Source organism: Streptomyces sp. NPDC001536 (assembly GCF_042894505.1).
Taxonomy (GTDB): domain Bacteria; phylum Actinomycetota; class Actinomycetes; order Streptomycetales; family Streptomycetaceae; genus Streptomyces.
In genome coordinates this window covers 1-56970 of sequence record NZ_JBIAVQ010000027.1, presented here as the reverse complement: position 1 = coordinate 56970, position 56970 = coordinate 1, and the positions used below count along the sequence as shown (strand labels likewise).

Here is a 56970-nt window from a genome sequence, read left to right as displayed (position 1 = left end):
GGCGGCGACGAGCAGCGGGCCCGCGGCCGCGGCGAAGGCGATCAGTGCGGCGACCGGCTGGCGCCAGCCGAAGCTCTGCTCGGCCACGCGCGAGCGTGCCCCGTCGGCGCCGAGCATGGCGGCGGCCAGCAGGGCGATGCCGTAGACGAGGGTCGCCGGGCCGGCCCAGGTCGAGCCGTTGGACAGGACCGCGAAGACGAGGCCCACCAGGGCGACCGCCCAGGCCGTCCAGATTCCGAACTGACGCTCCGAGCGCAGCAGGGCGGCCAGCGCGGCCAGGACGACGCCGATGAGCATCAGCCCACTGACCGTGCCGGGGCCGCCGGGGCTGGCGCCGAGCAGATCGAGGGCGGAGGCGGACGAGGAGCCGTACGCGAGGCCGGCCTCGTCGAAGAAGCCGAACGGGAGCAGCGTCAGCGACCAGGGCGCGAGGATCAGCAGGGGCGTGCCGAGCTGGGCCAGGAAGCGCAGGCCGTAGGCCGTGACGTCGGTGCGGCGCACGGCCAGGACAGCGATGCCGAGGAGCAGCGCGATCGGCCAGATGATCGGCGTGAACGCGGTGGTGATCGTCAGCAGCAGGGCGTACGCCCAGGTGGCGCGCCAGCTGCCGCGCGCGTCCGAGGTGTGCGCGAGGCCGCTGGCCGCGACGCCCGCGCGGGCGATCAGCGGCAGCAGGATCGCGAGAACGGCGGTGCCGAGGCGGCCGCCGGCGAGCGCGCCGGTGGCGGCGGGCAGGAAGGCGTAGACGACGGCCGCCCACGCGCGCAGGAGCCGCGACTCGACCAGCGGGCGGGAGGCGAAGTAGGCGGTGAAGCCGGCCAGCGGCACCGAGCAGACGAGGAGGACGGTGATCGCGAGCCCGGTCGACCCGAACAGCAGGGAGGCGAACATCGCGACGATCGCCAGGTACGGGGGCGCCGACGTGGTGCCTCCGGCGCCGACCGCGTGCCAGGCGTCGAGGTAGCGCGACCACAGCTCACCGGAGTCGGCCGGGGCGGGCAGCAGGGCGCCGCCCGTGAGCGCGCCGGCACCGAGGAGTTCGCGGCAGGCGGCCAGCGAGACGAGCAGCAGCACCAGGAAGAGCACCGGTCCCGGCTTGCGGGCGATGCGCTTGACGCGGGCGAACTGCTCGATCTCCAGGAAGTCGGCGTCGTCGCCGCCGGGCCCGGACTCGACCGCGCCGCCGTGCCGTCCCGCGCCCGAGGTGGCTTCGGGATCCGAGCTGCCGAACAGGTCGCCGGCGACCTGTTCGACGGTGGCCCGCACGGTCGCGCCGGGCGGCGGGAACAGCGGCCGCATCTCGCCCTTGTCGACCACCGGGGTGCCGCGCCTGCGGCGGCCGGCGATGATCCGCTCGGGCCGCAGCAGGGTGCCGAGCAGGCCGCGGATCTCGTCGAGGGCCTGTCCGGGGACCTTGCCGACGAGGTTGGCGACCGTCCGCAGCACGGTGCCGACGACGAGTCGCAGCAGGACCCAGGGCAGCACAGCCGTACGGCTGTTGACGAGCAGGGTGTAGGCGGCGCCCGCCTTGTCGACCTTGTGCGGGGAGGCCGCGGTGCGGCCCACGCAGTCGACGGCGCGGCGCTCGCGGGAGGCCGCCTCGGCGTGGCGTACGACCGCCTCGGGGGCGACGAGGACGCGGTGGCCGGCCGCTGTGGCGCGCCAGCACAGGTCGACGTCGTCGCGCATCAGGGGCAGGCGTCGGTCGAAGCCGCCGAGCTGCTCGAAGACGTCGCGGCGGATGAGCATGCCGGCGGTGGAGACGGAGAGCACGGGCCGGACGTGGTCGTGCTGGCCCTGGTCCTGCTCGCGGCGGTCGAGGCCCGTCCAGCGGCGCCCGGAGTGGGCGATGGTGACGCCGACCTCGAGGAGCTGCCGCTTGTCGTACCAGCCGCGGAGCTTGGGGCCTACGACGGCGACGTCGTCCCGGCCGAGCTCCAGTTCGTTCTCCACGACCCTCAGCAGCTGGGCCAGGGCGTCGGGTTCGGGGGCGCAGTCGTCGTGCAGCAGCCACAGCCACTGGACCGGCTCTCCGTGCGGGAGGTCCGGCAGGTCGTACGCGTCGTCGCGCCACGTGCGCGTGACGGGGTCCCAGCCGCTGGGCCGCTTCAGGTACGGCAGCTCCTCGGGAGTGAGGAGGGGCGCGCTGCGGTTGGCCTCCTCGACGGCCTGGCCGAAGCCGGTGCGGCGGGCGAGGTGCAGCACGTGGTCCGGTCCGAGGGCCTCGGTGACCAACTGCGCGGAGTCGTCGGCGCTGCCGGTGTCGGCGGCCATGGCGAACTGGACGGGGCGCTCCTGGCCGAGCAGCCCGGCGAGCGCGTCGGGGAGCCAGCGGGCGCCGTCGTGGGAGACGAGGACCGCGGTCACCACATGACGCGGGAACTCAGGAGTGGCAGCGTCGTGAGCTGCCGTGTGGCTGTGCACGGACATCGAGGTACGGGCCCCGGTTCGGTGGACTGCGGTGGACGCCTGTGCCCCGAGGGGGCAGCGGGGCGTCTCGGACGAGCGCCCACACTATCGGCTGGGCATGACGGCGGCCCGCCGCCTGTGGATAACCCACCTGCGACGGGCCGTAAGTCCCGTATGTGCGTGCGATGTGGTGCCGGTCGGTCAGACGGCTGCCTTCTTCAGGCGGCGGCGCTCCCGCTCCGACAGGCCGCCCCAGATGCCGAACCGCTCGTCGTTGGCGAGGGCGTACTCGAGGCACTCGGAGCGGACTTCACAAGCCAGGCAGACCTTCTTGGCCTCGCGGGTGGAGCCACCCTTCTCGGGGAAGAAGGACTCGGGGTCGGTCTGGGCGCACAGCGCGCGCTCCTGCCAGCCGAGTTCCTCGTCCGCGTCGTCGACCAGCAGTTCCTGCACCAGCTCGGTCATGTGCGCCCCTCGTCTGTCTTCCACGTCCCCGTGATGTAGCCGTAACCGATTTCGGCTGAACGACACGAGTGAAATTACAAGTGTGCTGCTCCGGGCGAGTCAAGCCGAGATCTGCTATTGGGCCCCTTATTCACTCTGCGGAACCAAGGCCTAGCGGAAAGTGTTCAAATCGCCATAAACCTTGACAAGCAGATGGGGCCCGGGGGAGCTTCCGACCCGCGCAGGACCTGTACGGAGAAGGACGCGCAGAACTTCGATCCCGTTCCGTGCGCCCGGTTGTGCGCCATGTGTCCCGGTAGACGCTTGAACAAACCTTTCACCTCTCAGATGAACCGGATGAGGTGAAACATGTCCCACATGTCGGTGTCGAGTTGACAGTGCCGGGTGTGAGCCGCTGTCCTTGTGGGCATGCTCGCGAACTTGGCACTCACCTCGACCCGCACCGCCGGGTCCCACGGTGCTGCCCGCGCGCGCTGTAGCTGTTGCTGTCCCAGCTGTTGAGCGACACCCGCTCCAGCTGAAGGCCGAGTCGCCCCGCGACTCGGCTCTTCTGTTCCCCTCTGACCTTCTTTCACTGAGGAACCAGCGCATCCCATGAACAGCGACAACGACCTCCAGATCGCCGGCGACCTGCTCGAGGTCCCGCACCTGCTCCAGGCTCCGCGCGAGCACCCGGCGACCGTCGCCGAGTTCGTCGGCCTGGCCCGCTCCATCGCCGCCGACCGCTCGCAGTGGGAGCACCTCGTCGAGTACGACGCGACGAGCCGCTGGTACCACCGGCTGCGCACCGGTCCCGGCTACGAGGTGTGGCTGCTGTCCTGGGTGCCCGGTCAGGGCAGCGGGCTGCACGACCACGGCCTCTCCTCCGGAGTGCTGACCGTCCTGGACGGCGAGCTGACCGAGCGGACGGAGCGGGGCACGCGCGCGTTGCGGGCGGGTTCGCAGCGGGTCTTCGCGCCGGGCTATGTGCACGAGGTCGTCAACGACGCGCTGGAGCCGGCGGTCAGCCTGCACGTCTACTACCCCGGCCTGACCGAGATGCCGATGCACACGGCGTGCACCGCGGCCCCCGCGACCTACGACGAGGTGGACGTCGTAACCGCCTGACGCGTTGTCGTACCCGCCTGCAAGACTTGGGCCCATGCGCATTGTGGTTCTGGCAGGCGGCATCGGTGGTGCCCGGTTCCTGCGCGGTCTGAAGCAGGCCGTGCCGGACGCGGACATCACGGTCATCGGCAACACCGGGGACGACATCCACCTCTTCGGACTGAAGGTCTGCCCGGACCTCGACACGGTGATGTACACGCTCGGCGGCGGCATCAACGAGGAACAGGGCTGGGGCCGGGCCGACGAGACCTTCCATCTCAAGGAGGAACTCGCGGCGTACGGCGTGGGCCCGGAGTGGTTCGGACTGGGCGACCGGGACTTCGCCACGCACATCGTGCGGACGCAGATGATCGGCGCCGGGTTTCCGCTCAGCGCGGTCACCGAGGCGCTCTGCGACCGCTGGCGGCCGGGCGTCCGGCTGATCCCGATGTCCGACGACCGCGTGGAGACGCATGTGGCCGTCGAGGTGGACGGCGAGCGCAAGGCGATCCACTTCCAGGAGTACTGGGTGCGGCTGCGGGCCTCGGTCCCGGCGGAGGCGATCGTGCCGGTCGGTGCTGAGCAGGCCAAGCCCGCGCCGGGCGTCCTGGAGGCCATCGCCGAGGCCGACGTGATCCTCTTCCCGCCGTCCAACCCGGTCGTCTCGGTCGGCACGATCCTCGCGGTGCCCGGCATCCGTGAGGCGATCGCCGAGGCCGGGGTGCCGGTGGTCGGGCTCTCCCCCATCGTCGGGGACGCGCCCGTGCGCGGGATGGCCGACAAGGTGCTCGCTGCGGTGGGAGTGGAGTCGACGGCCGCGGCGGTCGCCGAGCACTACGGCTCGGGACTGCTGGACGGCTGGCTCGTCGACACCGTGGACGCGGGCTCCGTGGAGCGGATCGAGACGGCGGGGATCCGCTGCCGGGCCGTACCGCTGATGATGACGGACCTCGACGCGACCGCCGAGATGGCCCGCGAGGCGCTGGCGCTGGCCGAGGAGGTACGCGCGTCGTGACCACGGACGGTTTCCGCGCCTGGGCCGTGCCCGGCCTCCCCGAGATAGCGCCCGGCGACGACCTCGCCAAGCTGATCGCCGCCGCCGAGCCCGGTCTCGCCGACGGTGACGTCCTCCTCGTCACCTCGAAGATCGTCTCCAAGGCGGAGGGCCGGATCGTCGAGGCGGCCGACCGGGAGGCGGCGATCGACGCCGAGACGGTCCGGGTGGTGGCCCGGCGCGGAGCGCTGCGGATCGTCGAGAACCGGCAGGGTCTGATCATGGCGGCGGCCGGCGTCGACGCCTCGAACACGCCCGCCGGTACGGTCCTGCTGCTGCCCGAGGACCCGGACGCATCCGCCCGCGCGATCCGCGAGGGCCTGCGCGACCTGCTCGGCGTCAGCGTCGGGGTCCTCGTCACCGACACCTTCGGGCGGCCCTGGCGCGCGGGGCTCACGGACGTGGCGATCGGCGCCGCGGGCGTGCGGGTGCTCGACGATCTGCGCGGGGGCACGGACGCGTACGGCAATCCGCTCAGCGCCACCGTCGTCGCCACGGCCGATGAACTCGCCGCGGCCGGTGACCTGGTGAAGGGCAAGGCCGCCGGGCTGCCCGTCGCGGTCGTGCGGGGGCTGGCGCATGTGGTGGCCGAGGAGCACGGAGAGGGGGCGGGCGCCATGGTGCGCGGCGCGCGTGACGACATGTTCCGGCTGGGCACCTCCGAGGCGGTACGGCAGGCGGTGACCCAGCGCCGTACGGTCCGCGCCTTCACCGACGAGGCGGTCGACCCCGGCGCGGTGCGCCGCGCGGTCGCCGCGGCCGTGACGGCTCCGGCACCGCACCACACGACGCCGTGGCGTTTCGTGCTGCTGGAGTCCGCCGAGTCGCGGACCCGGCTGCTGGACGCGATGCGGGACGCCTGGATCGGGGATCTGCGGCGGGACGGCAAGAGCGAGGAGTCGATCGCCAAGCGGGTGAAGCGCGGGGACGTGCTGCGCAACGCGCCGTACCTGGTGGTGCCGTGTCTGGTCATGGACGGTTCGCACGACTACGGCGATCCGCGGCGGGACGGCGCCGAGCGGGAGATGTTCGTCGTCGCGACCGGGGCCGGGGTGCAGAACTTCCTCGTCGCGCTGGCCGGGGAGCGGCTGGGGTCGGCATGGGTGTCCTCGACGATGTTCTGCCGGGACGTGGTGCGCGAGGTCCTCGGGCTGCCTCAGGACTGGGACCCGATGGGGGCGGTGGCGGTCGGGCATCCGGCTGAGGAGCCGAGGCCGCGCCCGGACCGGGACGCGGGGATGTTCATCGAGGTGCGGTGAGGGCGCCCCACGTACCTCTACGCTCGATGGGACCCTCGCAGGACTCTCGTAGGCCCTCTTCACCTCTCCCGGGACTTCATTCGTGGCTGGACGGTTCACCCCGCGGCCCACGCGTACGACCGTGCGCGGCGGGCATGTCGCCGTGCCCGGGGGTGTGCCGCGGCCGGCGGCGGCGCCGGGGCGGGTACGGACGTGGACGCCCGAGGGGCCGCTGGATCTGGGGCTGGTGCTCGGGCCGTTGCGGCGGGGGCCCGCCGATCCGACGTTCCGGGCGATGCCGGACGGTTCGGTGTGGCGGGCCAGTCTCACGCCCGCCGGACCGGGGACGCTGCGGGTCACCGCGGGCGGTGGTCAGGTGCGCGGGGAGGCGTGGGGGCCGGGGGCCGAGTGGCTGCTCGACGGGCTGCCGTCGCTCCTCGGGGCGGCCGACGATCCGTCCGCGTTCGCGCCCCGGCACCGGTTGGTGGCCTCGGCGCAGCATCGGCGGCCGGGGCTGCGGCTGACGCGGACGGGGCTGGTGCTGGAGTCGCTGATCCCATCGATCCTCGAACAGAAGGTGACGACCGACGAGGCGTACCGGGCCTGGCGGTCGCTGGTACGGAAGTACGGCGAGCCGGCGCCGGGGCCCGCGGCCGGTGGGCGGCTGTACGTGATGCCCGCTCCCCGGACGTGGGCGTTGATCCCGTCCTGGGAGTGGCATCGGGCCGGGGTCGACAACAAGCGGGCGTCGACGATCCTGCGGGCGGTGCGGGTCGCTGCCCGGATGGAGCAGGCGATGGCGATGGAGCCGGCCGAGGCGCAGGCCCGGTTGGAGGTCGTGCCGGGGATCGGGCCGTGGACGTCCGCGGAGGTCGTGCAGCGCAGCCATGGGGCGGCGGACGCGGTGACCGTGGGGGATCTGCATCTGCCGGGGATCGTCGGGTGGGCGCTGGCCGGGGACCGGGACGCGGACGATTCTGTGATGTTGGAGCTGCTGGAGCCGTACGCGGGGCAGCGGCATCGGGCGGCGCGGTTGATCCTGCTGAGCGGGCGGACGCCGGCGCGGCGGGCGCCGCGGATGCCGCGGGGGGACATCGGGCGGCTGTGAGGGGTGGGGGCGGGCCTCGGGCGTTTTTCGCCCCCGCCGCCCCTACCCGTCCCATCCCCCAGGGGCGCTGCCCCTTCGACCCCGGTACCTGGGGGCTCCGCCCCCCAGACCCCCATCGGCCCGAAAGGCCTCGTCCTCAAACGCCGGACGGGCTGAAAGACACGGGCGGGTGGGGGATCGGGGCGGTGCGGCCTCGTCCTCGGACTCCCCCAGACGGGCTGAGACTGCCTGGCCGGGCTACTGGTCCGAGGAGAAGCGCACCGCTCCCGCTGGGATGCGTGCGTCGCACCACACCCGGGCGCCCTCGCGCAGTTCGTTGTCGGCGCCGATCACCGCGCCGTCGCCGATGACCGTGCCGGTGAGGACCGAGCGCTCGCCGACGCGCGCCCGGGTGCCGATCAGGGAGTCCGTGATGACGGCGCCGGGTTCGATGACCGCGCCCGGCAGGATCGTGCTGCCGAAGACGCGGGCGCCCTCGGCCACGAAGGCGCCCTCGCCGACCACGGTGCCGCCCGTCAGCTTGGCGTCGGCGGCCACCCGTGCCGTGGGGAGGACGAGGCGGTCGCCGCAGCGGCCGGGGACCGCCGGGGAGGGGGCGCGGCCGAGGACGAGGTCCGCCGAGCCCCGTACGAAGGCGGCGGGGGTGCCGAGGTCCAGCCAGTACGTCGAGTCGACCATGCCCTGGAGGTGGGCGCCGGCCGCGAGGAGGTCCGGGAACGTCTCGCGTTCGACCGAGACCGGGCGGCCCGCCGGGATGGTGTCGATCAGGGAGCGGCGGAAGACGTACGCGCCCGCGTTGATCTGGTCGGTGACGATCTCCTCGGGTGTCTGCGGCTTCTCCAGGAAGGCCAGCACCCGGCCCGAGGGGTCGGTCGGGACCAGGCCGTACGCCCGGGGGTCCGTCACCTTCGTCAGATGGAGGGAGACGTCCGCGTTCGTCGACTCGTGGGTGGCCACCAGCGCCCTGATGTCGAGGCCCGTCAGGATGTCGCCGTTGAAGATCAGGACCGGGTCGTCCGGCGCGGAGTGCAGCCGGGACGCCACGTTGCGGATGGCGCCGCCCGTGCCCAGCGGCTCGTCCTCGGTCACGTACTCGATGTGGAGGCCGAGGGCCGAGCCGTCCCCGAAGTACGGCTCGAAGACCTCCGCCAGATAGGACGTGGCGAGGACGATGTGGTCCACGCCCGCCGCTCTCGCTCTCGCCAGCTGATGTGTGAGGAAGGGGACCCCGGCCGCGCGGACCATGGGCTTCGGCGTGTGCACCGTGAGCGGGCGCAGCCTCGTGCCCTTGCCGCCGACCAGGAGGATCGCTTCTGTCACCTGTCGTCTCCGCTTCCTGCCGGTGACCGGCCGAACTGTCTTTCGGCCGGTCAGTGTATGCAGACCGTTGTGCGGCGCTTTCGGCGGCAGTGCGGTACTCCGCCCCAGGCCCCCGATGGCGGTGGAGATGTCTGAACGCGGTCCCCCGGTTCCCCTACCGCCCCTGGAGGCCGGCCGCGGTCGAACGGGCCGAGCCGAGCTTGCCGTAGAGCTTCGCGCCGGGGCACTCGGTGGAGAAGCCGTCCCGGTGGCCGGAGATCACGTTCAGACGTACGTTCTTCCCTTTTTGATAGAGATTGCCACCGCCCGACTTCAGGTATGTCTTTCCGCGCGGATTGGCGCCGAAGAGACCGAGCTTCCACGCCGTGAGCCGGGCGATCGCCGTCACGGCGGCGGCCTTGGGACGGGTGGAGCCGAAGCTGCCGAGAACGGCGATCCCCATGCTGTTGGTGTTGAAACCGAGCGTGTGGGCGCCCAGGACCGGCTTCGTCACTCCCCCGGCGCGGCCCTCGTAGATCTTGCCGCACTTGTCGACGACGAAGTTGTAGCCGATGTCGCGCCAGCCCATGCTCCGGACGTGGTAGCGGTAGATACCGCGAATGACGGAGGGCGCCTGCGAACACTTGTAGCCGTTCCCGGTGGCGGTGTGGTGGACGAAGGCGGCCTTGACCTTCTTCGTGTAGACGAACTTCTTCTCGCGCAGGCTCTCGTCCGCGCCCCAGCCGCGCCGGGTGACGATGCCCGGGCGCGGACCGATGTACGGCTTGACCCGCTGCTGCTGCGTCAGTTCGCCGTCCCGCAGGGCGAACAGTTCCCGCTCGGTCCCCGCGCGGTCGAGGGCGGGGATCTCCAGGGCGCCGAGCGGGACGAGGTCGGCGTTGGCGGCGGAGGCGGTGACGGACCCGGTGGCGAGCGAGGCGGCGCGCGCGGCGCCCATCGGCGGGCTCTGGGGAGCCGCGGCCTCCCCGGGGTCCACGAGTTCCAGACGCAGCCCCGACGGCAGGGCGCCGGCCGACGCGGCGCGCTGCTCGGCTTCGGCACGCACGCGTACCTCGACGCCGTCCGAGTCCCCCACCCACAGCGGCGCCGTCGCCCCGCGCACCCGCCCCGAGGTGCGCTCGGCCGTGTCCGGGTCGGCGCCGTCGTCGCCGTAGTGCGTCTCGACGTCCTGCCAGTCGGACCAGACGCCGGACGTGGCGGCACGCGTGCGTACCTGGACGCTGCCGTGCAGTGCGGTGTCCGGGTCGTCCCAGACGACGCCGACCATCGAGAAGTGGTTCACCTCGCGGGCCGGCAGGCCCTGTTCGGCGGCGCCGAGGACGCGGTCGCGGCCCAGGGAGGCGAGGGGAAGGGACTGGGTGCTGCCGGGGACGAACACTTCCGCGTTCGGCGCCGGGCGTGCGACGGTCGCGGCGGCGGGTGGGCCCGGCGGAAAAGCCAGAGCGGCCGCGCACGTGACACCGATCGAGGAAGCCAGGAATCCACGCATGCCAACGATCGTGAACACACTCGGATATTTCCGCCATTCGGGAATTGACGGACCGTCGGGGCGCGTTCCCCCGAACCGGCGACCCCGCCCCTCGTTGCGCGGCGTCGCCCCCGCGTAGGCTTGCCCGGGTGACCACCACCGACCGCACCCCTGCCGACCTGCTGCGTTCCGCGCTCGCCGCGGACGCCGGACGCCCCTTGGTGACCTTCTACGACGACGCCACCGGCGAGCGCGTCGAACTGTCCGTGGCCACCTTCGCCAATTGGGTGGCCAAGACCGCCAATCTGCTCCAGGGCGAGCTGTCCGCGGAGCCCGGTGACCGGGTCGCGCTGCTGCTGCCCGCGCACTGGCAGACGGCGGTGTGGCTGCTGGCCTGCTCGTCGGTGGGCGTGGTCGCGGACGTGGCCGGCGATCCCAAGGCCGCCGACATCGTGGTGAGCGGACCGGACACGCTGGACGCGGCCCGCGCCTGCTCCGGCTCGCGCATCGCCCTCGCGCTGCGCCCGCTGGGCGGCCGGTTCCCCCAGACCCCGGACGGCTTCGCCGACTACGCCGTCGAGGTGCCGGGGCAGGGCGACCGCTTCGCGCCGTTCGCACCGGTCGACCCCGAGGAGCCGGCGCTGATCGTGGCCGGGCGGGAGTTCAGCGGCGCCGAGGTCGTCGAGCGGGCCGCCGCGGAAGCCTCCGGCCTGGGGCTGACGGGGCCGGGCTCACGGCTCCTGTCGGGGATGTCGTACGACACCTGGGAGGGGCTCAGCGCCGGGCTCTACTCCCCGCTGGCCACGGGTGGGTCCGTGGTGCTGTGCCGGAACCTGGATCAGTTGGGCGAGGAAGGACTGGCGAAGCGGATCGAGAGCGAGCGGGTCACCGTCACCGCACGCTAGGCCCCCGGGGGTCCCCCGTTCGGCCCCCCAACTCTGACCCCCCGCCGCCCATCCACGCCATGGTCGTAGGAGCAGCCGCAGTGCACGCTCGTACGCCATGAGGGGTGGAGTCAGACGTGACGGACACCGCAGGTACGCCCTCGGCAGGCACCCTCGGTCCGGGAGCGGGGGCGTCCGCCACGGGGAACGGGCTGATACGTCGGCGCCGGAGGCGGTGGCTGCGGTACGGGGCGGTCGGGGTGGCCGTCGTCGTGGTGGCCGCCGCGGGGGCCGGGTGGGCGGTGTACGCGAAGCTGGACGGCAACATCACGCCGGACAACGCGGCGGCCGCGGAGCTCGCCCGGTACGAGAAGGAACGGCCCACCGCGCTCGTCAAGGACGCGCAGAACATCCTGCTGATCGGGTCGGACTCACGGTCCGGGGACGGGAACGCGCGCTACGGGCGGGACTCGGGGACCGAGCGGTCGGACACCACCATCCTGCTGCACCTCTCCGCCGGGCGCCGCAGCGCCACCGCCGTCTCGCTCCCCCGCGACCTGATGGTGGACGTGCCGGCCTGCCGGCGGCCGGACGGCAGCCGCACCGAGCCGATGTTCGCGATGTTCAACTACGCCTTCCAGAAGGGTGGTTCGGCCTGCACGATCCGAACCGTCGAGAAACTCACGGGAGTTCGCATCGACCATCATGTGGTCGTCGACTTCCACGGCTTCAAGGACATGGTCGACGCGATCGACGGCGTACGGATCTGTCTGGCCGAGCCCATCCACGACAAGGCCGCCAAGCTGAACCTGCCGGCGGGCAGGGTGACGCTCAGCGGCGAGCAGGCCCTCGGGTACGTGCGCGCCCGCAAGTCGCTCGGCAACGGCAGCGACACCGACCGGATGGACCGCCAGCAGCGGTTCCTCGCGGCGCTCGTCAACAAGGTGCAGAGCAATGACGTCCTGCTGAATCCGGTGAAGCTCTATCCCTTGCTGGACGCGGCGACCTCGTCGCTGACGACCGACCCGGATCTGGCGAATTTGCGGGGTTTGTACGATCTTGTTCGCGGGCTGCGCGACATCCCCGCCGAACGTGTGCAATTCCTGACCGTTCCCAGAGAGTCGTACACCTACAACACCAATCGCGACCAACTCGTCGAAGCCGAGGCGGAGAAGCTGTTCGAACGGCTGCGCACGGACGCGCCGGTGGCGGTCGCCGAGGAAGTTCCGCAGGATTCCGCGACAAAAAGCCCCAATTCGAGCGACCGTTCGCAGGAAGAAGCGGACGCCCACGAGAAGTCGCCCGCGCCCACGTTCCGCGGGAACACCGCCGCCGAGGACACCTGCGAGTAAAGCGATTACCAAGGCGACGCACAGCTGTCCAAGGAAATGGGGCGGATTGACCAGTTGTAGGGACGTGGAATTTGTCACCGTCGTCGCTTGACGATGAACTGGCCGGATAGTGTGAGCGATCCTGTGCATCCGGCCATCAGGTCTTCCTGGGGTCGGGCACTGTGTGACCGAGACCCGAGCGCCTTTGAGGGGGAAGGCGCCGCGTGGCCCCGACGGAGGATTCAGACAACCGTGGACGCGCAAGGCCGTGGGCGGGCGGACGACATCGACCCCGCAGACCAGTGGGTACTCAATCCGACCACTGGCGAATACGAACTGCGACTGACTCCTTCCGCACCGCAATCAGCGGTGCCAGGACCTCGTAGATCCGCTCCCCGCTCCGGCGGTGCGGGTGGGGCAACACGCAGCCGGTCGGCGGCACCGGGCCGGACGGCGCCAGCCGAGGCGCCCGGCCGTGACGTGCCGCCGCCGCGCAGACGCCGAGGCGCGCCCGAGGAGCCACTGCCGGGGCGGCGCAGCCGGCGGCCGGTCAAGAAGAAGGCCAGGGCGAAGAAGGCCGTGCTGTGGACCGGCGGCGTCATGGCCTTCGTGCTCGTCGGCACCGCCGGGGCGGCCTATCTGTACCTCAAGCACCTCGAGGGCAACGTCACGACCGAGGACGTCGGCAATGTGGCGGACGACGGCTTCAGCAAGGACGAGGCCTTCAACATCCTGATCATCGGCACCGACAGGCGGACCGGCGCGGGCAACGAGGGCTACGGCGACAAGGGGAGCGTCGGACACGCCGACACCAACATCCTGCTGCACGTCTCCAAGGACCGGACGAACGCGACGGCGATGAGCATCCCTCGCGACCTGATCGTCGACGTGCCCGACTGTGACGGCGCGGACGGCGCGGTCATCCCGGGCACCCAGAACGTCCGCTTCAACACCAGCCTCGGCCAGGACGGCCGCAACCCCGGCTGCACCATGAAGACGGTCGAGGAGCTCACCGGCATCGACGTGAACCACTTCGCGATGGCCGACTTCAACGCGGTGAAGACGCTGACGAGCGCGGTGGGCGGTGTGGAGGTCTGTCTCGCCAAGGACGTCAACGACCCCGACTCGCATCTGAACCTGTCGGCCGGCAAGCACACCATCGAGGGCGAGGAAGCACTCGCCTTCGTCCGCACCCGGCACAGCTTCGGCAACCAGGGCGACCTGGACCGCATCAAGGTCCAGCAGCAGTTCATGAGTTCGCTGATGCGCAAGATGACCTCCGGCGACACCCTCACCAGCCCCACGAAGCTGATAAAGCTGGCCAATGCCGCCACCAAGGCGCTCACCGTCGACACGGGCATCGGCAAGGCCAGCACGCTCAAGGACGTGGCGCTGGAGCTGAAGAAGGTGCCGATGAAGAACATCAGCTTCACCACGGTCCCGGTCAAGGACAACCCGGCCGAGGTGGTCAAGGCGACCGTCGTGCCCCTTGAGCCGAACGCCTCGCAGGTCTTCAACATGATCAAGAGTGACACCTCCTTCACCGCGGTCAAGGCCAAGGAGAAAAAGGAGAAGGCCGCCGTCGCCGCCCGGCTGAAGGGCACCAAGTCGGACGCCTCCGAGGTGCGAGTGCGGATCCTCAACGGCGGGGCTCCGGGCGGCAGCGCCCAGGAGGAGCTCACCTACCTCCAGACCGAGGCGGGTGTGTCCAAGTCGGAGAACGCGGGCAACGCGGAGAAGACGCTGGCGAAGACGACCCTCGAGTACGCCCCGGACCAGGCGGACCAGGCGCGCAGGCTGGCCGCGATCATGGGGCTGTCCGGATCGGCGATGAAGCCGGGCGAGAGCGTGACCAACTCGCAGGGGCTGCCGACCATGACGCTGACGCTGGGCGAGGACTTCAAGGGGGCCGGGGTGAAGTTGAACTCCTCCTCGGCGGCGGTTCCGAACGTGGACAAGACCACGGCGAACGAGGTCAAGTGCGCGAGTTGACCGTGTGAAGTGTGTGACCTGACAGGCCTGTCGTACGTCTAACAGGACGTGACGGCGGGCCTGTTCAGTGCTGTCAGGGTGGGGAGGGGACAGGGAGATGACCCAGAACAGTGTGCAGGGGGAACAGACGCGAGGGGGCGTCCCGCAGGCCCGGGAGGGGGCCGCGGAGGGGAGCGGGGGCAGACATGGCAGACGCCGGGCCCGGCCGCGTCGTAAGCATCGCGTGCTGAGATGGTCCGCGACGACGCTGTCGGTGCTGATACTCGGCACGGCCGGCGCCGGATACCTGTACTACCAGCACCTCAACGGCAATCTCGGCACGGGTGAGCGCAGCAGCGGCGACTCCAAGGCGAAAAAGACCGCGCCGAACGCGGCCGGGCAGACCCCGCTGAACATCCTGCTGATCGGCTCCGACAGCCGTGCCTCCGACGAGAACGTGGCGCTCGGCGGCAGCAGGGACACCCGCGCCAATCCGCCGCTGGGCGATGTCCAGATGCTGATCCACCTGTCCGCGGACCGCAAGAGTGCGGCGGTGGTGACCATCCCGCGCGACACCCGGGTGCCCATCCCCGAGTGCACCGATCCGGAGACGGACGAGGTCTATCCGGCGACGACCAACAGCATCATCAACACCACGCTGGCCCGCGGCGGGGCCGGCTGCACGCTGGCGACCTGGCAGAACCTCACCGGGGTCTACATCGACCACTGGATGACGATCGACTTCGCCGGCGTGGTGCGCATGGCGGACGCCGTCGGCGGCGTCGAGGTCTGTGTGAACCAGAACGTCCACGACCGCCCGCTGCCCAGGGTGCCCGGCGGCTCCGGCCTCAAGATGGAGGCCGGCCGCAAGGAGATCAAGGGCAAGCAGGCGCTCCAGTGGCTGCGCACCCGGCACGCCTGGGGCAGTGACCCGCTGCGGGCGAAGGCCCAGCACATGTACATGAACTCGATGATCCGCACGCTGAAGAAGCAGAACGTCTTCACCGACGGCGGGCGTCTGATGGACCTGGCCGAGGCGGCCACGAAGTCGCTGGACGTCTCCGAGGAGATCGGCAGCGTGAAGAAGCTGTACGACCTGAGCAAGCAGCTCAAGTCGGTGCCGACGGACCGGATCACCATGACGACGATGCCGAACGTCCAGGATCCGCAGGACAAGAACCACCTGGTGCCGCTGGAGGCCGACGCCGAGAAGATGTGGCAGATGCTCCGCGACGACGTGCCCTTCGACGACAACGGAACGGACTCGGGGAAGAAGAAGACGCCGGAGAAGGTCTCCAAGGACCCGGCCGCGGAGGACGACCAGATCGGCGTCCTGGTGCAGAACGCCACGCGGTCCTCCTCGCTCGGCCCGGTCGACGGGCGGGCCCGGACCGTCAGCGGGCAGCTGGTGCAGAAGGGCTTCGCCCGCGCGTCGGCGGACACCACTGCGGGGCTGTCCGAGGAGCGGACCGTGGTGCGCTATCCGAGCGCGGAACTGGAGGGCGACGCCCAGCGGATCGCCAAGTCGCTGGGGATTCCGCTGAGTTCGGTGAAGAAGTCGAGCGAGGTCTCGGGGGTCACGCTCGTCGTGGGCGCCGACTGGCGCGAGGGCACGACGTACCCGAAGAAGTCCGACCCGAAGGCCGGGGACCTTCCCTCGACCTCGGACGAGCTCAACGGGGCGGACAGCAGCAAGTGCATGGACGTGTACGAGCCGTACCAGTGGTAGCGGCCGCCGGCCGTCGCTGAGCCGGTGTTCCGAGGCACGGGTTCGACCGGTGGGGTGCGGGCCGCGGCTGGGTCCGCGCCCCACAGCGAACTCATAACTGCCTGCAGAATGATGAAGCGTGCTCAGGTTCCGGAGCCCGAACAACGCTTCGACAGCGTATTCGACAACGGTTCTCGCGTACGCTTCCGACGAGGCGGACCAGGCACACAGCCGACCGTCGGGCTTGGGGAGGCTCGGCAGTCCGTCAGGCGCAGGGTGGGGAGGACAGGGAGTTGGCGCAAAGTGTGCGCGGCGAGGTTCCCGCGGTCGAGGACACGATGTCCCTCACGCCGCAGGACCCCGGGCCGGCGGCGGGGCACGGCAGGGGACGGCGCGGAAGAGACGGCCGGCGACGGGCGCGGCGCGCCCTGCGCTGGTCGGCGATCGTGCTGTCGGTGGTGATACTCGGCACCGCGGGCGCCGGGTACCTCTACTACCGGCATCTGAACGGCAACATCAAGAAGGACGACCTGAACCTCGGCAACGCCAAGGACAGAGCGGCCAAGACGGAGGCGAACGCCGCCGGGCAGACCCCGCTGAACATCCTGCTGATCGGCTCGGACGCCCGGAACAGCGCCGAGAACCAGAAGCTCGGCGGCGCCAAGGACACGTACAACACCGCGCCGCGCGCGGACGTCCAGATGCTGCTGCACCTCTCGGCGGACCGCACCAACATGTCGGTGGTCAGCATGCCGCGCGACACCCTGGTCGACATCCCCGAGTGCACGGACCCCGACACGGACAAGACCTACTCGGCGCTCACCTCGGCGATGACCAACGACTCCCTCGGCCGTGGCGGCCCCGGCTGCACGGTGGCGACCTGGGAGAAGCTGACCGACATCCACATCGACCACTTCATCATGGTCGACTTCGCGGGCGTGGTGTCGATGGCCGACGCGATCGGCGGCGTACCGGTCTGTGTGGACGCCAACATCCGCTCCCACACCTCCTCGGGCAAGGGCTCGGGCCTGGAGCTGGAGAAGGGCACCACGTACATCAAGGGCGAGCAGGCCCTCCAGTGGCTGCGCACCCGGTACGGCTTCGAGGACAACACCGACATCGCGCGGGCCAAGGCCCAGCACCAGTACATGAACTCGATGGTCCGCGAGCTGCGCGAGAACGCGACCCTGAGCAGCCCGAACAAGCTGCGCAAGCTCGCCGAGACGGCCACCGAGGCGTTGACGGTGGACGACGGACTGGGCAGCGTGACGAAGCTGTACGACCTGAGCAACGAGCTGCGCAAGGTCCCCTCCAAGCGCATCACCATGACGACGATGCCGTGGCAGTACGCCTCCGACGGCAACCGGGTGGTGCCCAAGCCGGAGGAAGCCGAGAAGGTGTTCCGGCTGGTCCGTGAGGACATCGCGCTCGACGGCAAGGACAAGAAGAAGACGGAGGACGAGACCTCCGACGACCCTGCCGCCGCGGACGCCGAGATCGCCGTCCAGGTGCAGAACGGCACCCGCACCAGCACGCAGTCGGCGGTGTCGGGGCGGGCCGGCGATGTGACCGATCTCCTCGTCGACAAGGGGTTCACCGCGGCCAAGTCGGACTCCTCGGTGCTCCTCAGCCAGGACAAGACGGTCGTCCGCTACCCGAGCGCCGACCTGGAGGGCGATGCCCAGCGGGTCGCCAAGGCCCTTGGCGTTCCGATGAGTTCGGTGAAGAAGTCGACGGATGTCTCCGGGGTCACCCTGGTCGTCGGTGCGGACTGGCGCTCGGGGACGACCTACAAGGCCGCGGCGGAGGACGACTCGCTGCCCGAGTCGGAGGACACCTTCAACGGCGCGGACACCAAGGCCTGCATGCACGTCAATCCCGACTTCACCTGGTAGCAGAACTCCGGCTGTTCTCACCGCGGTTGAGCAACATCCCGCCGAACTCGCAAACGGCCGTGGCCCCTTCCCCCGTGGGAGGGGCCGCGGCCGTTTATGAAATGATCATGTCGGTTCTGCAGCAACACCTGATAGGGACTCAACCATGCTCACACTCAAGCGGATCGGCTCCGCGGTGGCCGTCCTCGGTCTCACCGCGGCCGGAACGATCGCGGCCACCGGCTCCGCCTCGGCGGCCTCCTACGCCGGCACCTGCGGCTCCGGCTACAGCGTGATCGACTCCATGGACGTCGGCGACGGAACCGCCTACCTCACCTACAGCGGCGCCACCGGCAAGAACTGCGTCGTCACCGTCACCGACACCCAGGGCACGCCCACGGTCCTGGGCGCCAACCTGCGGCTGCACCGCACCGACACCGTGTGGAAGCAGGGCACCGAGGAGGACTCCGGCACCTTCAAGTACTACGCGGGTCCGCTCTACGTCTCCGCCGCGGGCAAGTGCATCGACTGGGGCGGCCGCGCCGCCTCCAACTACACGCGCATCGACTACGGCGTCCACTGCGGCTGAGCAGCGGAACTCGAAGGCCCCCGCCGCACCGGACGGGGGCCTGGAACGCGTCCTAGGCCTCGGTCAGCACGGCGGGCCGCCGCGAGGCGATGACCTTCCTCGCCAGTGACTTCGGGCTGGTCAGGAAGCCGAAGCCCCAGCACATGTGCATGGTGGCCAGCGCGACGGGGATCTGGAGCCGTGCCTTCAGCGGCAGCCCCTTGCCAGCGGGCAGCGAGCCGAGGGCGATCGCCGCGAGGTAGCCGCCGGGGATCACGAAGCCGAGCGGGGTCAGGGCCGCGCCCACCACGATCCCCGCCGCGATCGCGCACACCGCGGTCGGCGGGGCGAGGTAGCGCAGATTGATGGAGCCGGAGTGGTAGCGGGCCACGACGTGCCGCCAGCGGCCGTAGTCCTTGTACTGCTTGGCCAGCGCCTTCACGCTCGGTCGCGGCCGGTACGACACCCGCAGCTCCGGCGAGAACCAGATCAGCCCGCCCGCCTCACGGATGCGGAAGTTCAGCTCCCAGTCCTGGGCGCGGATGAACTCCTCGTTGTAGCCGCCCTGTTGCTCCAGCGCCGCACGCCGGAACACCCCGAGATAGACGGTCTCCGCCGGTCCCGCCTCGCCGCCGGTGTGGAACGCGGCGTTGCCGACCCCGATCTTCGAGGTCATCGCGGCGGCGACCGCGCGCTCCCAGTCGTTCTCGCCCTCGGCGTGCATGATGCCGCCGACGTTCTGCGCGCCGGTCTCCTCCAGGAGCCGTACGGCGGTCTCGATGTAGTTCGGCGAGAGCATGCCGTGGCCGTCGACCCGGACCACGATCGGGTGGCGGGAGGCCTTGATCGCGGCGTTGAGGGCGGCGGGCGTGCGGCCGGTCGGGTTCGGGACCGTGTGGACGCGCTTGTTCTTGTTGGACGCGGTTTCTGCCACGAGCTGGGCCGCGATCTCGTCCGTGCGGTCCGTGGAAGGACCGAGGGCGATCACGACCTCCAGCTCGCCGGCGTACTCCTGCGCGAGGATCGCTTGGACGGCTCCGCGCAGATGCCGTTCCTCGTCGAGGACGGGCATGATCACAGACACGGCGGGGAGCTGCACGTCGGACTTGGCGTTCATAGGGGGCTCACGTTACCGCGAACGGGGGACACCGATGCGCCCCGCCCGGGCGGGTTCCGGTGGCCGCAGATCGTATGGGCCTACGGTGCTGAAGATCCCACGTACGGCCCTCGCGGAGGTGTCCCCCATGCCCACGCCGCCCCGCCGCTCCCCCACCGCCCGGCCCCGACCACGGCCGCGCCCGCCCGTACGACGGCGCAAACCGCGTTGGGCCGCCCGGGTGGTGACGACGCTCTCCGTGGTGATCCTCGCCTCGGCCGGGATCGGACACGCGGTGCTCTCCAGCCTGGACGCGGACATCGCGCGCGTGGACCCCTTCAAGGACATGAAGAACCGGCCCAGAGCCGGCCACGGCATGAACGTGCTGCTGGTCGGCACCGACGGCCGGGACCAGATCAGCGAGGCCGAGCGGCAGAAGTACCGGCTCGGCGGCGCCCCCTGCCACTGCACCGACACGATCATGATCGTGCACATCTCGGAGGACCGGGAGCGGGCCAGCGTGGTGAGCCTGCCGCGCGACTCGTACGCCATGACACCGGCGCACACCGACCGGACCACCGGCGAACCGCACCAGGGCCACCCCGTCAAGCTCAACGCGGCGTACGCGGAGGGCGGCCCGAACCTCACCGTGCGCACGGTCGAGAAGATGACCCATGTGAAGATCGACCACTACCTGGAGGTCGACTTCACCAGCTTCATGAAGACGGTCGACGTGCTCGGCGGCGTGCAGATCTGCACGGCGGACCCCCTCAAGGACTCCTACACGGGCCTCGACCTCCCCGCCGGCACCCACACCCTGATGGGCGGCGAGGCCCTTCAGTACGTCCGCTCCCGGCACATCGACGGCGCCGCCGACCTCGGCCGGATGAAGCGCCAGCAGCGGTTCATGGCGGCGCTGATCGACCGGGCCACGTCCTCCGGGATCCTGCTGAACCCGATGAAGTTCCGCGACATCACCCGGGCCGTGCTCGGTTCGGTCCGCGCCGACAAGGGCTTCGGCACGGACGAACTGCTGGACCTCGGACGGGCGATGCGCAACTTCTCCCCCTCCTCCTCGGAGTTCACCACGGTCCCGATCGGGCAGATGGGATACGCCGTGAAGGGCGTCGGCTCCACCCTGAAGTGGGACCCGAAGAAGGCCGGCCGCCTCTTCCAGGCCCTGCGCGACGACAAGCCGCTGGCCGTGCACAAGCCGAAGAGCAAGGCCGTACGCGTGGGGGTGGCCCCGCAGCAGATCCGCGTCCAGGTCGAGAACGGCACCGCCACCGCCGGACTCGGCAAGCGCGTCGACTCCCAGCTCGCCGCGACCGGCTTCCGCACCACCCGCCAGCCCGTGACCTCCACCGACCGCACCGTCCAGCGCACCGTCGTCGCCTACGACCCCCGCTGGGACCGCTCCGCGAAGTCCCTCGCGGCGGCCCTGCCGGGCAGCGAACTACGGGCCGTGAAGGGGCAGGGACCGGTGTTGAAGGTGATCGCCGGGGCGGACTTCGAGAAGGTGCGCAAGGTACGGGCGGAGGATCCGTATCAGGGGGAGGCCGGGGTGGTGACGGGGGACGACGTGGGGTGCCTGTGAACCGCGCTCCCCTTCAGCCCCCTACCACCCTCCTCAGTCCTCGAACCCCTCCGCCGCCCGCTTCTCCCGCAGCTCCATGATCGCGCGGCGCCGGGCCAGCCGGTGGGTGCGGCGGATCTGGGCCTCCTGGTAGCGCCGCTTGTCCTTCTCCGTCTCCGGGATCACCGGCGGCACCTGCCGGGGCCTGCCGTCGGAGTCCACCGCGGCGAAGACGAGGTAGGCGGAGCCGACCTGGGTGGCCGGGTCGGACTCGTTCCAGCGCTCGGCGAGCACCCGCACCCCGACCTCCATCGAGGTCCGGCCGGTCCAGTTGACCTGGGCCTTCACATGGACGAGGTCACCGACCCGGACCGGCTCCAGGAAGGCCATCTCGTCCATGGAGGCGGTGACGGCGGGCCCGCCGGAGTGCCGTCCGGCCACCGCGCCCGCCGCGTCGTCGACCAGCTTCATGATCACGCCGCCGTGCACCGTCCCCAGAAGGTTGGTGTCGTTGTGGGTCATGATGTGGCTGAGCGTGGTGCGGGACGCGGATGTGGGCTTGCCCGGAATGTCGGACTCCACTGAGGGGGCCTGGTCTGTCATGGCCTCCACCTTATGCCGAGGCGGCAATCGCGGACTTTGTGTTGGGTTCGCAACAGCAGTGCCCTGATTTTCCTACGACCCTTGTAAAGGACACAGCCGATCCCTGCACACTGGGCCCCATGAACGATTGGCCCGAGGCATGGTCCGACGAGAACCGCGGCAACCGGTACGGACGCGGCAGCGCGAGCGCACAGCCCGAAGGCGCGCGCGCCATGCGGCAGGTCCGCCGGCCCGCCTCGGGCGCGTACGGGGGCGGCCCCGGCCAGTCCGCGCCGCCGCACGCGGGCGGGGTGCCGCCGCAGCCGTCGTACGGCAACGACGGCTACGACACCGCCGTCGACGGCTACGACAGCGGCTACAACACCGGCCAGGTCTACGGCGGGGGCGGACCCGGCGGTCCCGGCGGCCGTACGCGTGAGCCGCGGCCCGCGCCGAACTGGCGCCGCCGTATCAAGTGGACGGCGATCACCGTCGTGACCGTCCTGGTCGTGACGACGATCGGCACGTACTTCTGGGCCGACTCCAAGCTCAACCGCGAGGTCGACCTCTCCAAGGTCATCGACCGGCCCGAAGCGGGCGAGGGCACGAACTACCTGATCGTCGGTTCCGACAGCCGTGCCGGCATGTCCGCCGAGGAGAAGAAGAAGCTGCACACCGGGTCCGCCGAGGGCAAGCGCACGGACTCGATGATGATCCTGCACACCGGCTCCAACGGCGACACGCTGATCTCCCTGCCGCGTGACTCGGACGTGGAGATCCCGACGTTCAAGGGCTCCGAGTCCGGCAAGACGTACCAGGGCACCGGCCGGCACGTGAAGCTGAACGCGGCGTACGCCGAGGACGGGCCCGAGCTGCTGGTCCGCACGGTCGAGTTCAACACCGGGCTGCGCATCGACCACTACGTCGAGATCGGCTTCGCAGGCTTCGCGAACATCGTGGACGCGGTGGGCGGCGTCGAGATCACGATCCCCAAGGGCGGCATGAAGGACACCAAGTCCGGTGCCGACTTCGAAGCGGGCAAGCAGACCCTGAACGGCGAGGAGGCCCTGGCCTTCGTCCGCACCCGGTACGCCCTCAAGGCCTCCGACCTGGACCGCACGAAGAACCAGCAGAAGTTCCTCGCCGCCCTCGCCAACCAGGTCGCCACCCCGGGCACGGTCCTGAACCCCTTCAAGCTCTACCCGACCATGGGCGCGGGCCTCGACTCGCTCATCGTCGACAAGGACATGGGCCTGTTCGACCTGGCCGACATGTTCTGGGCCATGAAGAGCGTCAACAGCGGCGACGGCAAGTCCATGAACATGCCGATCTCCGGCACCTCCGGCGGCAACCTCGTCTGGGACAAGGCGAAGGTGAAGACGCTGGTGGAGGAGCTGAAGAACGACGAGAAGGTCACGGTCTCGGGCAACTGAGCCCCCGGCCGACACGAGCAACGCGAAGGGGAGGGCCGACCGGCCCTCCCCTTCGGCGAATCCGGCGTTCAGCGCGCCCGCCTCACATCGTGGCGCCCGCCATCGACCGGCACATCTCCGCGCAGCGACGACACGCCTCGGCGCAGCGCATCATCTGTTCGTCGTCCGGCATGCCCATACACGCCTCGGCGCACATCTCACAGGCCTTGGCGCACATCGCGCACATCTCGGCCGACATCGGCGAGCGGCGCATCATCATGTCCGCGCACATGCGGGTCATCTCGGAGCAGTCCATGAGCGCGCGCATGATCTGCATCTGGGCCTGGCCGCCCATCTGCATGCAGGAGCTCATGGTCTCCTCGCACACGCTGTGGCAGGACATGCACGCCTCGACGCAGTCCTGCATCGCCTTGCTCATCGCGGTCATTCCGGGCTGGGTCATGACTCCTCCTGGGGGGCGCGGGAGCCCGGGGCGGGCTCCGTCGCCCTTCCGTCCTACGCCCGGACGGCGCCGGGCGCCATCGGGCGGACGGCAACAATCCGGAACGTAAGCGACGCAACCGTGCGGTCCCGGCCATTTCCCCAGGAAGGGCCATTGGGGTCATGACTTTCTACGCCACTCCGAACAAACCGGACGAGCCGATGGCGAGCGACTTCGGCTCTTGGGCGCCCAAGGCTCCGCCGATCGCGAGTCGTGCGCGGTCGGGAGCGTCCGGCATCAGGTCCGAGTAGTACCTTTCGGTGAAGCTCACCGAGGTGTGCCCCAACCAGGCAGAGACCTCCGAGACCGGGACGCCCTGGCTCAAGAGCGAAGCCGCGTAGAAGTGCCGGAGGCTGTGCGACTTGAAGTACTCGACGCGGGCGGCGGTGAGTGCGGGACGCCAGATCCGGCCGTACCAGTAGTACGGGTACAGCAGGCCGGTGCCGGTGGCATTGCTGAACAGCAGGTCCGCCTCGCCCCACGTGGGGTAGTCCCTGAGGTGGCGGCGCAAGGCCAGCGCCACGACATCGGGGAGCGGAACTCGACGCCCCCGCTCTCCGTCTTCTCGCCACTTGGTGTGCCGCAGCCGCATGCTGCCGTAGCGCCCCGATCCGGTGTCCCGGTCGCAGGCGACCTGCCGGTCGACCGTGATCGACTTCTGGTTGAAGCAAATGCGGTCGCGGCCAAGGCCCATGGCCTCGCCGAGCCGCAACCCGCATCCGGCCATCAGCCACAGCATCCCGCAATAGCGCTTCGGCGCAGCCGCGATGACGGACAGCGCCGTCTCCGTATCGGGGACGTGGACCTCCGCACGCTGGTCCCGGTACGTCCGGGCGCCGCTCACGGGGAGAGTCACCTGCCTGCACGGGTTGGCGTCGGCCATGCCTTGCTCGATCGCCCAGCTGAACACCGACATGAGGATGTTGAAGCGGAACCGGACCGTGGAGGGCTTGTACTCGCATGTGTGGGTCATCCACTCCACCCACGTCTCGATCCGCCGGGGAGTGACGCACCTGATGCCGTCCGCCCCGAAGTACGGCTCCACCGACCGGTTCAGCATTGTGCGGTACTGCTTGACGCTGCTGTTCTCCACCCCCCTTGTGGTGGCCCAGCGCTCGAAGACCGCTACGAGTTGCTCATCCTCGGCCGGTCCCGTCACCTTCCGCGTCACGCGCTTCCCCCTCCAGGTGCCGCCTGGCCTTCTCGGTCAGGCGGTCCGCGGGTCTGCCCGGCGGCCCGTCGAGGAAGCCCATGGCACGTGCCCGTCGGATGCGGCCGCTGATGGTGTTCCGGCTCAGCCCCCACGCGGACGCCAACCGCGTGACGGGACTCCGGTACCCCTGCCGCACCAGACGCACGTACTCACGGGCCATCAACGCGTACTCCCGCTGCGTCTCGACCCGATGCAGCACCGCCGAGGTGGTCGCCTCGTCGGCCGACCTGCCCAGGAGCGCCCTCAGCTCCTTCACTGTCCTGCGGATCTCCGCCAGGGAGATCGACCGCATGAGCTCCGCCGTGATCCCGTCCGTCCCGACCGCGCTCGCCGGGTCGTCGGGCGGCTCGATGGAGAGACTCGCAGGGCCGTCCCATGGCGCGTCGAGCAGGCTGACGACAGTCAGCTTCCAGCCGTGCAACTCGGTCTCATGGATGAGCTGGTCCCCATCCACACGCCATCCCTCGGGCAGGTCTCCAGCTGAAGATGGTTCGGTCACGGGGTCGAAAGTAGCGCGGCGTACGACGGCCGCCGTGTGCCGGGAAGCCCCCGGTCACACATGAAAAGCTAAGACATGGGACCTGGCTGCATCCATGTTTCATGTCCCCATCGACCCAAAAGAGTGAGGGGTGCCCAGAACGCGGGCACCCCTCAGCAATCGAGCCGACGAGTCGCTACGGCAGATTGCGGGCCATCACGATCCGCTGGATCTGATTGGTTCCCTCGTACACCTGCGTGATCTTGGCGTCCCGCATCATGCGCTCCACCGGGTAGTCACGGGTGTAGCCGTAGCCACCGAGCAGCTGGACCGCGTCCACCGTCACCGCCATCGCCACGTCCGACGCGAAGCACTTCGCCGCCGCGCCCTGGAAGGTGAGGTCCTTGTCGCCGCGCTCGGACTTGGCCGCCGCCGCGTACGTCAACTGGCGGGCGGCCTCGATCTTCATGGCCATGTCCGCGAGCATGAACTGGATGCCCTGGAACTCGGCAATGGCCTTGCCGAACTGCTTGCGCTCCTGGACGTAGTTCTTCGCGTAGTCGAAGGCACCCTGAGCGACACCGAGCGCCTGTGCCGCGATCGTGATCCGCGTGTGGTCCAGGGTCTTCATCGCCGTGGCGAAGCCGGTGCCCTCCTCGCCGATCATGCGGTCGGCGGGGATGCGGACGTTGTCGAGGTAGACCTCGCGGGTCGGGGAGCCCTTGATGCCGAGCTTCTTCTCGGGGGCGCCGAAGGAGACGCCCTCGTCGGACTTCTCGACGACGAAGGCCGAGATGCCCTTCGAGCGCTTGGTCGGGTCGGTCACGGCCATCACCGTGTAGTACTCGGACTCGCCCGCGTTGGTGATCCAGCGCTTCACGCCGTTGAGGATCCAGTGGTCGCCGTCGCGGACCGCCTTGGTCTTCATGCCGGCCGCGTCGGAGCCCGCGTCGGGCTCGGAGAGGCAGTAGGAGAACATGCCCTCGCCCTTGGCGAGCGGGGTCATGTACTTCTTCTTCAGCTCCTCGGAGCCGGAGAGGATCACCGGGAGCGAGCCCAGCTTGTTGACCGCGGGGATGAGGGAGGAGCTCACGCAGACGCGCGCGACCTCCTCGATCACGATCACCGTGGCCAGCGCGTCCGCGCCCGCGCCGCCGTACTCCTCGGGTACGTGCACGGCGTGCAGGTCGTTCGCGACCAGTGCCTGGAGGGCCTCGCGCGGGAAGCGGGCCTCCTCGTCCACCGCGGCGGCGTAGGGCGCGATCTTCGCCTCGGCCAGTGAGCGGATGGCGTCGCGGAGCATGTCGTGCTCCTCGGACGGGCGGTACAGGTCGAAGTCAGCCGATCCGGCCAAGGTGTCTCACGCTCCAAATGCGCTGCGTTGCCGACGCTAATTACCGTTAAGTAACTCAAATTTTAGGGGTCCGCCCACGGGAGTGATACGTGAGCTTGGCGACAGAGGGAAAGCTGCCCGCCGAGGGGCCCCGTCACGCCCCTACTAGGATCGGTCAGCGCACCCGACGACGTCCCTCCCTGGAGCATCCATGAGCCTCAAGATCACCGTGATCGGCACCGGCTATCTCGGCGCCACTCACGCCGCGGCCATGGCCGAGCTCGGTTTCGAGGTGCTGGGGCTCGATGTGGTGCCCGAGAAGATCGCCATGCTCCAGCGCGGCGAGGTCCCCATGTACGAGCCCGGTCTGGAGGAGCTGCTGCGCAAGCACGTGGCCGGGATCGAGGGCTCCACCGGGCGGCTGCGGTTCACCATGGACTTCGCCGAGGTCGGCGCGTTCGGCGACATCCACTTCGTGTGTGTGAACACCCCGCAGCGGCACGGCGAGTACGCCTGCGACATGTCCTACGTCGACTCCGCGATCGCCTCGCTCGCGCCCCACCTCACCGGTCCGGCCCTCGTCGTCGGCAAGTCCACGGTTCCGGTCGGCTCCGCGGACCGGCTCGCCACGTACCTCACCGAGCACGCGCCCGCCGGCGCGGACGCCGAGCTGGCCTGGAACCCGGAGTTCCTGCGCGAGGGCTTCGCCGTCGACGACACGCTGCACCCCGACCGGATCGTGGTCGGCGTGCGCAGCGAGCGGGCCGAGAAGCTGCTGCGCGAGGTGTACGCGACGCCGGTCGGCGAGGGCACGCCGTTCGTGGTCACCGACTTCCCGACCGCCGAGCTGGTGAAGACCGCGGCGAACTCCTTCCTCGCCACGAAGATCTCCTTCATCAACGCGATGGCGGAGGTGTGCGAGGCCTCGGGCGGCGATGTCGCCAAGCTGGCCGAGGCCATCGGGTACGACGACCGGATCGGCCAGAAGTTCCTGCGGGCCGGCATCGGCTTCGGCGGTGGCTGTCTGCCCAAGGACATCCGGGCGTTCCTGGCGCGCGCCGGTGAGCTCGGCGCGGACCAGGCGCTGTCCTTCCTGCGCGAGATCGACTCGATCAACATGCGCCAGCGCGGGCAGATGGTGGAACTGGCCCGGGAGGCGCTCGGGGGCGGGTCGTTCCTCGGCAAGCGGGTCGCGGTGCTCGGCGCCACCTTCAAGCCCGACTCGGACGACGTCCGGGACTCGCCCGCGCTGAACGTCGCCGGGCAGATCCATCTCCAGGGCGGCCAGGTGACGGTGTACGACCCGAAGGGCATGGGGAACGCCCGTCAGGTCTTCCCGACGCTCGGGTACGCCGACTCCGCCGTCGAGGCGGTCCGGGGCGCGGACGTGGTGCTGCATCTGACGGAGTGGCGGGAGTTCCGTGAGCTGGACCCGGCGGCGCTGGGCGAGGTCGCGGCGACCCGGCTGATCCTGGACGGGCGCAACGCGCTCGACCCGGAGGTGTGGCGCAAGGCCGGGTGGGCGTTCCGGGCAATGGGTCGGCCTACGGCCTGAACTTCCGCGGCTGCGGTGGTGGCGGCGGGCGTGGCGGCGGAATTCGTTAATTAAGCAATAACGCGGCAAAGAAATACTCGGCGAGCGGGCCTCCGTAGCGAAAAGCGGGGGCCTGCTTCGCTTTGCGCGGGCTCGCCCGGCCGCTCCAGCACTGGGCAGCGGACCCGCCACGCGGCGGCATATGCCAGGCTCCCTGAAATCACCAAACGGGGTTCGATTTCATTCGAGCACTGTGGCGGAAATATCGATATGCCTCCCTGAATTCTTCACGATCACAATGCGCGGAATAAAGTCGGTCTCGCCCGTTCTCACAGTGGGCCCACCCCCTGAAGAGAGCCAGGCAACAATCGGTTAACGGGCGCGTAGCCAAGCGGAATCCGCCCTCCACTCCACTGGTGCGCATTCGCAGCACTCTCCGTTCGGTTTGACCGGACCATGACAGGAGTGACTCATGCCCTTGTTCCGCAGGGCGCAGTGGCCCGGCGACCATCGCGACGAGCTGGTCGCGGGCGCGCTCGTCGGCGCGGTGGTGATCGTGCTCGGCTACGCGTCCGGCATCGGCGCCCCCACCGCCTCCGGCGCCGGCGAGGCGGCCGCGCCCCCGGCCTCGCCGCCCGCCGCCACGGCACCGCAGAGCCCGGCCGAGCCGTCCTCGCAGGACCCGGTCGGCCAGGTCCCCGTCGGCACCGGGGAGCTGCCCGGGTACGGCACGATCGGCGGCACCGGCGGCCTCGGCGGCGGCGCGCACACCGGGCACGGCACCGGGAGCGGGAGCGACGGTCACACCGGGCACGGCGACTCCCCCGGCGCCTCGGACACCCCCACGCCCACCCCCACCCCCTCACCCTCCGGCTCGACGACGGAGCCGCCCTCCGCCACCTGCGCGGACGGCGAGGTACGGCTGGTCCAGCCGCTGCTCACCGGCCTGACCGGCACCCTGACGGGACTGCTCGCCACCCCCACCGCGCTCCCCACCGCGACCCCGTCACCGCAGCCCTCCCCCTGCGTCGGCCTGGCCCCCGTCTCCGTCCCCGGCCTCCTCGGCATCAGCACGTCCCCGCTGCCGGAGGCCACACCATGACCGTCCGCCGCGCCCTCCTCCTCCTGCTGCTCCTGCTCGCCCCGGTCCTGCTCGCCAGCCCCGCCGCCGCCCACACCGAGCTGGTGCGCTCCATGCCCGCGGACGGGGCCGAGCTGAGGCGCGCCCCCGAGCAGCTCACCCTCGTCTTCGACGAGCCGGTCGACCTGGGCGGCGTACGTGTCGTGACGATGGACGGCAACCGGCTCCCGGTGTCCCGCCTCGGTAAGGACAGCGTGCGGGTCGCCCTCCCCCGGTCCGGTGTCGGCGAGACCGTCGTCACCTGGTCCGTCGTCGACGAGGAGGACGGGCACGCCTCCTCCGGCCGGATCGCCTTCGGGGTCTCGGCCCCTGTCATCCCGGACCGCGGCGACGAGGCCGCGCCCGCACTCTCCCCCTCGGTGCGCAAGGGCCTCGTCGCCGCTCGGTGGGCCGGCTATCTGTCGCTGGCCCTGTTCGTCGGCGGGCTCGCCTTCGTCGCGCTGCTGTGGCCGCGTGGTGCGGGTGTGCCGCGGGCGCGGGTGCTGCTCGCGCTGGCGTGGACGGGCGGGGTGGTGTCGACGGTGGCGAGCATCGGGTTGCAGGGCGCGTACGTCTCCTTCGGCGGCCTGCGGGACGCGCTGCGGCCCTCGTCGTACGCCGACGTCCTGACCACCGAGCCCGGTGTCGCGCTCGCCGCGCGCGGGCTGCTGTGGGTGCTGGCGGCGGTGGTGCTGGGCGCGCTGATGCAGGGCGGGGCGCGGACGTCCCGCTCGCCGGGCTGGCGGGTGGGCGCGCTCGCGGTCTCGGTCGGCCTGCTGCGGGCGACCGGGATGAGCGGGCACAACTCCGAGGGCGGCGAGCCGACTTGGGGCGCCATCGCCGATCTGCTCCATCTGCTCGGCGCCGCCCTGTGGATCGGCGGGCTCGCCATGCTCACGGTGGCCGTGCTGCCGCGCCGGCGGGCGGGCGAGCTGGCGGAGGTGGTGCCCGGGTACTCCCGGCTGGCGGCCGTCGCCGTGACCGCGATCGTCGGCGCCGGGCTGGTGCTCGCGTGGCAGGTCGTGGGGTCGTACGACGGTCTGCTGCACACCTCGTACGGGCATCTGCTGCTGGTCAAGACGGCCGTACTCGCGGCCGTGCTGCTGATCGCGCAGAGCAGCCGCCGGTGGGTGCGCACCCGCCTCGATCTCGCCGTGCTGCTGCGCGGCGACGCCGCCACCGTGCGGCCCTTCGGTTACTCGGTCGCGGCGGAGACGGGGCTGGTCCTCGTCGTGCTCGCCGTGACGAGTCTGCTGGTCACGGCCAATCCCGGCCGTTGAACTCACCCGCAAGCAAAAGGAGTTGCAGTGATACGCAGCAAGGAAACCGGCGAACGGCGGCGCCGTCCGCCCGCCGGAAACCGGGCTCTGCTCGTCGCGGGGCTCGGTGCGGCGCTGGCCGCCGTGCTCAGTCTGGGGCTGTTGCAGGCGGCCGCGGGCAGCGGCGGGTCGGCCGCCTCGGACACGGCCGCGGGCGTGGCTCAGGCGCCCGCGGCCGCCGAGGCCCGGCAGGCCGCGGCCGCCGCGCCGGACTATCAGGTCGACATCATGAACAACAAGTTCGGGGACGGGAAGCAGCTCGTCGTCGAGGTCGGCCAGACGGTCCGGTGGACCAACCACGACAGCGTTCCGCACACGGTCACCACGACCAAGGGCCCGAAGAAGTTCGACTCGGGCACGCTGGACCAGGGCGACTCGTGGTCGTACACGTTCACCACGGCGGGGACGTACGAGTACTACTGCGCCGTGCACCCGGACATGGTGGCGTCGGTGAAGGTCGTCGAGCCGTCGGACGGCGGTGGCGGAACGACGCCCACGCCGACCGCGGCCCCCACCGCCACGCCCACGGCCGCACCTACGGCCACGCCCACCGGGACGCCGACCGCGACGCCGACCACCGCTCCCACCGCCACCCCGACCGGCGGTTCCGGTGACGGCGGCGACGAGCAGTGCGCCAGCGTCCAGGACGTACTGCTCCCGATCCTCCAGCACCTCAACGCGGCCCACCTGGAGCGTTCCCCGGGCCAGCAGGTGCAGGACGCGCTCGCGCTCGACGCCTACATCAAGACGCACACGGTGTGGATCGAGAGCATCCTGACGCCGGTCACCACGGGCGGCGGGGCGGTCGCGGACGACACGCTCAGCGTGCTGCTCGCCCACATCAACAGCGCACACCTGGAGGAGTCCCTCGGGCAGCAGGTCACCGACCTGCTGAACCTCGACAGCTACGTGAAGATGCACACGGTCTGGGCCGAGCACCTGCTCGCACCCACCGAGAGCTTCGTCACCGGCAGCTGCTGACCTTCCCGGGGACGAACGCCGGTCCGGCCGAGGCTCAGTCGGCCGGACCGGCGCCGCTCCCCATTCTCCACGCCCCCGCCTCCCCACGGGAACCGCTTTCAAGGAGCCCCCGGATGAGAACCGTCACGCTGCCCTCGGAGCAGCGGCACCTCCCCCGGCCCGGGCGGTACGCCGTCGCGCCGGGCCGCTCGCTCGTCGAACTCGCCGCCCGGTACGGCCCGTTGCCCACCTACCGCCGCCGCCTCACCCTCGCCGCCGCCTCGCTCACCGTGCCGGATCTCTCCGACGAACAGCCCGCCCTGCGCTTCGAGTTGCCCGACCCGCGTGCCGTCCTCACCGGCGCGCACGTCGAACCGCTCGGCGGCGGCCGGCACCTCCAGGTCACCGGCGACCTCGTCCTGCGCGATGTCGCCTTCCCGGTGCTGCTGCGGCTGCGGGTCGTGGAGCGCACCGACGAGCTGCTCCTCGTCGTCGGCACGGTCCGGGTGCCGTACCGGCTGCTGCGCCGGGCCACCGGGTTCCGGCTGCCGTGGAGGCGGCCGGCCACGCGGCTGCGGCTGCTGATCGCGGCGGAGTTCGTGTGCGCCGAGGAGCTGGTGTGAGGGCGGCCCGGCGGGCGGCGCTCGGCGCCGCACTCGCCCTCCTCGCCCTTCTGCTCCTGGCACCGGGGCAGGCCTCGGCGGCCTCGTACCGGGTGGCCATGCAGGGGTACGCCTTCTCGCCCGGCTCCCTCACCGTGCATGTCGGGGACACCGTGACCTGGACCAACGGGGACACGGCACCGCACGACGTGAAGACCACGTCCGGTCCGGTCGCGATCCACTCCCCGATGCTGAACAAGGGGCAGAGCTGGACCTACACGTTCACCGCGGCCGGTTCGTACGGCTACTACTGCACCGTGCATCCGGACATGACGGCGCGGATCACGGTGCTGGCGGCACCGAAGCCCACCCCGACCCCCACGCCCACCCACCACCACCACGAGACCGGCACCTCGCACGAGGCCATGCCGACGCCGACCCGGACGGCCCCGGCCACCCACCGGACCGCGGCCACCGCCACGTCCCCGAAGCCCTCCGCGTCGGCCCCGCCGTCGGAGTCGCCGAGCGCCTCGCCCTCCGTGGCGGCGGCGGCCCCTCAGGTCCCGCAGACCGAACCCGTGGCCGCCACCCGGCCCCTGCAACCCCTGCTGCTCCTGACCGGGCTCGTCGCCGGGGTGGCCGTCCTGTGTCTGCTCCTGGTCGGCTCCCGCGCGGCGGCGGCCCGCGGCGAGGACTGAGCGTGCGGCGCTACCTCGCCCGGTAGCGCCGCATCTTCGCGCGTGCCCCGCACACCTGCATCGAGCACCAGCGGCCCCGGCCCGCGGGGCTGCGGTCGTAGTAGGCCCAGTGGCAGTCGGCGGCCTGGCAGGCCTTGAGCCGCAGCCAGGTCCCCGCGACCAGGGCCTCCGCGACGGCCGCCGCGACCCTGGAGAGCAGCGGCGCCCCGTCGGCGGGCGCGAGGGCGGCCGAGCCGTCGCCCGCGTCGACCGTCACGACCAGCGGCGCCGCGGCGAGCAGCTCGCCGAGCGGGGCCACCGTGCGGTGCGGCGGGTGGCCGGCGTGCGCGAGCAGGGTCGCGCGCAGTGATTCGCGCAGCTCACGAGCGGGGTCGACCGCTTCCTCCGGGATTCCGAAGCGGGCCCGGCCGTCCGCCGTGTCGAGCGCGTCGGCGCCCGACTCCAGGTCGAGGGTGTTGACCAGGGACTCCACCAGAGCCAGGCCCCCCGGCGCGGCCGATCGTTCACTCATGCTTGCGACGTTACCTCCTATGGGGGAGCATGCAGTAACGGTTACCGGTTACCCGCCCCTATAGGTAACTCTCGCTTCGAGGAATTCGAGGAATTCGAGGATTCGAGGAGGAAGTCATGGCTCTCGCCACACTGGGCGTCGTCGTCCTGGACTGTCCGGACCCCCGCGCGCTGGCCGGTTTCTACGCCGAGGTGCTGGGCGGCGCCGTCGAGGGCGACGGCGAGTGGGTGGACCTGAAGGTGCCCGGCGGACAGTCGCTGGCCTTCCAGGCCGCCTCGGGATTCGTACCGCCCGAGTGGCCGCGCGCGGACCTCAACTCGCAGCAGTTCCACCTGGACCTGACCGTCGACGACCTGGACGCGGCCGAGAAGGGGGTGCTGGCGCTCGGCGCGCGGCCGCTGGACACCGCCGACCGCTCCCGCGCCTGGCGTGTGTACGCGGACCCGGCGGGGCACCCGTTCTGTCTGTGCGCCTGCTGAGACCTGGAGGGTCCGCCGTGACTGTGGCTCGTTTCCGTTCCGCCGTGATCGACTGCCCCGACCCGCTCGCACTCGCCCAGTTCTACGCGGCGATCGTGGGCGGCACACCCCGCGTGGAGGAGGTGGACTGGGTCGTCCTGGAGACGCCCGGAGCGCCGCGGCTCGCCTTCCAGCAGGCGCCCGGGTTCACGCCCCCGGAGTGGCCGCGGTCGGACCGCAACTCGCAGCAGTTCCACATCGACCTCGACGCCGGGTCGACATGGGAGGAGATCGACGCGGCGGAACAGGAGGTGCTGGCCCTGGGCGCGCGTCTGCTGCGGGCGGAGGACAAGGAGGACTTCCGGGTCTACGCCGATCCGGCGGGGCACCCGTTCTGCCTCTGCCGGATCGAGCACCCGTGACCGGCCGCCGCTAGGGCGTCGGCTCGCTCCCGTCGCAGATCCCGGCCTCCACGGGCGAGGCCGTCTCGTCCGGCTCGGCCCCGGCGCTCCCCGCGCCCTTCGAGGCCGACCCGGACGGCGCCGGATCGTCCAGCTCGATGGGTATGTCCCCGTGCGCGTCCGGCACCCCCGGCGGGGTCTCGCCCGGCCCGTACCGCGGCGGGGGCGCGGACTCGTAGCCCGGCAGATCCTCGGGCCTCGGCACGTCTCCGTCCGTCTCGCGGGCCTCGGAGGTGCAGGTGGCGGTGGTGGCGGTCTTTCCAGTCGCTCCGGTCGCTCCGGACGCTCCGGTCGTGACCTGCTGGGTGCCGCAGCCGGTCAGGGCCGCCACGCCGAGCGCGACGACCAGGGCATGTCCCGCAAGGGATCTCGATCTCATGGACGCATCATGCAAGGCACGGGTCGGCGCCCACATGAGTACGCGTACCCAGGTCGGACCCCCGGTGCGGCTAGCCGTCCAGGTCGGAGATCTTCGCCGTCGACGGCTCGCGGCGCTCCCGGGCCGCGCGGGCCGCGAAGTCGGCGCCGCGCAGCACCCGCTGGACGTTGCCCCAGGCCAGCAGGGCGATGTCGGACTCGGACCAGCCGCGGCGGAGCAGTTCGGCGATGAGGTGCGGGTAGCAGGAGGCGTCGGCGAGGTCCTGCGGGTGGGCGGTGCCGGCGTCGTAGGTGCCGGACAGGCCCACGCACCCGGCGCCCGCGAGGGTGCGGACGTGGTCGAGGTGGTCGGCGACGTCCCGGACGGACGGGCCGGTCTGCTCGGCGGTGAGCGGCACCATGCACAGCCCCTTGGCGGCGCCCAGTTCGGTGAGCAGGTCGTCGGGGAGGTTGGCCGGGTGGGGGCGCAGGGCGCGGGCGGCCGAGCGGGTGCACACGACCGGCGCCTTGGAGACGGCCAGGGCGCGGCGGACGGTGTCGGCGGAGGCGCCCGAGAGGTCGGCGAGCACACCGAGCCGGTTCATCTCGCGCAGCACCTCCTCGCCGAACCGGGTCAGCCCCGCCTCGCTCGCCCAGCTCACGCCGGTCAGGGTGAGCACGCGCAGACCGAGGGCGTGCAGCGAGCGCAGGATGCCGAGCGAGTCACCGAGCGCGGCCGCCCCGGCGGGCCCGAGCAGCACGGCGACCCGGCCGCAGTGCCGTACGTCGGCGGTCTCCCCGGCGGTACGGGCCAGCCGCAGCCCCTCCGGGTGGCCCCGCACGACGGTCTTCACCAGGTCCAGCTGCTCCAGGGTGGCGCCCACGGCCCGGTCGCCGCCGATGCTCTCGGGCAGATGCAGCGACCAGAACAGCGCGCCGACATGCCCTTCCCGCAGCCGCGGCACATCCGTGTCGACGGAGCTCTCGCCGAGCTCCAGGTCGAACCACGGCAGATGCCGCAGCGCCCACGGCAGCCCGCTGTACCCGTCGGCGACGGGATGCGCGGCGAGGATGGCGTGGGCCCGCTCCAGGGGCTCGGTGTCCGGGTCGGAGACCGGTGTGTAGGGCTCCGACTCGACGAACGGGTCGGGCAGGTCGTCGAGCTCGCCGACCTCGGTGGTGGTGTGCAGTTCGTCCTGGAGGTCTGCCATGGCGGGCTCCGTACGTCGTGATCGGCGGCAAGATCCGCAGTACGGTCACCGTCGCACGGTGGACGGAAGGCTTCCTGGTGAGCGGGGCGTTCGGGGGTACTCAGCCGTCCCGGGCCACCTGGATGACCTCGTCCAGGGTGTCCCGGGAGCGGACCAGGTCGGCGATCATCCCGTCGATGCGGTCGCGCTCGGCGGTGAGGTCGGCGACGAGCCGCGCGGTCGCGACGGCGGAGGGGCCGCCGTCGGTGTCCCGCATACAGGGCAGCAGCTGGGCGATCCGGTTGCTGTGCAGTCCGGCCGCGAACAGCTCCTGGATCCGCACGACCCGGTCGATCGCCGCCTCCGGGTACTCCCGGTGCCCGCCGGCGGTGCGGTCGGCAGCCAGCAGCCCCTGCTCCTCGTAATAGCGCAGCGACCGCTCACTCACCCCGGTCCGCCGGGCCAGTTCACCGATCCGCACGATCCCCTCCGCGTGTCCGTCAGCCGTCGAGCGAACCGATCGTCGCATTGGACGGCGGGCGCGTCACCCGAAGCTCCCTCGCCACGTCCTCCGCCGCGCCCAGTACCCGTACCGCGTTCTGCCAGGTGAGCTTGGCGAGGTCGGACCTGGACCAGCCGCGGTCGAGGAGCTCGGCGATGAGGTTGGGGTAGCCGGAGACGTCGTTCAGGCCGTCGGGGGTGAAGGCCGTGCCGTCGTAGTCGCCGCCGATGCCCAGGTGGTCGATGCCGGCCACCTCGCGCATGTGGTCCAGGTGGTCGGCGACGGTGGACACCGTGGCGATGGGGCGCGGGTGCCGCTCCTCGAAAGCGCGGTGCACCTTCATCGCGTCCGGGGTGGTCGCGAGGTGGTGGAAGCCGTGCGCGCGCATGTTCTCGTCCGCGGCGGCGGTCCAGTCGACCGCGGCCTGGAGCACGAACTTCGGCACGAACGTCACCATCGCCATGCCGCCGTTGCCGGACAGCCGTTCCAGGACGTCGTCGGGGATGTTGCGCGGGTGGTCGCAGACCGCCCTGGACGACGAGTGGGAGAAGATCACCGGAGCCTCGGAGGTGTCCAGCGCGTCCCGCATCGTCGTCGCCGCCACGTGCGAGAGGTCCACGAGCATGCCCTCGCGGTTCATCTCCCGCACCACCGCGCGGCCGAAGGCCGACAGCCCGCCGACGCGCGGCGCGTCGGTCGCCGAGTCCGCCCAGTCGTTGTTGTCGTTGTGGGTGAGCGTCATGTAGCGCACGCCGAGCGCGTACAACGCGCGTAGCGTGGCAAGGGAGTTGGCGATGGAGTGGCCGCCCTCGGCCCCCATGAGGGAGGCGATACGACCCTCCGTGCGCGCCGCCTCCATGTCCGCCGCCGTCAGCGCGGACCGCAGGTCGGCCGGGTGCCGGTCGATCAACTGCCGTACGCAGTCGATCTGTTCCAGCGTCGCCGGCACCGCGTCCGGCAGATCGGAGCGGACGTACACCGACCAGTACTGCGCGCCCACGCCACCGGCCCGCAGCCGTGCGAGGTCGGTGTGGAGGTGGGCGCTCTGGTCGGTGGCGATGTCCCGGGCGTCGAGGTCGTAGCGGACCTGTTCGCGCAGCGCCCAGGGCAGGTCGTTGTGGCCGTCGACGACCGGGAACTCGGCGAGGAGTTCCCGGGCTGTCTCCTGCGAGGACACGGCGGTCACTTCCCCGATCCGAAGCCGAAGCCGTTGCCCGGCGTCTCGACCTTGGCGCGCAGCCGCCTGCCCTTCTCGGTGGCCTGGTCGTTGAGTTCCTGCTGGAACTCCTTCATCCGGCCGAGGAGTTCCTCGTCGTGGGCGGCGAGGACACGGGCCGCGAGGAGGCCCGCGTTGCGGGCGCCGGCGACGGAGACGGTGGCGACGGGCACCCCGGCGGGCATCTGCACGATGGAGAGCAGCGAGTCCATGCCGTCCAGGTACTTCAGCGGCACCGGGACGCCGATCACCGGCAGCGGGGTGACGGAGGCGAGCATGCCCGGCAGATGGGCCGCGCCGCCGGCGCCCGCGATGATCACCTTGATGCCCCGTCCGGCCGCCTCCTCGCCGTACGCGATCATCTCGCGCGGCATCCGGTGGGCGGAGACGACGTCGACCTCGTACTCGATCTCGAACTCGTCGAGTGCCTGGGCGGCGGCCTCCATGACGGGCCAGTCGGAGTCCGACCCCATGACGATGCCAACAACAGGGCTCATTCGGTGATCGTGCCTCTCAGGTAGCCGGCTGCGTGACGGGCGCGCTCCAGCACGTCGTCGAGGTCGTCGCCGTAGGTGTTGACGTGGCCGACCTTGCGTCCGGGCTTCACGTCCTTGCCGTACATGTGGATCTTGAGCTGGGGGTCGCGGGCCATGCAGTGCAGGTACGCGGAGTACATGTCGGGGTAGTCGCCGCCGAGGACGTTCGCCATGACCGTCCACTTCGCGCGGGGGCGCGGGTCGCCCAGCGGCAGGTCGAGGACGGCCCGGACGTGGTTGGCGAACTGGGAGGTGATCGCGCCGTCCTGGGTCCAGTGGCCGGAGTTGTGCGGGCGCATCGCGAGTTCGTTGACGAGGATGCGTCCGTCGCGGGTCTGGAACAGCTCGACGGCGAGGTGGCCGACGACGTCCAGTTCCTTGGCGATGCTGAGCGCCATCTCCTCGGCCCTGAGGGCGAGGGCCTGGTCCAGGTCGGGCGCCGGGGCGATCACGGTGTCGCAGACCCCGTTGACCTGCTGGGACTCCACCACCGGGTAGGCGACGGCCTGGCCGTGCGGCGACCGTACGACATTGGCCGCGAGCTCGCGGACGAAGTCGACCTTCTCCTCGGCGAGGACCGGGACACCGGCCCGGAAGGGGTCGGCGGCCTCCTCCGCCGAGTCCACGACCCACACGCCCTTGCCGTCGTAGCCGCCGCGGACGGTCTTGAGGACGACCGGGAAGCCGTCCCCCTCCGCCGCGAAGGCGACCACGTCAGCCGGGTCGCTCACGATCCGGTGCCGTGGGCACGGCACCCCGATCGCGTCGAGCTTGGCTCGCATCACGCCCTTGTCCTGGGCGTGCACGAGCGCGTCGGGCCCGGGGCGGACGGGGATGCCGTCCGCCTCCAGGGCACGGAGGTGCTCGGTGGGTACGTGTTCGTGATCGAAGGTGATCACATCGCAGCCCCTCGCGAAGTCACGCAGCGTGTCGAGATCGCGATAGTCGCCGATGACGACATCGCCTACGACCTGCGCCGCGGAATCCTGAGGGGTGTCACTGAGGAGCTTGAACCTGATGCCGAGCGGGATGCCTGCCTCGTGTGTCATACGAGCGAGCTGACCCCCGCCGACCATGCCGACTACCGGGAACGTCACGCTCCTAGGGTATCGGCCACATCGCGACGGCCGGTTTCCGCACCTTGAGCACGCGATTTCCGCCGATCTGGCCCGAAACCCGCACCCGTCTTCACGCCCCGTTCCCCATCCGTGAGCTCGTCCACAGGCGTTTGCACAGGGGGGTGGTTAGCATGGCTTGGTTGACGAAATCGGACGGACGGGGGCTTGCACGACCATGGGACGTGGTTCCTCGGCGCTTCATGCGGCGCCTCCGAGCGCGGTACGACAACGCGTCGACCGGCTCGTGCGCGAGGCCGCCAAGTTCGGCGCCGTGGGCGGAGCGGGTCTGCTCGTCAACCTTCTCGTCTTCAACCTGGTGCGGCACACGACCGACCTCCAGGTGGTGCGCGCCAGTGTGATCGCCACGGTCGTCGCGATCATCTCGAACTACATCGGCTTCCGCTACTTCACGTACCGGGACCGCGACAAGAGCGGCCGGACCCGGGAAATGACCCTGTTCCTGCTGTTCAGCGCGGTCGGTCTGGTGATCGAGAACGGCGTGCTCTACGCGGCGACGTACGGCTTCGGCTGGGACAGCCCGCTCCAGAGCAACATCTTCAAGTTCCTCGGCATCGGCATCGCCACCCTGTTCCGCTTCTGGTCCTACCGGACCTGGGTCTTCAAGGCCCTGCCCGGGCCCGAGCTGATCGCCGGCGCGGAGTCGCTCCTGGCCGGGGCGGAGGCGGCCAAGGCCCGGCGCCTCAAGCAGCGGGTCGGCTGAGCCGCCCGGTCACCGTACGGTCGGTTCCGTTTCCGCTGTCGGCTTCTCCACCGGCGTACGCGACAGGAACAGCCCGAACACCGCCGGCTGCGCCTGGAGCATCTCCAGACGCCCTCCGTCGGCCTCCGCGAGGTCCCGGGCCACGGCGAGGCCGATACCCGTCGAGTTCCGCCCGCTGATGGCCCGCTCGAAGATCCGTGCCCCCAGGTCCGCGGGCACCCCCGGCCCCTCGTCCGTGACCTCGATGACCGCCTGGTTGCCGGTCACCCGCGTCCGCAGCGCCACCGTGCCGCCCCCGTGCATGAGCGAGTTCTCGATCAGTGCCGCCAACACCTGCGCCACCGCGCCCGGGGTGCCGACCGCCCGCAGATGCCGCTTGCCGGAGCTCACGATGGCGCGGCCCGCGCTGCGGTAGGCGGGGCGCCACTCGGCGAGCTGCTGCTGGATGACCTCGTCGAGGTCGAAGGAGACCGCGGAGCCGGTACGGGGGTCGCGGGAGTTGGTGAGCAGCCGCTCCACCACGTCCGTCAGGCGTTCCACCTGTGTGAGCGCGATGGTGGCCTCCTCCTTCACCGTGTCCAGGTCGTCGGTGAGGGTGATCTCCTCAAGGCGCATGGACAGCGCGGTGAGCGGGGTGCGCAGCTGGTGGGAGGCGTCCGCCGCCAGGCGCCGCTCCGCGGTGAGCATGCGGGCGATGCGCTCGGCGGAGGAGTCCAGGACGTCGGCGACCCGGTCGAGCTCATGGACGCCGTAGCGCTTGTGGCGGGGACGCGGGTCGCCGGAGCCGAGCCGCTCGGCGGTCTCGGCGAGGTCGGTCAGCGGCGACGCCAGCTTGTTGGCCTGCCGTACGGCGAGCAGCACGGCCGCGATCACCGCGAGCAGCGCCACCGCCCCGATGATCAGCAGGGTCCGGCCGACCTCCCGGGTCACCGACGAGCGCGGCTCCTGGACGGTGACCGTCTCGCCCTCCTCGCCCGTCTCCGTGGCGCTGATGACGTCCCCGGTCGCCTTGGTCCCGACCTCGATGACGGGCTCCCCGGGGATCCGGATCACGGCGTACCGCTCCCCGGCGACCTGCTCCCTCAGCACCTGCGCGTCGACGGTCTGCTCCCCGAGCAGCCGGCTGTCCACGATGCTGGCCAGCCGCACGGCCTCGGAGTCGACCCGCTCCTGCGCGCTGTTGCTGATGGTCCGGGTCTCGACGATGACGAGGCTGACGCCAAACACCGCGATGACGACGAGCACGACAGCGAGGGTGGACTGAATGAGACGGCGACGCACAGAGCCCTCCGGGCGGGTTACTTCTGGAGACCGGTGCGGGTGACCCACCTAGGGGCGCGGGGAACTGCGCGACCAGCCACAGACGGCCCGCACGGACAACACAACACGCGGGAGCTAGCTCTTCTCGAACCGGAACCCGACACCACGCACCGTGGCGATGTACCGGGGATTCGCCGCATCATCACCGAGTTTCTTCCGCAGCCACGAGATGTGCATGTCCAGCGTCTTGGTCGACGACCACCACGTCGTGTCCCAGACCTCGCGCATCAGCTGGTCACGCGTGACCACCCGCCCCGCGTCCCGCACGAGAACCCGCAGCAGGTCGAACTCCTTGGCTGTGAGCTGAAGCTCCTCGTCCCCCATCCACGCACGGTGCGACTCGACATCGATCCGCACGCCGTGGGTGGCCGGCGGCTGCGCCGGCTCGGCCGCACCGCGCCGCAGCAGGGCCCGGACACGGGCGAGCAGCTCGGCGAGCCGGAACGGCTTGGTCACATAGTCGTCGGCACCGGCGTCGAGCCCCACGACGGTGTCCACCTCGTCCGCCCGCGCGGTCAGGATGAGGATGGGCACGGTGAGGCCTTCGGCGCGCAGTCGGCGGGCCACCTCGAGGCCGTCCATGCCGGGGAGTCCGAGGTCCAGCACGACCAGATCGATGCCGCCCTGGATGCCGGCGTCGAGCGCGGTGGGGCCGTCCTCGCGCACCTCGACCTCGTACCCTTCCCGGCGCAGTGCGCGGGCCAGCGGCTCCGAGATGGACGCGTCGTCCTCGGCGAGCAGTACACGGGTCATGAGCTGATGGTAGACCGCGCATGACAGAAGCTGGGGTGTGATCGCAAGCCCGTGATTCTTACCATGGGGCGTTCTGGTACGAACCTATGTCTTGATGGTGAGAACCTGGTAAGGACCTTAGAAAAGGTGTGTACGGTTCCGCGGACACCTGTGATCCATCTCTCAAGTCCTTCCATTTCCGGCACTGTCCTGCCGTATGGTGAAAGACGCCTTTAGCAGCATGGGGACCTTTGGCAAGCAGTTGACGCTGAAGGTCTCTTTTGTGTCCGGGCGGGCCACCGCCGGCCTGGAAACACGTTGCGCGTCCCCACCAGCAAGGAACGACCATGGCGTCCAGCCTGACGAAGGACTCGGCCCGCCCGGGCACCCCCGGCACCGAGCAGACCTTCTTCGGCCACCCCCGCGGACTGGCCACTCTCTTCATGACCGAGATGTGGGAGCGTTTCTCCTACTACGGCATGAGGGCTCTCCTCCCGCTGTACCTCGTCGCCCCGGGCGGCCTCCACCTCAGCGCCGCGACGGCGACCGCGATCTACTCCGTGTACGTGTCGCTGGTGTACCTGCTCGCGCTGCCCGGCGGCTGGTTCGGCGACCGCGTGTGGGGCCCCCGCAAGACCGTCGCCGTCGCCGGTGGCGTCATCATGCTCGGCCACCTCACCCTGGCCCTGCCGAACTCCGGCACCTTCTACGCCGGTCTCGGCCTGGTGGCGATCGGCTCCGGTCTGCTGAAGGCCAACATCTCGACGATGGTCGGCCACCTCTACGAGGGCAAGGACGACCCGCGCCGCGACGGTGGCTTCACCGTCTTCTACATGGGCATCAACCTCGGCGCCTTCGCCGCGCCGCTGGTCATCGGCACCATCGGTGAGAACGTCAACTGGCACCTGGGCTTCGCGCTCGCCGCGCTCGGCATGGCGCTGGGCCTCGGCCAGTTCCTCATCGGCTCCCGCCACCTCGCGGACCGCTCCAGCGTCGTCCCGACGCCGCTGTCGGCGCAGGAGAAGGCCTCCACCCTCCGCAAGTCGGCGATCTGGGCGGGCATCGCGGTCGTCTTCTACGCGATCGTCGGCTTCTCCGGCCACTACACCCTGAACTGGATCCTGGTCCCGCTGACCCTGCTCGGCCTGATCATCCCGGTGATGGTGCTGGCCCGCATCAAGCGCGACAAGGACCTGGACCGCACTGAGCAGCGCTCGATGTCGGCGTACATCTGGTTCTTCGTGGCCGCGGCCGTGTTCTGGATGATCTACGACCAGGGCGGCTCGACCCTGTCGATCTTCGCCGACTCCTCCGCCGACAACACCATCTTCGGCTGGGAGTTCCCGGTCTCCTGGTACCAGTCGGTCAACCCGGTCCTGATCATGGCGCTGGCCCCGGTCTTCGCCTGGTTCTGGCTCGCGCTGAACCGGCGCGGCAAGGAACCGAGCACGATCGTGAAGTTCTCCTCGGGTCTGGTCCTGGTCGGCGCGTCCTTCTTCCTGTTCCTCGCTCCGCTGTCGATCGCCGACGGCGGTCACAAGGCGGCCGCGGCCTGGCTGGTGGCGATCTACTTCGTCCAGACCGTCGGTGAGCTCCTGCTCTCCCCGGTCGGCCTGTCGGTGACGACGAAGATGGCCCCGGCCAAGTACGCCTCCCAGATGATGGGCGTCTGGTTCCTGGCCGTCACCGCCGGTGACGCCACGACCGGTCTGCTCTCCATCGCCGGCGTCGACCTGAACAAGACGGGCATCGTCGCCCTGGAGGCCACGCTCGCCGTGGTCGCCGGTGTCGCGATCTGGATGTACCGCAACCGCGTCAAGGAGCTCATGGGCTCCGTCCGCTGACGTTTTCTTCGAACGAAGGGCCGCCGCACCACCCGGTGCGGTGGCCCTTCGGGGTTTTCCGGCCGCGCTCCAGGGCCGCACCACACCATCGGGAGCATGCGTCGTACGTTCCTGTCGGTGGCCGCGGCCCTCGGCTTCCTCATGTCGTCGTCCGGCACGGTCGTCGAGGCGGTCCCGGAGACGATCCCGTACGGCGGCCACGAACGGCAGACCCTCACGGTCTACGGCGACCGGGGCGCCCCACCGCTGGTGATCCTGCACGGCGGGTACTGGGCCGAGGACGCCGACTGGAGCCGTACGGCACGGTGGCTGGCGGCCCGGGGCTTCCGCGTCTACGAGACCGACTACCGCCTGAACACCGACGCCCGCTGGCCCGCGCAACGCGAGGACGTCCGGGCGGCCCTGCGCTGGATCGCCGCCGACTCCCCCGGCCGGCCCCTGCTGCTCGGCTCCTCCGCGGGCGGCCAGCTCGCCCTGGACGCGGCGACGTACGGCGCGGGCGGAGCCCTGGTGCGCGGCGTGGTGGCCCTGTCCCCGGTCGCCTCCCCCTACCGCGCCTGGGTGGACGGCGGCCGCCCCGGAGCCACGGCCCAACAGCGCCGCTTACGCCAGGAGGCACGCCGCCTGGTCGGCTGCGACCCCGACCGCACGGGCCCCCGCTGCTGGTCCCGCTGGGGCGACCTCGCGGCCCGCGCCCACGCCTCGGGGGCGGACGACGCCCCGATGCTGCTGATCCACTCGGAGCGGGACTTCGTACCTGCGGCCCATTCGACGGAACTGGCGGCGGCGGAACGGAGACTGGGCCACCAGGACGTCACCGTACGCGCGCTGGAGGGCGCCTCACATGGAGGCGCCCTCATGAGCCAGGCGAGGGAACTGGTCCTGAGCTGGCTGTTGAAGCACGCGTAGGCACCAACCCACCTAGGGGCGCGGGGAACTGCGCGACCAGCCCCCACCGGCCGTCAGACCCATCACCGCAGACGCCGCCGCCCCGGAAGGAATGTGAACACAGCCGCACCGAGCAAGACGGCCGTACCGGCCACCAGCCCCAGGGCCTTCAAGGCGTCGTGATCCTCAGAGCCCGTCGCGGCGAGCCCACCCGAGGACGACGGACCACCGCCCGTCGACGACGAACCACCGGCCGCCCCACCCTCCTGCTCGGTCGTGTCCAGGGTCAGCGACACGGACGTCTTGTCCGGCGTGCACGTCGTCGTCGTACCGAGCGCCTCGATCGTCAGCACCCCCGGCGACAGCGTCGACTCCCCCGTCGCCCCCGGCTTGTACGTGCCGGTCATGTCCGGGATCTCGATCGGATCGCCCGCCTTGATGTCCTCCGCGTTGGTCGGCCCCTCCACATGCACCGAGCCCTCGTCGTCGCCGCCGAGGACCACCTCCATGGACGGCTTGATCGAGTCCTTGGGGATGTTGGCCGGGCTGTTCATCGGCGACTTCTTGAACTGCACGGTGAGACCGAAGCCGCCGCCGTCCTTCTTGGCGTTGATCTGGATCGTGGAGGTCGCCTTCTGCGTGCCGATGGGCGACTCACAGGTGTAGGGGATGTCGACGACCTCACCGGTGAAGTCGGTCTGCCCGCCGTCGGTCTCGGACGGAGTGGCCGAAGGGCTCTCCGTGGCGCTCTCCGACGGCGACGGCGACGGGGTCTCGCTCTCGGTCGGACTCGGGCTGGGGCTCGGTGACGAAGTCCCGTCCCCCGCCTCGACCTTGATGGTCGCCGCCGACGACACGGGCTCCGTCGGCGTGCAGTTCGTGTCCGTGCCGAAGGCGGTGATCTTGTACGCGTCCGGCGTCAGCGTCACCTCTCCGGGTGCCGTCAGCTTCAGGGTGCCCTTCATGTCGGAGAGGACCATGTCGCCGCCCTTGGGGATGGCCGGGTTCTCCTGCGGCCCCTCCATCGGGAGGTCGGTGGTCTGGGCGCCGGCCGCCTTGAGGGTGCCGGACGGTTTGACGGAGTCGGCGGGCAGGTCGATGAGGTCGGGGTTCTTGGAGGCGGCCTGGACGAACTTCCACACCACCTCGACCTCGTCACCGACCTTCGCGGTCGCCGGTGCGGTGATCTCCACTTTGGTGGTGCCGTCGACGGGGTCGAGCCCTGAGGCGGCGGGCGGTACGCACTTGGTGGCGAACGACACCTCGGCGGCCTGCGCGGGCACGGCGGCCACACCGATCAGCGCGCCCGCACAGCCGAGGGCGAACGCGACTCTCGCGCGGCCCGGCAGGACTCTCCTTCGCTGTCTCACGTGGATCCCTTTCTGGTGGGGGTCGTCGAGTTGTCGTCGTGCGGTGCGGAGAGCCGACCGGCCGCGCCCGGATCGGAGTCCGGGGTGAACCACGGCAGGGTCGAAGAAGGCGGCGGCTCCCGGTCCGGGGTGTGCAACCCGGGGAGCCGCAGGGTGAGTTCGGGCAGTCGCAGCCGGACCGGGGTCCTGGCGCGGCCGGACCGGTGCGGCCGTACCCGGTCGATCACGGCCATCCCGGCCCGGAACAGCGCGGCGGGCACGACCAGACAGACCAGGACCCAGAACAGGGTCACGCCCCAGGGCCGGCCCACACCCCAGGGCTGTTCGGCGAGGACCTTGCCGCCGTACTTGAGGGACACGGTGTAGTCGCCGTGCGCGCCGCCCGTGAGCTCGACGGGCAGTTCGATGCGCGCCTTCTTGCCGGGCTCGATCGTGCCGCGCCACGGCTGCTCCTCCCACTGCGGCGCGAACACGCCGTGGGAGGTGCCGACCTGGAAGACGGGGTTCTTGATCTCCGAGGTGCCGACATTGCCGACGGTGAAGACGAGGGTGCGGACCGGCGGTGACCCGAACCAGGTCAGCAGTCCGCCGGAACCGTCGAGCCGGGTGTCGGTGAGCACCGACAGCCGCCCGCCGGAGGCCTCGGCGGGAAGCGGCTCCACCGCGTGCCCGGCGACCTGGAAGATGGCGTCGGCCTCGGCCTTCGCCCCGGTCACCGTCGCCACATGCACCACACAGGGGCAGGGCACGGGCGGCTCGGCGACCGGCAGCTTCTTGCTGAACCGGCCGTCGGCGTCCGTGGTGACGGCCCGACCGTCCGCGTTGGCACAGGAGTTGGTGCCGCCGGGCACCCCCCGCGACGGCACGGCCTGTCCGCAGACCAGGATCATCAGCAGTGCCTTCGCCCGCCAGCCGCTGCCGGTGACGGTGATCGAACCGCCGGTCCCCGCCTGGGACTTGGAGAGCTTCACGGTGGGCCGCTCGGCGCCCTGAGCGGCGGGCGGCACCGCGACCGACACCAGCGCCAGGAGCACCGTCAGCACCAGAACGCGCACCTTCACGACACCGCTCCCGTCAACTCGACCTCGGCACAAGAAGGTTCGGACGCGTCGGACTTACGGCGCCTTCGACGTCGTACGACGAACAACGCACCCCCGGCCGCCACCGCCCCGGCGACCCCCGCCCCCCACGGCCCGCCCCCCGTCGACACACTCGCCGCGTCCCGCACCCCACCCGCCGCCGTCACCGTCACCCGCACCTCGACGGAGTCCCACGCGGGCCGGTCCCACGGCTCACTCAGCTCCATCCGCCGCCCCGGCGCCAGCTCGGCGGGAAGCGTGCGCGGGGCCCGATCGAGCACCCGCCCGAAGACACCGTCGCCACGGACCGCGACCGTGGGCACGAGCGGGGTCGTACCCCGGTTGACCAGCTCGTACGTGATCCGATCACCATGCACGGCAAGACGCTCGACGGTCAGCGCGGCCACCCTGGGCACAACGGCCCGAAGGTGAACGGCCACCCGCCGCGTACGCCCGTCGGATCCCCGCACCACGATCCCGGCGACCCCGTCCTCCTCCGGAACGGTCACGGTGAAGGGCACCTCGGTACGGGTGCCGGGGGCCAGCCGGAGCCGATCGTCGACAAAGGTGACGTCGACGCCCTCACCCCTCAGCGAGACGTCGACCGAACCTTCGCCGCGATTGGTCAGCGCCACCGTGTCCTGAAGCACGACCCCGGGCTCACCCTCGCCATAGAACGCGGGCCGCTCTTCGCCGGAGGGCACAACGGACCACCCGTCGGCGGCAGTCGCGGCCGTGACGGTGGTCAGCAGGGTGAAGAAGGTCAGGCCCAGCACGCGAAGGGCGAACGACATCGGCGGCTCCGTAAATCATGCGTTGCGATACCGCGCCCCGTCAGGGGCGCGGGGAACTGCGCGACCAGCCACAACGGCGCCGCAGCCGCAAGAAGCCATGGCGCGGCAGCTTCGAAGGCGCACTTCATCCGGCGGCAGAACGCCGACGCCTCCGCGTCACCCACAACGACCCCGCCGCCCCCACCAGCAGCACCGTGCCCCCCAACGTGCCGAGCGCGATCGCCGAATCCTCAGGCCCGGTCTGCGGAAGCGAGTCACCGGAGCCGGATCCGGACTCACTCTGCGTATCGCCGCCCCCACCACCCGAGGCGGTCACGTCGAGACTCAGCGACGGCCCAGGACTGTTCGTCGGCGTACACGTAGTCGTCGTACCGAGCGCGATGATCGTCAGCACCCCCGCCGTGAAGGTGACCTCCCCGGACTCCTTCGGCGTGTACGTCCCGCTCAAGTCATTGATCTTGATGGGGGTGTTGGCGGGCACCACCGCCTGATTGGCGGGGCCGGTCACCTTCAGGGTGCCCTTGTCCGCGCCACCGAGCTGGATGACCGCACTCGGCTTCATCGACCCCTTGCCCAGATCGACCGGGCTGGACGAGACGCCCTTCTGCCAGGACATGGTGATCTTGTATCCGCTGCCGCTCTTGACGCCCTTGATGTCGATGGGCGAGACGGCGCTCTTGTCGCCGATCGGCGTCTTGCACTGGTACTTGACGTCGACGACCTCGGCCCGGGCGGCGGGGGCGGCCATCAGCACCACCGAGCCGACCAGGGCCGCGGTGGACGCGAGCGCGGCGGTTCGTTTCCGGTACGACACGGTTCCGCTCCCTTACTCGTTTCCCTGACTGGTTCCTGCCTTGCGCGAGTACCTGACGGCACATCAGATGGGCCGTCAAGGTACGCCCGGGCTCGCGAGGAGGGAAGACAAGGTGCGCGCCGGAGTTGTGACGATCCGGCGCGCACGCAAGGGGGTTCGAGTGGAGAGCTAACCCCGGGTAACCCGAGGACGGAGGAGTTCGGGGGCTCCCCAGCGCCTCAGCACCCGCGGCACCTCGACGGTTCCGTCGGCCCGCTGGTGCTGTTCCAGGAGGGCGGGCAGCAGCCGGCTGGTGGCCAGGCCCGAGGCGTTGAGGGTGTGGACGTGGGCCGACTTGCCGCCGCTCTCGGGCCGGTAGCGGATGCCGCCGCGCCGGGCCTGGTACTCGCGGGCGTTCGACACCGAGCTGACCTCGGCGTACGTGCCGAGGCTCGGCAGCCACACCTCGACGTCGTAGGTCTTGGCCTGGGCGGGGCTGGTGTCCCCGGCGGCGAGCTGGGTGACCCGGAAGTGCAGCCCGAGCCCGGCGACCAACTCCTCGGCGCGGGCGAGGAGTTCCCGCTGGGCCGCGTCCGAGTCCTCGGGGCGGGCGAACTGGAACAGCTCGACCTTGTTGAACTGGTGGCCGCGCAGGGTGCCGCGGTCGGCGGTGCGGTGGCTGCCGCTCTCCTTGCGGTAACAGGGCGTGTAGGCCACGTACTTGAGCGGGAGGTCGGCCTCGTCGAGGGTCTCGCCGCGGTGCAGGTTCACCAGGGCGGTCTCGGCGGTGGGCAGCAGGAAGTGGTCGTCGTCCGTACGGAAGACCTCGTCGGCGAACTTCGGGAACTGGCCCGCCGTATAACCGGCTTCGTAGGTGAGCAGATGCGGCGGCAGCACGAACTCGTAGCCCGCGCGGCGGTGGGTGTCGAGGAAGTGGTTGAGCAGCGCCCACTCCAGGGCGGCGCCCTCGCCCCGGTAGACCCAGTAGCCGCTGCCGGCGAGCCGGGTGCCGCGTGCGTGGTCGACGAGGCCGAGCTCCTCGGTGAGCCGGACGTGGTCCTTGGCGTCGAAGCCGAACTCGGGCGGGGTTCCGGTGACCCGTACGACCTGGTTGTTCTCCTTGCCGCCCGCGACGACGTCGTCGTCGGGGAGGTTGGGCAGGGCGTCCAGGAACGTCCGGTGCTCCTGCGCCAGCCGGGTGAGCTCCGCCTCGGCCGCGGCGAGCCGGTCGGTCAGCTCCTTGGCGTCGGCCCGCAGCCCGTCGGCGGCTTCGCCGGCCCGGTGCCGTACGGCGATGTCGGCCGAGATCCGCCGCCGCTCCCCGCGCAGCCGCTCCACGGCGGTACGGGCCTCGCGGAACGCGGCGTCCAGGGCGAGGAAGGCGGGGATGTCGGCGTCCACGGCCCGCTTGCGCAGGGCGCTCCGGACGCGGTCGGGGTGCTGTCGGATGAGGGTGACGTCGAGCATGGTGCGCGCTCCGTCCGGTTCTGCCGGAACGGCAGGCGCCGCCCCGGGGTGGGTCCCTCGGGGCGTGGGCGAGAGGGTGCTCGCGGTGCCACCACGCCTTCACCGCCGTAGAACCGCGATCCCGCGGCCGATACGACGGTCTCGTTCAGGCCCGGTGACGGGGGCCGGCCGGCGGGGCATTTCCTCCCCGCACTCGGGAGTGGATTCGCACCGGGACCGCGAGGCCGCCTTCACAGCCGGCGGCGGCTCTCTCGACTCGCGTGGCCCGGGGCTACTTGTCTCCGTCAGCGCGTTGCGGTCGAGGGTAGGGGGCCGGGCCCGGCGGGCCAACCGGATTACGCCGGTGCGCCCAGCTCCGCCCACACCTTCTTGCCCGCGAGTCCGGGGCTGCGGACCACGCCCCAGTCCAGGCAGAGGCGCTGCACGATGAACATGCCGTGGCCGCCGGGGCGGCCCGCGCGGTGCGGGGTACGGGGGGCCGGCTGGCCGGTGCCCTTGTCGGAGACCTCGATGCGGATCACCTTGTTGTCGAGCGCGATCCACAGCTCGTCGGGGCCCTCGGCATGCAGACAGGCGTTGGTGACCAGCTCGGAGACGACGAGCAGCACATCCTCGGCGGCGGCCCGCTGGTCGGCGGTGGCGGCGGGCAGCCAGCCCCACGCGTACAGCGCCTGACGGGCGAAGTCGCGGGCCAGGGGGACGACGCCGCTCGCGCCGTCGAAGCTCAGACTGCGGACCTGCCGGCCCGCCGGCGACTCGGGCGGCACGGCCGCACCCCCTTCGGACACCCCGGAAGCGCCGTCGGCCGCCGGGCCGCGGTCGCCCGGCGAGAAAGGCCGGGTGCTGCTCATCAGCGCTTCACCTCACCGATTCACCAGTTCACGATTCAATAGTCGGAGTGCAGTACGTAGATCGACGTTGGATCCGTCGCCGCGCCTGACGCCTTTTTCAGGATGTCTCCTGCCCGACCGGACGGGCGGAACACCCCTTGTTTCGGCACACGTCTTTCCTCGCGAGGGCGGGACGCGTGGCGAGCACCGGTCGCACGGGGACGCCCGGGGCACCGCGAGGCCCGACGGACCGGCTCAGCCGGTCTCGTCGGCCAGGGCCGCTTCGAGCGTGTCATGGACGGTGAAGACCGCGTCGGCGCCGGTGATCTCGAAGACGCGCGCCACCACGGGCAGCATCCCCGCGAGATGCACCCCGCCACCAGCGGCCTCGGCCTTCAGTCGTGCGCCGAGCAGTACGTTGAGCCCGGTGGAGTCACAGAACTCCAGACGCGAGCAGTCCACCACCAGCCGGTTGAAGCCGTCGTCGAGGCAGGCCTCGAGTGGCTCACGCAACAGATCGGCGGTGTGGTGATCCAACTCACCCGCCGGGGTCACGACGGCGCTGGCGCCTTGTTTCCGCACCTCGACCAGAAGCCGGCCAGACTGTGCGCTGCCGACCGTCCCGCGGTCCATGCCGTCTCTCTCTCCCGACGTCGTGCCTGCCCCTGACGCCCACGAACACTACGCCTTACCTCCACGCCCTGACACCCGAACATCTGCACAGAAACGGACATATCCGAACAGAATGCACTTGCGGTCAGGTCGCGAAAGCGGGTAGGGCTAGTAAGGACACGTACTCGACACGGCCGGCTTTGGAGGCGCCGCACACCGCAGTGCACGCAAATGGCTTCGGCAGCCCATATGCCGAGAACGATGGAGGACATCATGTCACCCCGGCTCGACGCCTCGCATACCCAGACGGCGACGTCGACATCCCCCCCGGAACATCTGGATCCCATCGAGCAGGACGACCCACTTGCCGGGCTTCCGGAGATCCCCCCGTTCGACGAGGTGGGGCCGGTGGACGCACGGGCCCTGTCCAAGACGCTCTTCGCGCGGCTGGAGTCGCTGGAGGAGGGCACCCACGAATACTCGTACGTCCGCAACACGCTCGTCGAACTCAACCTCGCCCTGGTCAAGTTCGCCGCCTCCCGCTTCCGCTCCCGCAGCGAGCCGATGGAGGACATCATCCAGGTCGGCACGATCGGCCTGATCAAGGCGATCGACCGCTTCGAACTCTCTCGTGGCGTGGAGTTCCCCACCTTCGCGATGCCAACCATCGTCGGTGAGATCAAGCGCTTCTTCCGCGACACCTCGTGGTCGGTGCGGGTGCCTCGCCGGCTCCAGGAGCTGCGGCTCGACCTCGCCAAGGCGGGCGACGAGCTGGCCCAGCAGCTGGACCGCGCGCCGACGGTGGGTGAACTGGCGGAGCGCCTCGGCCTCACCAAGGACGAGGTCGTCGAGGGCATGGCCGCGTCCAACGCGTACACGGCCTCCTCCCTGGACGCCCAGCCGGAGGAGGACGACGCCGAGGGCGCCCTCGCCGACCGGATCGGCTACGAGGACCACGGCATCGAGGGCATCGAGTACGTGGAGTCCCTCAAGCCGCTGATCGCCGAACTCCCGCCCCGGGACCGGAAGATCCTCTCCCTGCGGTTCGTGGCGGGCCTGACGCAGTCCGAGATCGGCGACGAGCTCGGCATCTCGCAGATGCATGTGTCGCGCCTGCTGTCACGGACGCTGGTACGGCTGCGGAAGGGACTCACGGTCGAGGAGTGACCCCGCCGGTGCGAGCGCGGGGCATGGCTGTCGTGAGCACGGGGCGTGCGGGCGGATCTGGCGTTTCGGTCAGATCTCGCGCACGCCCCGTCGCCATACCCCGGCGACCAGCGGGACGCCCGGCCGGTAGGCCAGGTGCACATGGCTCGGGGCGTCCAGGAGGGTGAGGTCGGCCCGGGTGCCCGGAGCGAGGCGGCCGATGTCGTCGCGGCGCAGGGCCGCCGCGCCGCCCGCCGTGGCCGACCAGATCGCCTCGTCGGGGGTCATGCCCATGTCCCGTACCGCGAGAGCGACGCAGAACGGCACGGAGGAGGTGAAGGACGAGCCCGGGTTGCAGTCGGTCGACAGGGCCACCGTCACGCCGGCGTCCAGGAGACGGCGGGCGTCCGGCCACTGTGCGCGCGTGGAGAACTCGGCGCCGGGCAGCAGCGTGGCGACGGTGCCGCCGCTCGCCAGGGCGTCCACGTCGGCGTCCGTGAGGTGGGTGCAGTGGTCGGCGCTGGCCGCGTCGAGTTCGACGGCGAGCTGGACGCCGGGGCCGTAGGAGAGCTGGTTGGCGTGGACGCGCGGGTGCAGGCCCTTGGCCTTGCCCGCCGTGAGGATCGCGCGGGCCTGGTCGCCGTCGAAGGCGCCCTTCTCGCAGAAGACGTCGATCCAACGGGCGTACGGGGCGCAGGCGTCGAGCATCTCGCCGGTGACGAGGTCCACATAGGCGGCCGGGTCCTCGGCGTAGTCGGGCGAGACGATGTGCGCGCCCAGGTAGGTGACCTCCTCGGTGTGCGCGGCGGCGATGCGCAGGGCGCGGGCCTCGTCCTCGACGGTCAGTCCGTAGCCGGACTTCGTCTCGAAGGTCGTGGTGCCCTGGCGGAGGGCCTCGGCGAGGTAGCGGGTGAGGTTCGCTTCGAGCTCGGCGTCCGTCGCGGCACGGGTCGCCGCGACCGTCGTACGGATGCCGCCCGCGCTGTACGCCCGGCCCGACATCCGGGCGTTGAACTCCTGCGTCCGGTCGCCCGCGAAGACGAGGTGGGAGTGGGAGTCCACGAAGCCGGGGACGACCGCCCGGCCGCCCGCGTCGACCCGGTTGTCAGTGGCGGGTGCTTTGCTTTGATCACCGGTCCACACGACGCGGTCGCCCTCGATGACGACGGCCGCGTCCTGGATCAGTCCGAGGGCGGATCCGTCACCGAGGGAGGGGTCGTTGGTGACCAGCGTGGCGATGTTGGTGATGACAGTGCTGCTCATCGTGTCCTCGTGGGCTTCGGTGGGGGTCAGCCGCGCAGGGCTTCGACTGCCTGCGCGAGGGCTTGGGGCACATCCGGTACGAGGGTGTGGGCCCCGTCGCGTACGACGTGCCGTCCGCCCACGATCGTGTGCCGTACGTCCGCTGCCGTCGCCGCGAATACGGCCGTCTCGGCGCCCAGCCTGGGCAGCGGGCCCGCTGTCCTGACCGAGTCGAGCGCGACCGTCGTCAGGTCGGCGAGCGCGCCGGGCTCGATGGTGCCCGCCTCGTCCCAGCCGAGGGCCGCGTGACCGTCGGCGGAGGCGGCCCGTAGCAGCGCGGCGGCGGTCCAGTGGCCCCGGGTGCGGGTGCGCAGACGCTCGTTGAGCTCCATCGCCCGTGCCTCTTCGAGCAGGTCGATGACGGCGTGGCTGTCGGAGCCGAGGGAGAGCGGGGAGCTGGCCCGCTGGAGGGCCACGGCCGGTCCGATGCCGTCCGCGAGGTCCCGCTCGGTCGTCGGGCACATACAGGTGCCGGTGCCGGAGCCGCCGATCAACGCGATGTCCTCGTCCGTGAGGTGCGTGTTGTGGACGCCGGTGGTGCGGCGGCCGAGGACGCCGTGCTCGGCGAGCAGCTGGGTGGGGGTGCAGCCGTGGGCCGCCTGGCAGGCGTCGTTCTCGGCGGTCTGCTCGGACAGATGCACATGGAGCGGGGCCCGCCGCTCCTCGGCCCATCGCGCCACGGTCGCCAGCTGGCCGGCGGGCACGGCCCGTACGGAGTGGATGGCCGCCCCGATCCGCGCGTGATCCCGTTCCTTGAGAAGTGAAGAGCGTTCGGCCCAGGCGTCCGCGCTGCCGTCGGAGAAGCGCAGCTGGTGGGTGTTGGGGACCTGCCCGAAGCCGGAGGAGAGGTAGGCGGTGTCGAGGAGGGTGATGCGGATGCCCGCGTCGGCGGCGGCCGCGATCAGGGCCTCGCCCATGGCGTTGGGGTCGGCGTAGGGGGTGCCGCCGGGGGCGTGGTGGACGTAGTGGAACTCGCCGACCGCGGTGATGCCGGCCAGGGCCATCTCGGCGTAGGTGGCGCGGGCGAGGGCGTGGTAGGTCTCCGGGGTCAGTCGATCCGCGAAGGAGTACATGACCTCGCGCCAGGTCCAGAAGGTGCCGGAGCCGACCTGGACGGTGCCGCGCAGGGCGCGGTGGAAGGCGTGCGAGTGCGCGTTGGCGAGGCCGGGGAGCGTGAGGCCGCGCAGGATCTCGGCACCGGGGGGCGGGGTGGGTGTGTCGGTGCGGACGGTGGTGATGCGGCCGTCCGCCGTCTCGACGGCCACGCCCGGCTCGACGTGGGTGTCGAGCCAGGCGTGTTCGAGCCAGTAGGTCTTCGGGGTCACCGGCAGGCCAGCCCTTCCAGTACGTCGGCGAGTGCGAGTACCCCGGCCACGCAGTCGTCCTCCGCCGCGAACTCGGCCGGGGAGTGCGAGATGCCCGTGGGGTTGCGTACGAACAGCATGGCGGTCGGGATGTCCCCGGAGAGGATCCCGGCGTCGTGTCCGGCGCCGGTTCCCAGGACGGGGACCTTGAGGTCGGTGCCGCTGCCGAGGATGCGGGCGAGTTCGTCGCGCAGGGCGTGGTCGAACTCGACGACGGGGGTGAAGGACTCGCGGACCACGTCGAGGTCGATGCCGTGGGCCGCCGCGTACTCGCGGGCGGCCTTCTCGACCCCGCCGACGACGGCGTCCAGGCTCTCCTGGTCGGCGGCGCGGGAGTCGAGCCAGCCGCGCACGAGGGACGGGATGGCGTTGACGCCGTTCGGCTCGACGGAGATCTTGCCGAAGGTGGCGACGGCCCCGGCGAGTTCGGCCTCGCGGCGGGCGGCGAGCACGGTCTCGGCGTACGACAGCATCGGGTCGCGCCGGTCGACGAGCCGGGTGGTGCCGGCGTGGTTGGCCTCGCCCCGGAAGTCGAAGCGCCACCGCCCGTGCGGCCAGATGGCGCTGGCGAGCCCGACCCGGTCGCCGGACAGGTCCAGCGCCCGGCCCTGCTCGACGTGCAGCTCGACGAAGGCGCCGATGCGGGAGAGCCGCTCCGGGTCCGCGCCGATGGCGTCGGGGTCGTACCCGGCGGCCTCCATGGCCTTCGGGAGCGTGATCCCGTCCCCGTCGGTCAGCCGGTGCGCCTGCTCCACGGTGAGCTGTCCCGAGGTGAGCCGCGACCCGACACAGGCCAGCCCGAACCGGGCGCCCTCCTCGTCGCCGAAGTTGACGATGGCGAGGGGCTTGGTGAACGTCGCCCGGCGGGCGCGGAGTTCGTCGAGCGCGGCGAAGGAGGACACGACGCCGAGGGGGCCGTCGAAGGCACCGCCGTCCGGCACGGAGTCCAGATGCGATCCGGTGACGACGGCGTCCCCGGCCGAGGGGTCCCCGAGCCAGGCCCACTGGTTGCCGTTGCGGTCCAGCTCATAGTCCAGCCCGCGAGCCTCGGCCTGCTCCTTGAACCAGGTCCGGCACTCGGCGTCGGCACCGGTCCAGGCGTAGCGGCGGTAGCCGTGGGAGTCGGCGTGGCGGCCGATGGGGCGGAGCTCCTTCCACATGGTGTGGAAGGAACTGCCGGTCGGGCCCCCGGCCTGCGGGCGGCCCTCGTGCTGCGTCACGCGTCGCCACCTTCACGCATCGGCACCCGCACGCCCCGCTCGTCGGCGACCGTCTCCGCGATGTCGTAGCCGGCGTCGACGTGCCGGATGACGCCCATGCCGGGGTCGTTGGTCAGCACCCGGCGGAGCTTCTCGCCGGCGAGCTTCGTGCCGTCGGCCACGGACACCTGGCCGGCGTGGATGGAGCGGCCCATGCCCACGCCGCCGCCGTGGTGGATGGACACCCAGGA

53 protein-coding genes and 1 pseudogene (1 of these 54 only partly in view) are annotated in these 56970 nt (G+C 71.0%); 24 read left to right on the top strand and 30 right to left on the bottom strand.

Annotated elements, in window-relative coordinates; genetic code table 11:
• Together ACFY0U_RS43635 and ACFY0U_RS43630 are read right to left on the bottom strand one after the other, a co-directional pair.
• Positions 1–2430, bottom strand: partial view of a glycosyltransferase gene (locus ACFY0U_RS43635; RefSeq protein WP_388645793.1) — the 5' portion only. It extends 1206 nt beyond the left edge of the window; the window shows 2430 of its 3636 coding nt (coding positions 1–2430); the start codon lies at positions 2428–2430; the stop codon falls past the left edge of the window.
• 180 nt (positions 2431–2610) lie between these two features.
• Positions 2611–2874 (bottom strand): WhiB family transcriptional regulator, encoded by a 264-nt coding sequence (locus ACFY0U_RS43630; protein ID WP_164338682.1) that lies wholly within the window; start codon positions 2872–2874, stop codon positions 2611–2613.
• Between the two features lie 594 nt (positions 2875–3468).
• Between ACFY0U_RS43630 and ACFY0U_RS43625 the strand changes: the two genes are divergently transcribed.
• The 4 genes from ACFY0U_RS43625 (at position 3469) to ACFY0U_RS43610 (ending at position 7360) form a co-directional block, all read left to right on the top strand.
• Complete coding sequence (locus ACFY0U_RS43625) at positions 3469–3981, top strand: cysteine dioxygenase (RefSeq protein WP_388645791.1); 513 nt, start codon at positions 3469–3471, stop codon at positions 3979–3981.
• A 34-nt stretch (positions 3982–4015) separates the two neighbouring features.
• Positions 4016–4975, top strand: coding sequence for a 2-phospho-L-lactate transferase (gene cofD, locus ACFY0U_RS43620; RefSeq protein WP_388645789.1), 960 nt, complete (start codon positions 4016–4018; stop codon positions 4973–4975).
• The gene (locus ACFY0U_RS43615) at positions 4972–6273 is read left to right on the top strand and encodes a coenzyme F420-0:L-glutamate ligase (RefSeq protein ID WP_388645787.1); all 1302 of its coding nucleotides are present in this window, start codon (positions 4972–4974) and stop codon (positions 6271–6273) included. The genes cofD and ACFY0U_RS43615 overlap by 4 nt, the downstream gene beginning before the upstream one ends.
• Before the next feature lie 82 nt (positions 6274–6355).
• Positions 6356–7360 (top strand): DNA-3-methyladenine glycosylase family protein, encoded by a 1005-nt coding sequence (locus ACFY0U_RS43610; RefSeq protein ID WP_388645785.1) that lies wholly within the window; start codon positions 6356–6358, stop codon positions 7358–7360.
• 237 nt (positions 7361–7597) lie between these two features.
• Here ACFY0U_RS43610 and ACFY0U_RS43605 read toward each other — a convergent pair whose 3' ends face one another.
• Positions 7598–8680: a sugar phosphate nucleotidyltransferase gene (locus ACFY0U_RS43605; RefSeq protein WP_388645783.1), complete on the bottom strand. Its 1083-nt coding sequence runs from the start codon at positions 8678–8680 to the stop codon at positions 7598–7600.
• Between the two features lie 154 nt (positions 8681–8834).
• Positions 8835–10169 carry a peptidoglycan recognition protein gene (locus ACFY0U_RS43600; RefSeq protein ID WP_388645782.1) on the bottom strand — a complete coding sequence of 445 codons (1335 nt, stop codon included), beginning with the start codon at positions 10167–10169 and terminating at the stop codon, positions 8835–8837.
• 128 nt (positions 10170–10297) lie between these two features.
• On the opposite strand from ACFY0U_RS43600, the gene ACFY0U_RS43595 reads away from it, so the two are divergent.
• From ACFY0U_RS43595 to ACFY0U_RS43570, 6 genes are all read left to right on the top strand, one after another.
• Positions 10298–11053 carry a TIGR03089 family protein gene (locus ACFY0U_RS43595; RefSeq protein ID WP_388645781.1) on the top strand — a complete coding sequence of 252 codons (756 nt, stop codon included), beginning with the start codon at positions 10298–10300 and terminating at the stop codon, positions 11051–11053.
• Positions 11054–11169: 116 nt separating this feature from the next.
• Entirely contained in the window at positions 11170–12384 is a 1215-nt protein-coding gene (locus tag ACFY0U_RS43590; RefSeq protein WP_388645780.1) for an LCP family protein, read from the top strand.
• Positions 12385–12615: 231 nt separating this feature from the next.
• The gene (locus ACFY0U_RS43585) at positions 12616–14355 is read left to right on the top strand and encodes an LCP family protein (protein WP_388645778.1); all 1740 of its coding nucleotides are present in this window, start codon (positions 12616–12618) and stop codon (positions 14353–14355) included.
• 97 nt (positions 14356–14452) lie between these two features.
• On the top strand, positions 14453–16063 hold the full coding sequence (locus ACFY0U_RS43580) for an LCP family protein (protein ID WP_388645776.1): 1611 nt from the start codon (positions 14453–14455) through the stop codon (positions 16061–16063).
• Positions 16064–16380: 317 nt separating this feature from the next.
• A complete protein-coding gene (locus ACFY0U_RS43575; RefSeq protein WP_388645817.1) occupies positions 16381–17937 on the top strand; it encodes an LCP family protein in 1557 nt (518 codons plus the stop codon).
• Positions 17938–18082: 145 nt separating this feature from the next.
• Complete coding sequence (locus ACFY0U_RS43570) at positions 18083–18505, top strand: spore-associated protein A (RefSeq protein WP_388645775.1); 423 nt, start codon at positions 18083–18085, stop codon at positions 18503–18505.
• 52 nt (positions 18506–18557) lie between these two features.
• Here the strand turns inward: ACFY0U_RS43570 and ACFY0U_RS43565 are convergent, their stop codons facing one another.
• The gene (locus ACFY0U_RS43565) at positions 18558–19601 is read right to left on the bottom strand and encodes a glycosyltransferase family 2 protein (protein WP_388645773.1); all 1044 of its coding nucleotides are present in this window, start codon (positions 19599–19601) and stop codon (positions 18558–18560) included.
• Positions 19602–19728: 127 nt separating this feature from the next.
• Here ACFY0U_RS43565 and ACFY0U_RS43560 point away from each other — a divergent pair, with 127 nt between their 5' ends.
• Positions 19729–21177 (top strand): LCP family protein, encoded by a 1449-nt coding sequence (locus ACFY0U_RS43560; protein ID WP_388645772.1) that lies wholly within the window; start codon positions 19729–19731, stop codon positions 21175–21177.
• A 33-nt stretch (positions 21178–21210) separates the two neighbouring features.
• On the opposite strand, the gene ACFY0U_RS43555 is transcribed toward ACFY0U_RS43560, so the two are convergent.
• The gene (locus ACFY0U_RS43555; protein WP_388645770.1) at positions 21211–21759 is read right to left on the bottom strand and encodes an acyl-CoA thioesterase; all 549 of its coding nucleotides are present in this window, start codon (positions 21757–21759) and stop codon (positions 21211–21213) included.
• 119 nt (positions 21760–21878) lie between these two features.
• Between ACFY0U_RS43555 and ACFY0U_RS43550 the strand changes: the two genes are divergently transcribed.
• Positions 21879–23171: an LCP family protein gene (locus ACFY0U_RS43550; RefSeq protein ID WP_388645768.1), complete on the top strand. Its 1293-nt coding sequence runs from the start codon at positions 21879–21881 to the stop codon at positions 23169–23171.
• 82 nt (positions 23172–23253) lie between these two features.
• Here the strand turns inward: ACFY0U_RS43550 and ACFY0U_RS43545 are convergent, their stop codons facing one another.
• The 4 genes from ACFY0U_RS43545 to ACFY0U_RS43530 all read right to left on the bottom strand — a co-directional run bounded on the left by ACFY0U_RS43545 (position 23254) and on the right by ACFY0U_RS43530 (position 26697).
• The gene (locus ACFY0U_RS43545; protein WP_388645767.1) at positions 23254–23613 is read right to left on the bottom strand and encodes a four-helix bundle copper-binding protein; all 360 of its coding nucleotides are present in this window, start codon (positions 23611–23613) and stop codon (positions 23254–23256) included.
• A 169-nt stretch (positions 23614–23782) separates the two neighbouring features.
• Complete coding sequence (locus ACFY0U_RS43540) at positions 23783–24823, bottom strand: tyrosine-type recombinase/integrase (protein WP_388645766.1); 1041 nt, start codon at positions 24821–24823, stop codon at positions 23783–23785.
• Positions 24789–25319, bottom strand: coding sequence for a hypothetical protein (locus ACFY0U_RS43535; RefSeq protein WP_388645764.1), 531 nt, complete (start codon positions 25317–25319; stop codon positions 24789–24791). Before ACFY0U_RS43535 ends, ACFY0U_RS43540 begins: the two co-directional genes overlap by 35 nt.
• A gap of 220 nt (positions 25320–25539) precedes the next feature.
• Positions 25540–26697: an acyl-CoA dehydrogenase gene (locus tag ACFY0U_RS43530; protein ID WP_388645762.1), complete on the bottom strand. Its 1158-nt coding sequence runs from the start codon at positions 26695–26697 to the stop codon at positions 25540–25542.
• A 190-nt stretch (positions 26698–26887) separates the two neighbouring features.
• Between ACFY0U_RS43530 and ACFY0U_RS43525 the strand changes: the two genes are divergently transcribed.
• From ACFY0U_RS43525 to ACFY0U_RS43500, 6 genes are all read left to right on the top strand, one after another.
• Positions 26888–28231: a UDP-glucose dehydrogenase family protein gene (locus ACFY0U_RS43525; protein ID WP_388645760.1), complete on the top strand. Its 1344-nt coding sequence runs from the start codon at positions 26888–26890 to the stop codon at positions 28229–28231.
• A gap of 451 nt (positions 28232–28682) precedes the next feature.
• The gene (locus tag ACFY0U_RS43520) at positions 28683–29312 is read left to right on the top strand and encodes a hypothetical protein (RefSeq protein WP_388645758.1); all 630 of its coding nucleotides are present in this window, start codon (positions 28683–28685) and stop codon (positions 29310–29312) included.
• Positions 29309–30610, top strand: coding sequence for a CopD family protein (locus tag ACFY0U_RS43515; RefSeq protein WP_388645756.1), 1302 nt, complete (start codon positions 29309–29311; stop codon positions 30608–30610). The genes ACFY0U_RS43520 and ACFY0U_RS43515 overlap by 4 nt, the downstream gene beginning before the upstream one ends.
• 27 nt (positions 30611–30637) lie before the next feature.
• Positions 30638–31630 carry a plastocyanin/azurin family copper-binding protein gene (locus tag ACFY0U_RS43510; RefSeq protein WP_388645754.1) on the top strand — a complete coding sequence of 331 codons (993 nt, stop codon included), beginning with the start codon at positions 30638–30640 and terminating at the stop codon, positions 31628–31630.
• Between the two features lie 113 nt (positions 31631–31743).
• Entirely contained in the window at positions 31744–32232 is a 489-nt protein-coding gene (locus ACFY0U_RS43505; protein ID WP_388645752.1) for a hypothetical protein, read from the top strand.
• Positions 32229–32909 carry a cupredoxin family copper-binding protein gene (locus tag ACFY0U_RS43500; protein ID WP_388645750.1) on the top strand — a complete coding sequence of 227 codons (681 nt, stop codon included), beginning with the start codon at positions 32229–32231 and terminating at the stop codon, positions 32907–32909. Before ACFY0U_RS43505 ends, ACFY0U_RS43500 begins: the two co-directional genes overlap by 4 nt.
• Positions 32910–32919: 10 nt before the next feature.
• On the opposite strand, the gene ACFY0U_RS43495 is transcribed toward ACFY0U_RS43500, so the two are convergent.
• Positions 32920–33420, bottom strand: a complete 501-nt coding sequence (locus ACFY0U_RS43495; protein ID WP_388645748.1) for a CGNR zinc finger domain-containing protein — start codon at positions 33418–33420, stop codon at positions 32920–32922.
• Positions 33421–33536: 116 nt separating this feature from the next.
• Between ACFY0U_RS43495 and ACFY0U_RS43490 the strand changes: the two genes are divergently transcribed.
• Both ACFY0U_RS43490 and ACFY0U_RS43485 read left to right on the top strand, forming a co-directional pair.
• Entirely contained in the window at positions 33537–33899 is a 363-nt protein-coding gene (locus ACFY0U_RS43490) for a VOC family protein (RefSeq protein WP_388645746.1), read from the top strand.
• A 17-nt stretch (positions 33900–33916) separates the two neighbouring features.
• Positions 33917–34300 (top strand): VOC family protein, encoded by a 384-nt coding sequence (locus ACFY0U_RS43485; protein ID WP_388645744.1) that lies wholly within the window; start codon positions 33917–33919, stop codon positions 34298–34300.
• A gap of 10 nt (positions 34301–34310) precedes the next feature.
• Here the strand turns inward: ACFY0U_RS43485 and ACFY0U_RS43480 are convergent, their stop codons facing one another.
• The 6 genes from ACFY0U_RS43480 to ACFY0U_RS43455 form a co-directional block, all read right to left on the bottom strand.
• A complete protein-coding gene (locus ACFY0U_RS43480) occupies positions 34311–34718 on the bottom strand; it encodes a hypothetical protein (protein ID WP_388645742.1) in 408 nt (135 codons plus the stop codon).
• A gap of 70 nt (positions 34719–34788) precedes the next feature.
• The gene (locus tag ACFY0U_RS43475) at positions 34789–35907 is read right to left on the bottom strand and encodes a dipeptidase (protein ID WP_388645741.1); all 1119 of its coding nucleotides are present in this window, start codon (positions 35905–35907) and stop codon (positions 34789–34791) included.
• Between the two features lie 100 nt (positions 35908–36007).
• A complete protein-coding gene (locus tag ACFY0U_RS43470) occupies positions 36008–36367 on the bottom strand; it encodes a MerR family transcriptional regulator (RefSeq protein ID WP_388645739.1) in 360 nt (119 codons plus the stop codon).
• Between the two features lie 19 nt (positions 36368–36386).
• Entirely contained in the window at positions 36387–37565 is a 1179-nt protein-coding gene (locus tag ACFY0U_RS43465) for a dipeptidase (protein ID WP_388645815.1), read from the bottom strand.
• Between the two features lie 5 nt (positions 37566–37570).
• Positions 37571–38101 (bottom strand): 5-(carboxyamino)imidazole ribonucleotide mutase, encoded by a 531-nt coding sequence (gene purE / locus ACFY0U_RS43460; protein WP_388645737.1) that lies wholly within the window; start codon positions 38099–38101, stop codon positions 37571–37573.
• The gene (locus ACFY0U_RS43455; protein WP_388645735.1) at positions 38098–39237 is read right to left on the bottom strand and encodes a 5-(carboxyamino)imidazole ribonucleotide synthase; all 1140 of its coding nucleotides are present in this window, start codon (positions 39235–39237) and stop codon (positions 38098–38100) included. Before ACFY0U_RS43455 ends, purE begins: the two co-directional genes overlap by 4 nt.
• Before the next feature lie 196 nt (positions 39238–39433).
• On the opposite strand from ACFY0U_RS43455, the gene ACFY0U_RS43450 reads away from it, so the two are divergent.
• Complete coding sequence (locus ACFY0U_RS43450) at positions 39434–39979, top strand: GtrA family protein (protein WP_388645734.1); 546 nt, start codon at positions 39434–39436, stop codon at positions 39977–39979.
• 9 nt (positions 39980–39988) lie between these two features.
• Here the strand turns inward: ACFY0U_RS43450 and ACFY0U_RS43445 are convergent, their stop codons facing one another.
• A complete protein-coding gene (locus ACFY0U_RS43445; RefSeq protein ID WP_388645733.1) occupies positions 39989–41260 on the bottom strand; it encodes an ATP-binding protein in 1272 nt (423 codons plus the stop codon).
• Positions 41261–41374: 114 nt separating this feature from the next.
• Positions 41375–42052 carry a response regulator transcription factor gene (locus tag ACFY0U_RS43440; RefSeq protein WP_171140613.1) on the bottom strand — a complete coding sequence of 226 codons (678 nt, stop codon included), beginning with the start codon at positions 42050–42052 and terminating at the stop codon, positions 41375–41377.
• 326 nt (positions 42053–42378) lie between these two features.
• On the opposite strand from ACFY0U_RS43440, the gene ACFY0U_RS43435 reads away from it, so the two are divergent.
• Together ACFY0U_RS43435 and ACFY0U_RS43430 are read left to right on the top strand one after the other, a co-directional pair.
• A complete protein-coding gene (locus tag ACFY0U_RS43435) occupies positions 42379–43875 on the top strand; it encodes an oligopeptide:H+ symporter (protein ID WP_388645732.1) in 1497 nt (498 codons plus the stop codon).
• 96 nt (positions 43876–43971) lie between these two features.
• Complete coding sequence (locus ACFY0U_RS43430) at positions 43972–44784, top strand: alpha/beta hydrolase (protein WP_388645730.1); 813 nt, start codon at positions 43972–43974, stop codon at positions 44782–44784.
• Between the two features lie 62 nt (positions 44785–44846).
• Here ACFY0U_RS43430 and ACFY0U_RS43425 read toward each other — a convergent pair whose 3' ends face one another.
• The 7 genes from ACFY0U_RS43425 to ACFY0U_RS43395 form a co-directional block, all read right to left on the bottom strand.
• Positions 44847–46133, bottom strand: a complete 1287-nt coding sequence (locus tag ACFY0U_RS43425; protein ID WP_388645729.1) for a hypothetical protein — start codon at positions 46131–46133, stop codon at positions 44847–44849.
• Positions 46130–47194: a hypothetical protein gene (locus tag ACFY0U_RS43420; protein WP_388645728.1), complete on the bottom strand. Its 1065-nt coding sequence runs from the start codon at positions 47192–47194 to the stop codon at positions 46130–46132. Before ACFY0U_RS43420 ends, ACFY0U_RS43425 begins: the two co-directional genes overlap by 4 nt.
• Positions 47191–48006, bottom strand: coding sequence for a hypothetical protein (locus ACFY0U_RS43415; protein WP_388645726.1), 816 nt, complete (start codon positions 48004–48006; stop codon positions 47191–47193). Before ACFY0U_RS43415 ends, ACFY0U_RS43420 begins: the two co-directional genes overlap by 4 nt.
• Before the next feature lie 124 nt (positions 48007–48130).
• Positions 48131–48820 carry an LPXTG cell wall anchor domain-containing protein gene (locus ACFY0U_RS43410; RefSeq protein ID WP_388645724.1) on the bottom strand — a complete coding sequence of 230 codons (690 nt, stop codon included), beginning with the start codon at positions 48818–48820 and terminating at the stop codon, positions 48131–48133.
• Positions 48821–48988: 168 nt separating this feature from the next.
• Positions 48989–50266 carry a serine--tRNA ligase gene (serS, locus tag ACFY0U_RS43405; RefSeq protein ID WP_388645722.1) on the bottom strand — a complete coding sequence of 426 codons (1278 nt, stop codon included), beginning with the start codon at positions 50264–50266 and terminating at the stop codon, positions 48989–48991.
• Between the two features lie 335 nt (positions 50267–50601).
• Positions 50602–51117, bottom strand: a complete 516-nt coding sequence (locus tag ACFY0U_RS43400) for an ATP-binding protein (RefSeq protein WP_388645721.1) — start codon at positions 51115–51117, stop codon at positions 50602–50604.
• A 234-nt stretch (positions 51118–51351) separates the two neighbouring features.
• Entirely contained in the window at positions 51352–51729 is a 378-nt protein-coding gene (locus ACFY0U_RS43395) for an STAS domain-containing protein (RefSeq protein WP_361538025.1), read from the bottom strand.
• A 240-nt stretch (positions 51730–51969) separates the two neighbouring features.
• Here ACFY0U_RS43395 and ACFY0U_RS43390 point away from each other — a divergent pair, with 240 nt between their 5' ends.
• Positions 51970–52875 carry an RNA polymerase sigma factor SigF gene (locus ACFY0U_RS43390; protein WP_388645719.1) on the top strand — a complete coding sequence of 302 codons (906 nt, stop codon included), beginning with the start codon at positions 51970–51972 and terminating at the stop codon, positions 52873–52875.
• A 69-nt stretch (positions 52876–52944) separates the two neighbouring features.
• On the opposite strand, the gene hutI is transcribed toward ACFY0U_RS43390, so the two are convergent.
• The 4 genes and pseudogenes from hutI to ACFY0U_RS43370 form a co-directional block, all read right to left on the bottom strand.
• Entirely contained in the window at positions 52945–54117 is a 1173-nt protein-coding gene (gene hutI / locus ACFY0U_RS43385) for an imidazolonepropionase (protein WP_388645717.1), read from the bottom strand.
• Between the two features lie 26 nt (positions 54118–54143).
• Positions 54144–55481, bottom strand: a complete 1338-nt coding sequence (locus tag ACFY0U_RS43380; protein WP_388645715.1) for a formimidoylglutamate deiminase — start codon at positions 55479–55481, stop codon at positions 54144–54146.
• On the bottom strand, positions 55478–56740 hold the full coding sequence (locus ACFY0U_RS43375) for an allantoate amidohydrolase (RefSeq protein ID WP_388645713.1): 1263 nt from the start codon (positions 56738–56740) through the stop codon (positions 55478–55480). Before ACFY0U_RS43375 ends, ACFY0U_RS43380 begins: the two co-directional genes overlap by 4 nt.
• A pseudogene (locus ACFY0U_RS43370) lies at positions 56737–56970 on the bottom strand (urocanate hydratase); the annotation flags it as partial. The gene ACFY0U_RS43375 and the pseudogene ACFY0U_RS43370, both read right to left, overlap by 4 nt.

What these genes read in the sequence shown, in the direction of transcription:
- ACFY0U_RS43630 (WP_164338682.1), bottom strand. Translation starts at nt 2,874, where the DNA reads ATGACCGAGCTGGTGCAGGAACTGCTGGTCGACGACGCGGACGAGGAA.
- ACFY0U_RS43625 (WP_388645791.1), top strand. Translation starts at nt 3,469, where the DNA reads ATGAACAGCGACAACGACCTCCAGATCGCCGGCGACCTGCTCGAGGTC.
- cofD (WP_388645789.1), top strand. Translation starts at nt 4,016, where the DNA reads ATGCGCATTGTGGTTCTGGCAGGCGGCATCGGTGGTGCCCGGTTCCTG.
- ACFY0U_RS43600 (WP_388645782.1), bottom strand. Translation starts at nt 10,169, where the DNA reads ATGCGTGGATTCCTGGCTTCCTCGATCGGTGTCACGTGCGCGGCCGCT.
- ACFY0U_RS43580 (WP_388645776.1), top strand. Translation starts at nt 14,453, where the DNA reads ATGACCCAGAACAGTGTGCAGGGGGAACAGACGCGAGGGGGCGTCCCG.
- ACFY0U_RS43575 (WP_388645817.1), top strand. Translation starts at nt 16,381, where the DNA reads ATGTCCCTCACGCCGCAGGACCCCGGGCCGGCGGCGGGGCACGGCAGG.
- ACFY0U_RS43570 (WP_388645775.1), top strand. Translation starts at nt 18,083, where the DNA reads ATGCTCACACTCAAGCGGATCGGCTCCGCGGTGGCCGTCCTCGGTCTC.
- ACFY0U_RS43565 (WP_388645773.1), bottom strand. Translation starts at nt 19,601, where the DNA reads ATGAACGCCAAGTCCGACGTGCAGCTCCCCGCCGTGTCTGTGATCATG.
- ACFY0U_RS43560 (WP_388645772.1), top strand. Translation starts at nt 19,729, where the DNA reads ATGCCCACGCCGCCCCGCCGCTCCCCCACCGCCCGGCCCCGACCACGG.
- ACFY0U_RS43555 (WP_388645770.1), bottom strand. Translation starts at nt 21,759, where the DNA reads ATGACAGACCAGGCCCCCTCAGTGGAGTCCGACATTCCGGGCAAGCCC.
- ACFY0U_RS43550 (WP_388645768.1), top strand. Translation starts at nt 21,879, where the DNA reads ATGAACGATTGGCCCGAGGCATGGTCCGACGAGAACCGCGGCAACCGG.
- ACFY0U_RS43545 (WP_388645767.1), bottom strand. Translation starts at nt 23,613, where the DNA reads ATGACCCAGCCCGGAATGACCGCGATGAGCAAGGCGATGCAGGACTGC.
- ACFY0U_RS43525 (WP_388645760.1), top strand. Translation starts at nt 26,888, where the DNA reads ATGAGCCTCAAGATCACCGTGATCGGCACCGGCTATCTCGGCGCCACT.
- ACFY0U_RS43520 (WP_388645758.1), top strand. Translation starts at nt 28,683, where the DNA reads ATGCCCTTGTTCCGCAGGGCGCAGTGGCCCGGCGACCATCGCGACGAG.
- ACFY0U_RS43515 (WP_388645756.1), top strand. Translation starts at nt 29,309, where the DNA reads ATGACCGTCCGCCGCGCCCTCCTCCTCCTGCTGCTCCTGCTCGCCCCG.
- ACFY0U_RS43505 (WP_388645752.1), top strand. Translation starts at nt 31,744, where the DNA reads ATGAGAACCGTCACGCTGCCCTCGGAGCAGCGGCACCTCCCCCGGCCC.
- ACFY0U_RS43495 (WP_388645748.1), bottom strand. Translation starts at nt 33,420, where the DNA reads ATGAGTGAACGATCGGCCGCGCCGGGGGGCCTGGCTCTGGTGGAGTCC.
- ACFY0U_RS43490 (WP_388645746.1), top strand. Translation starts at nt 33,537, where the DNA reads ATGGCTCTCGCCACACTGGGCGTCGTCGTCCTGGACTGTCCGGACCCC.
- ACFY0U_RS43480 (WP_388645742.1), bottom strand. Translation starts at nt 34,718, where the DNA reads ATGAGATCGAGATCCCTTGCGGGACATGCCCTGGTCGTCGCGCTCGGC.
- ACFY0U_RS43475 (WP_388645741.1), bottom strand. Translation starts at nt 35,907, where the DNA reads ATGGCAGACCTCCAGGACGAACTGCACACCACCACCGAGGTCGGCGAG.
- purE (WP_388645737.1), bottom strand. Translation starts at nt 38,101, where the DNA reads ATGAGCCCTGTTGTTGGCATCGTCATGGGGTCGGACTCCGACTGGCCC.
- ACFY0U_RS43450 (WP_388645734.1), top strand. Translation starts at nt 39,434, where the DNA reads ATGGGACGTGGTTCCTCGGCGCTTCATGCGGCGCCTCCGAGCGCGGTA.
- ACFY0U_RS43440 (WP_171140613.1), bottom strand. Translation starts at nt 42,052, where the DNA reads ATGACCCGTGTACTGCTCGCCGAGGACGACGCGTCCATCTCGGAGCCG.
- ACFY0U_RS43435 (WP_388645732.1), top strand. Translation starts at nt 42,379, where the DNA reads ATGGCGTCCAGCCTGACGAAGGACTCGGCCCGCCCGGGCACCCCCGGC.
- ACFY0U_RS43430 (WP_388645730.1), top strand. Translation starts at nt 43,972, where the DNA reads ATGCGTCGTACGTTCCTGTCGGTGGCCGCGGCCCTCGGCTTCCTCATG.
- ACFY0U_RS43415 (WP_388645726.1), bottom strand. Translation starts at nt 48,006, where the DNA reads ATGTCGTTCGCCCTTCGCGTGCTGGGCCTGACCTTCTTCACCCTGCTG.
- serS (WP_388645722.1), bottom strand. Translation starts at nt 50,266, where the DNA reads ATGCTCGACGTCACCCTCATCCGACAGCACCCCGACCGCGTCCGGAGC.
- ACFY0U_RS43400 (WP_388645721.1), bottom strand. Translation starts at nt 51,117, where the DNA reads ATGAGCAGCACCCGGCCTTTCTCGCCGGGCGACCGCGGCCCGGCGGCC.
- ACFY0U_RS43395 (WP_361538025.1), bottom strand. Translation starts at nt 51,729, where the DNA reads ATGGACCGCGGGACGGTCGGCAGCGCACAGTCTGGCCGGCTTCTGGTC.
- ACFY0U_RS43390 (WP_388645719.1), top strand. Translation starts at nt 51,970, where the DNA reads ATGGAGGACATCATGTCACCCCGGCTCGACGCCTCGCATACCCAGACG.
- hutI (WP_388645717.1), bottom strand. Translation starts at nt 54,117, where the DNA reads ATGAGCAGCACTGTCATCACCAACATCGCCACGCTGGTCACCAACGAC.